A 57,671-nucleotide genomic window follows, 5' to 3' on the forward strand; every position below is an offset into this window, starting at 1 on the left:
CCGCCCACAGCACCACCGACCCGGTCGCGAACATCACCGCCGCCGCCAACTACGCCGCGCACCGCTACGGTTCCATCGACAACGTCAACTCCGCGTACTGAAGCCCCCTGGAATTCCCGGGCTTGACGCACGCGGGCAGCACCACGACGATCCGCGCCCGGCGCGGCCGCGCAGAACCCCCGACCTCTCTTTCTTGAAGTTCGTTTTACGCGTCGCACGCAACTGCGGCCCGCACCCCGTCGTCTGAGAGGGAGCGGACCTGGCGGGAGCGGACGGACGAGAGAGCGGAGCGAGTGGTGGGACGGCGCAACGGCGGTATAGCGGGAGTCGCACTGATCACGGCGGCGCTGCTGATGGGTGTCAGCGCCTGCGGCGGGGGCGGTGGTGACAAGACCGGCGGGGGCGGTGCGAAGGCGTCGGGCACACCGGGCCGGACCGCCTCACCGTCACCGACGAAGCCCGCGGGACCGCCCATGCTGCTGGAGACGATCACTCCGCGCACGGGCACCACGGTCGGCGTTTCCATGCCGATCTCGGTGGTCTTCACCGACCCGGTGGCGGCGAAGGCACGGGCCACGGTGGAGAAGCACCTGAAGGTCAGCGCCTCGCGGCCGGTGGCCGGCGCCTGGCACTGGTTCGGCGACAAGCGCGCGGACTGGCGGCCGAAGACGTACTGGCCCTCCGGTACGAAGGTGAGGATCGACGCCGACATGAAGGGCGTCGGCAACGGCAACGGACGGTTCGGTGTGCACGGTTACACGCACACCTTCACCGTCGGCGACGATGTGCGCGCGGATGTCTCGGTGACCGGCCACACCATGCGGGTGACCCGGAACGGCAAGGCGGTGCGCACCCTGTCGATCAACGCCGGCAGTGCCCGGTATCCGACCTGGAACGGCACGATGGCCGTGATCGACAAGCAGGAGAAGGTCCACATGACCTCGTGCAGCGTCGGCATCAGCTGCGACAAGGGCAGCTCCGACTACTACGACCTGACACTGCCCTGGGACGTCCACCTGACCCAGTCCGGCACGTACGTGCACTACTCGACCGGCGACCCCACCCCGGGCGGCGGCAGCGCCCGCGGCTCGCACGGCTGCGTCCACCTGTCCCTGTCGGACGCCAAGTGGTTCTACGGCCAGGTCAAGCAGGGCGATCCCGTCACCATCACCGGCTCGCCCCGCGCGAAGGCCCCGGCCGACAACGGCTATGCCGCCTTCAACCTGGGCTGGGACCAGTGGCTCGCGGGCAGCGCGTCGGGCGAGGGGACGACCGGGACGCTGTGACGTTCCGGCGGCCGTCCCGGTGGCCTTCCGGGTGGCCGTCCGGGCGGCGGATCGCCCTCTGAAGCCCGGACGTTCCTCCGCAAGACACTTACCATATTCGCGTACACGGCGAATGCCCCGAATATGACATATATGGCATGTGTGAGAAGATGGCGAATGTGGCAATTGGTGCTGGCGGGTTCACCGGAACCCTCGGCTGGAAGCGCTCAGACAGGCGAGAGGAGCGCATCATGATCGCCAAGCTGCTCGGCAAGCTGTCCTTCACCCGCCACTACGGTGCGTACGGGGCTCACGAATGGGACGCCTACGCCGGCGACTAGGTCTTGACGGCACTCCCGGCGGGCGCCCCCGGACGCCCGCCGGCTCCCCGCCACACCACCGACGACATCGGCCTGGACGGGTACGAGAGTCGAGGACGATCTCATGGGCCGGATGAATGAGCCGCCGCGGCTGCCCGGAGGCAGCTTCGCGGCCTGGAACCGTGACCGGCTGGCCGTGGCACGCCGTGGCGCCGACGAATGCGGGGACGTCTGGCAGCTGGAACCGGGTGTCTACGTGGCCGCCACGGCCGGCGCGTGCGAAGCGGTGCTGCGTCGCGCGCAGGACTTCCCCAAGGCCCCCTCGCCCCTCTTCCCGCCGATGCGGGGGGCGAGTGGAGCACCGACGCCCGAGGAGCGTGTGCACGCCCACGCCGCCCGTATGCGCGGACTGCGCGCACAGGCGGTCGCGGCCCGGGTCGGTGAGATCGCGCCCGGGGCCGCACGCTTCGCCGACCGGTGGCCCACGGACCGGGACGTCGAGGTCCTGCCCCTGGTCCGGCACGCCCTGGCCGAGATCGGCGTGGACTACCTCTTCTCCGAAGACGCGCCCGCCCTGCTGCCCTTCGCCGCACAGCTCTTCCTCGCCCGGGAAGTACTCGTACGCCCCTCACGCTGGGAATGGCCGCGGTGGATCCCCACGCCGGCACGGCGGTTCCGCACCCGGCAGCAAGCCGCCTTCACCGACGCCCTGCGGCCCGTCGTCCGCCGGCGCCGTTCATCGGGCCGGCTCGGAGACGACGTGCTGGGACAGATGCTCCAGCCCTCCTCCCGCTACGGCACCCTGCCGGAAGAGGCCGTTCTCGACACGCTTCCCGGCATCACCGTCGCCACCTTCGAGGCGCCTACCCGGGCAGCCGGATGGATCCTGCTCCACCTGGCCCGGTACCCCGGGGCGGCGGACCGCGTCGCGGCCGAAGCCGCCTCGCTGCCCGCGGACCCGGCCGGGACGACCGGCACCCACCTCGACAACCTGCGCTACACCCAGGCGCTGGTGCGCGAGGTGCTCCGACTGCACCCCCCGAGCTGGCTGCTGACCCGGCGCGCGCCGCGACGGACCGAACTCGCCGACTACGCCATCGACGCCGGGTCCACCGTCCTCGTCTGCCCCTACACCGCCCACCGGGACGCGCGGGAACACCCCGAACCGGACCTGTTCCGGCCCGAGCGCTGGCTCGACGATCCGGGTTCGCCCGGCGAGCCCGGGGCCTTCCTCTCCTTCGGCACCGGGCCGCACGGCTGCGAGGGAGCCGCGCTGGCGATGGCGATGCTGACACTGCTGACCGCGCAGACAGCCCGCTGCCACCGGATGAGCGAGCCGCCCGGACCGGAACCCGGTTACCGGGTCACGACGTTCGAAGGTCTCGCGACCTCGGGCTTGCGCCTGCGCGCCACCGCGCGCGACCAAGGGCGGTCCCGCGTGCGGTGACGGGCCGCCTCCCCGCAACTCGTCACGAGCGCCTCTCCGTGAGCGCCTCTTTGTGAGCCTCTCGGCATGAGCCCCTCGCCGTGGGGCACTTGTCGTGTGGCACTTGTAGTGGGGGCACTTGTCATGGGCCGCTCAGCGTGTGCCGCCGCGCGAATTCGTCGGCGAGCATGCCCATCAGGACGAGGTCGTGGTGCCGGCCACCGAAGTAGACGTGTTCCCGCAGGCGCCCCTCCTCGCTGAAGCCGAACCGGCGCATGAGCGCCAGTGACGCCTCGTTGGGGGCGAGGACCGCCGCCAGGCATTTGTGGTAGCGCCGCTCGGCGAACATGAAGCGCAGCAACAGCACCATGGCCTCTGTCGCGTAACCCTTGCGCCGGTGGTCGGCGCCGATCATGACATCGAACTCGAACCAGCCCGAACGAGTGCCGGTGCGGTGGGAGCCGACGGTGCCGACCAGCTCCGCCCTGGCCGTCGTCTCGACCGCCAGCCGGAAGCGGTCGCCATCGCACGCGGCGACGGCCTGCTCCCTCGCCCAGACACGATGGCTCTCGGCGGACCGCGGCGGATCCAGCCGGCCCACTCGCCGCCCGTCGTCGTCGGCGAAGCGCGCCAACGCCGTCCAGTCGTCGGGCTCCACAGCGCGGAGACGTACCCGTTCACCGGTCCAGGACGATGCCATGCCCGATTGGAACACGACGCGGTGCGCGCGAGGCCGAGAGGCACGCCGACGCGGGTGCCGCCCGCCGTCACCCGGCCACGACCGTGATACTAATACCGGTATAAGTATTGGGTCGATGTGCTCTGGGGAGTCGAACGCATGGTGGAGATCAAGACCGATGCCGCATTGGACGCGATGCGGGAGGCCGGGCGTGTGGTGGCCCACGCACTGGCCGCGGTACGGGAAGCCGCCGGCGTGGGGGTGTCCCTGGCGGATCTGGACGAAGCGGCCCGGTCGGTCCTGGCCGGGGCCGGAGCCGGCTCCCCGTTCCTCGGGTACCGGCCGTCCTTCGCTCCGGTCGCCTTCCCGGCCGTGATCTGCACGTCCGTCAACGACGCCGTGTCGCATGGCATCCCCACCGGCTACCGGCTGCGCGACGGCGACCTGGTGAGCGTCGACTGCGGCGCCGAACTCGACGGCTGGACGGGCGACGCGGCCGTCACCTTCACCGTCGGCACGCCACGCCCCGGCGACCTGGAGCTGATCGACGCCACCCGGCAGGCCCTCGACGCGGGCATCGCCGCCGCCCGGGTGGGCGGTCGCGTCGGCGACATCTCGCACGCCGTCGACACCGTCGCGCGCGAGGCGGGCTGCGGCATGCCCGCCGACTTCGGCGGCCATGGCATCGGCCGCCGCATGCACGAAGACCCCCACGTCCCCAACCGTGGCCGCCCCGGCCGCGGTTTCCCGCTCCGGCACGGTCTGGTCCTCGCCATCGAGCCCATGTTCATGGCCGGCGGGGAGAACACCTACCGCACCGATGCCGACGGCTGGACCCTGCGCACCACCGACGGCAGCAGGGCCGCCCACTTCGAGCACACCGTCGCCATCACCGACCAGGGCCCCCGCGTCCTGACCCTGCCCTGACGTCCTCCCGGATGCACGGACCGCCGGGCCCGACGCGTCGTCATCGGGCCCGGAGACCTGCGCTCAGCCGGGGCCTTCACCTGAACGAGTGGTCGGAATCCGGTCGGCCTCGACCGTAGGGAGCGGCGTCCGTCCGCACCGAGCGACAGGGGGCGGGACACGCAACTGGCGGACGGGGTGAGCGGTTGGCCGCCCGTCACGGCGGACGCCGTCGTCGGCGCCGACGCGGCATGCGCCATTTCCGGCGTCAACCTGCGTTGTCCGGTATGGGCATCACCTCCCCGAATGCACACACTCCGAGCACGTGGTACGACGACTTCAGCCATGAATGGGGAACGAACGATGCGTACGACCAGGAAGACGGCGGCCGCCCTTTCGGCCGCGGCGCTGCTGTCCGGCCTGCTGACGCTGGCCGGCGCCCCGGCGGCAAGCGCGGCGGACGGCTGCAACAACGACAACGGCAGGACCGTGCGAACCGCCTTCGGAGGCCAAGGGCAGGGCATCGAGCTCCGGGCGAACGGCGCGGGGGACAGCACCTGCGCCTGGGGCCGCATCGTCGGCGGCGCGCCGGGCATGCACGTCTGGGTGGACCGCAGCAGCGACGGCGGCCGGACCTGGGAGCCCCAGCTGGGCTGGAGGGAGATCAGCAGCGGGGGCAGCGTCTGGACCGAAGCGTGGCGGGACAGCAACGGCAAACTCATGCGCGCCTGCGGCGATTCGGGCTACAACACGGCGATCACCTGTACCGGTTGGTACTGAGCGGGACGACGGCCGGTCCCGGCGGGCGGCTCGTGCGGCCGGCCCCGCCGACGAGGACGGGGCCGTGCGGTAGAGCACGGGCCGCCGTCCCCGCAGCGCCCGCCGGCCCTTTTAAGGGGTGCGACGGCTCTGCTCTAGCCGATGCGCGTCCCGGTGCCGCTGACCCGGACACGCGGGTCATCGGCGCGCAGCGTCACCGTCAGTTCCCCGGGACGGCCCAGGTCCTCGCCCTGGTACAGGGTGAGGACGGCGTCCTCGGGGACCAGGCCGAACGCACGGGCGTACGCACCGAACGCGGCGGCCGCGGCGCCGGTCGCCGGGTCCTCGACGACGCCGCCGACGGGGAACGGGTCCCGGACGTGGAAGACGGTGGCCGACTCCCGCCACACCAGTTGCACCGTGGTCAGGTCCAGGCGGTGCATCAGGGCTTCGAGGCGTGGGAAGTCGTAGGCGAGGTGGGCGAGGCGCGCGCGTGTCGCCGCCGCGAGAACGAGGTGACGGGCACCGGCGAACGCTATCCGGGGCGGGAAGTCCGGGTCGAGATCGGCAGCCTGCCAGTCGAGCGCGGCGAGCGCCTCCGTCAGGTCGTCGTCGGAGACTTCCTCGATGTGCGGTTCCACGCTGGTGAGGGTGGCCCGGACCGTCCCGTTCTCCTCGGCCACCTCCACGGGCACGATGCCGGCACGCGTCGCGAACACCAGCTCCCCGGGGCCCGTCAGCTCGGCGAGAGCGACGGCGGCCGCGACGGTGGCGTGTCCGCAGAACGGCACCTCGGCCTTGGGGCTGAAGTAACGGATGCTGTAGGCGCGTCCTTCGTGGCCGCCGAGTTCCTCCGGGGGCGCCGTCAGGAAGGCGGACTCCGAGTATCCGAGGTCGGCGGCGATCGCCAGCATGTCGGCGTCGTCCAGGGCGGTGGCGTCCAGCACGACACCGGCGGGGTTACCGCCGCCGGGAGTGCTGGAGAAGGCGGTGTAGCGCAACACCTCGGGCTGCGGCGCGTTCGTCGTCATACCGGGGGTAACACGAGGCGAACGCACCGCTATTCCTGGACGCGACGGAGGCGGAGGCGGGGGCCGCGGGAGGCGCGGCGGGGCGGTTCCCCGGCCGGCCGGAGAGCGGGTGGCCGCCGTCGGGGTGGACGGCTGCGGGGCACCGCTGATGGCGATCACTCTCACCGGGCTGGCCCGCGCCTTCCGCTCCTTCGCGACGCGCCGCCCCCGGCAGTCCGGAGCGGCGCGTCGCCGACGCCATGCGCGCCCACCCCGAGTACGTCGCGGGCACCCGCCGCCGCGACACCTGGCTGATCCGGGAGGTGCCGGGCGTCCTGTCGAAGGTGGGCGCGGAGGCCGTCCGAGCCGTCGCGCTGCCCGACGGCCGTGCCCTCGCCCTCAAGGTCGACGACGGCGCGGCCCGCTCCCTCGGACCGGTCCTCGCGCGCGCCCTGCGCCTCCTCGGCGTGACGGCACCTGTCGTGGAGCGCATCGGCCGGACGCCGGTCCTGGGCGGCGGCCGGGAAGTGGGGGAGGTGCGGCCCGGTGTTCTGACCCGCCCCCGCTCCCCAGGTGCCGACGCCCGGTCAGGACGGGGCGGATCACGCGAAGTAGACGGCTTCCGGTGCGGCAGGCACCTGTTGACTCCCGTTTGGGATTCCGTTCCCCGAGCGTTCAGCCGGCGATCCCTGTCGGTGTCGTGTGAGCTTCCTAAGGTCCATGAGGCTTTCGAAAGAAGGGGCTCATGGACTCACAGCTCGCGATCCGGGCTCGCGGGATCACCAAGTGTTTCGGCGACGTCGTCGCGCTCGACGGCGTCGACCTGGATGTGGCACCGGGGGAGACGCACGGTCTCGTCGGGCCGAACGGTGCCGGCAAGACGACGCTGCTCGGCCTGCTGCTGGGCCTGGCCGTGGCCGACGGCGGCAGTCTGGAGATCCTCGGCAGGCCGGTGGGCCGGGCGTTCGAGGGCCCCGGCGGGGTGGCCGGATTCGTGGACGGTCCGGGGCTGTACCCCTCGCTCACCGCCCGGCGGAACCTCGCCGCGCTCGTCGCCCTGCGCGGCGGTGACACGCGGTCGGCGGCGATCGACGACGCGCTCGGGGAGGTCGGCCTCACGGACGTCGCCGACGATCGCGTCCGCGGCTTCTCCCTGGGCATGCGCCAACGGCTCGGCCTCGCCGCGGCCCTGCTCACCGGGCCGCGGCTGCTCGTCCTGGACGAGCCCTCCAACGGCCTGGACCCGGCCGGCAAGAAGCACGTACACGGTGTCCTCACCCGGCTCGCGCGGCAGGGAACCGCCGTCGTGCTGTCGAGCCACCGCATGGACGACGTGGAGGCGCTCTGCTCCGACGTCACCCTCCTCGCGACCGGACGGGTCGTCTTCTCCGGGCCGCTGGCCGAGTTGGCCGACGAGAACCGTGAACTCGACTACCGGCTCGTCACCTCCGATCCGGTACGAGCACGCCGGCTGGCCGACGACACGCCCGCGATCCACGTGGCCGACGACACCGCGGGATGCCAGGGAGGCGAGGCGCTCGTGGTGCGCGCGCTGGTGCCCGCCCTCGACGACCTGGTGGCACGGCTCGTCCACGCGGGCATCGCACTGCGCGAACTGACCCCGGTCGTCTCCCCGTTGGAGGCGGCGTTCCTCGCGCTGACCGAGCCGGCAACGGCCCGCGTCCCCGGTGTACGGCAGACGGGGGACGGCACCGCCGGTGCGCGGCAGACCGACGTCCAGCGGCAGGAGGCCGTTTCATGACCGCGACCGTGACCCCGGCCGCCGTAGCCGATCCCGGGCACGGCACCGGTTCAGGCCGTGTCTCAGTTGCCCGAGGCTACCGCTTCGAGGTGGTCAAGCTCGTCTCGCAATGGCGCATCCGCCTGCTGGTCCTCGCCTGCTGGATCGCGCCCGCGCTCTTCGTGGCCGGAGTCACCCGGCAGGGCACGCTGCCCACGGACACCCTCTTCGGCCGCTGGATGCACGCCACCGGCTGGGCCGGGCCGCTGGTGACGCTCGGCTTCGCCGGCACCTGGGCGCTTCCGCTGCTCACCTCCGTGGTCGCCGGCGATGTGTTCGCCGCCGAGGACCGGCTCGGCACCTGGCGCCACCTGCTCGTCGTCGTGCGCTCGCCCCGGCGGGTCTTCGCGGCGAAGGCGCTGGCCGGCCTCACCGTCGTCCTGCTGCTCGTGGCCGGGCTGGTCGCCTCCAGCACGGCCGGCGGGCTGCTGACCGTCGGCGACCAGCCGCTGGTCGGCCTCGACGGCCGGCTGCTCGCGCCGGGGGACGCGGCGGTGAGGGTCCTCCTCGCCTGGGCCTGCGTGCTCGCCCCCACCCTGGCCCTCGGCGGGATCGGGCTCCTCGGGTCGGTCGCACTGGGGCGTTCCCCGATGGGGCTGCTGCTGCCCGCGCTCGTCGCGCTGGCGATGCAACTCGCCCAGATGCTGCCGCTCCCCGTCGCCGTACGCCTCGCCCTGCCCGGCGACGCCTTCATCGACTGGAAGGGGCTGTTCACCAGCCCGGCGCAGCTCACTCCGCTCCTGATCGGCATCGCCGTCAGCCTGCTGTGGGCCGTGACCGCGACGGCGCTGGCCCATGTCCTCTTCCTGCGACGCGACTTCACCAACCCCACCGACGACGGCTCGGCGCGCCGCGCGGTCACCGCCGGTGCCCTGCCGCTCGCGGGGCTGCTCGGCGCGACGGTCGCGGTCTTGGCGGCGACGACCACGGCCACCGGCTCCGGGATCGAGCAGACCCGGGTGGAGCACTCCCTCGCCACGGAGTTCGCCCATCTGTACCGCATGCAGACCCGGCAGCTGCACCGCCCCGCCGTCACGGAGGCGCGGCTGGGGACCGCGGCGGCGTGCACCAAGGCCGGCGTCGGGGACGGCGCCCAGGGGCCGGGCAACGACTGGCGGTGCGTCGTCTCCTGGCACCTGCCGGGCGCCACGGCCACCGGATCGGCCGTCTACCAGCTCGACATCACGGCAGACGGGCGGTTCGTCGCCGACGGCGACGGACCGAAGGAAGTGAACGGCTACTTCCTGGTGCGCACTCCGACAGGCGACGCACCGAACCCGCTGTGGCAGTTCGACGGCAACGTCGCCCTGCTCTCCACCTCCCCGAAGGGATGACGCCATGCAGATAACGCGCCGCCGCCGGCCGGCCGAGAAGGAGTACCACGTCCTGCTCGGCAGACGGGTCAGCCGCCGGGCGACCCTGGTCACGGCATGTATCGCCACGGCCGCCCTGGCCACCGGCACCGCCCTCGCCGACACCCGCCACTTCGGCACCGACCAGGTCGGGCAGGTCACCGACAAGGGACAGGTCGTCGCCGCCGACCAGTACCTCGCCCCGTACGGCGACCGCCTCGTCATCGACGACGGCAAGATCATGTCGTCGACGGTCAGCCCGGACGGCGGCCACCTCGCCGCCTCGGTCGCCGACGGCGACGCCGCGCTGGTCGTGGTGGACCTGGCGACCGGGCGGGTGAAGCAGCGCGTGGGCACCTCCGCCGTGGACGACCAGCGGATCGGCAGCGGCGCCGTCGGGCAGGAAGGCCCGACGTACTCACCCGACGGCAAGCAGCTGTGGCTGGGCCAGACCGGCGGCTACACCAGGTTCACGGTGCACGAGGACGGGACCCTCGCCGACCCGGTCACCGTCAGGATCCCGGCCGACGGCGGCAAGCACGCCCTGGCCGCCGCCGCGGTGTTCTCGGCCGACGGCGCCACCGTGTACGCCGCGGTCAACGGCCAGAACCGGGTCGTCGCCATCGACGCGGCGACCGGCACCGTCCAGCGGAGCTGGACGGTCGGCAACGCCCCGCGCGGCATGGCCCGGGTCGGTGACAAGCTCTACGTCGGCAACGAGGGCGGACGGCCCGCGAAGGCCGGCGAGTCCACGCTCAACTCCTACGGGACCCAGGTGCCGGCCGACTCCGGGACCGGTGCCACCACCACCGGCACGGTCAGCGTCATCGACCTGGCCGACCCCTCCGGCGCCGTCGGGACCGTCGACGTCGGACTGCACCCGACCGCGGTGTACGCGCGGCGCGGCGCGGTGTTCGTCACCGACACCGCGGACAACGACGTGTCGGTCATCGACACCGCCAACGACAAGGTCGTACAGACCATCTCCACCCAGCCGTGGCCCGAGGCATCGATCGGCTACGAGCCCGACGCCGTCGCGCTCACCGACGACGGCCGGCTGCTGGTGACGCTCGGCCGCGCCAACGCCGTCGCCGTCTACCGCTACACCTCCCCGCAGGAGCCGGTCAGCTACGTCGGCCTCCTCCCGACGGACTACTTCCCCGCCGAGGTCGCCGCCACGGGCAACGAGGTGGTCGTCTCCCACACCCGCGGCATCGACGCGCGCCGCCCGGCGAGCACCGGCCACGGCACCCACGACACGACCTCCAGCCTGACGCGGTTCACCCTGCCCAGTGACCGGGTCATCCGCTCCCGGACCGCCGACGTCTTCCGCCAGAACGGCTGGACCGCCGGCTCGGTAACGCTGGCCGAGGGCAGGAGCCACGCGAAGCCGCAGCCGGTCCCGCGGCGGATCGGCGACCCGTCGACCATCAAGCACGTCTTCCTCATCGTCAAGGAGAACCGCACCTACGACCAGGTCTTCGGGGACGTCGCCGAGGGCGACGGCGACCCCTCGCTGACCCAGTTCGGCGCGAACGTCACACCGAACCAGCACGCGCTGGCGGAGCGGTTCGGGCTGTACGACAACACCTACGACATCGGCACCAACTCCGCCGAGGGCCACAACTGGCTGATGCAGGCCGACAATCCGGAGTACACGGAGTCCTCGGCCGGCGAGTACGCGCGCAGCTACGACACCGAGGACGACGCCCTCGGCCACCAGAAGTCGGGCTTCCTGTGGACGGGCGCCCAGGCCGCCGGCAGATCCGTGCGCGACTTCGGCGAGTTCCAGCAGTTCCTGACCAAGCCCGCCGGGGCGAGCTGGCAGAACCTGTACTGCGATGCCAGGAACATGGCCGCGACCGGGCAGGGCACCGCCTACCCGCTGAACTCGTCGTCGCCGATCCCGTCGCTCAACAGCGTGTCGGTGCCCGGCTTCCCGAAGTTCGACACCAGCGTCCCGGACGTCTACCGCGAGCAGATCTGGAAGCGGGACTTCGAGAAGAACGGCCCGGCGAACCTGAACATGTTCTGGCTCTCCAGCGACCACACCGGTGGTCCGGCGAGCCCGGCGGCCCAGGTCGCCGACAACGACCTCGCGACCGGCAGGATCGTCGACGAGATCTCGCACAGCCCGTACTGGAAGGACTCCGCGATCTTCGTCGTGGAGGACGACTCCCAGGCGGGCCTGGACCACGTCGACGGCCACCGCGCCCCGGTCCAGATCATCAGCCCCTGGGCCCGGCGCGGTGTCGTGGACCACCACTACTACTCGCAGATCACGTTGATCCGCACCATCGAGCAGATCCTCGGGATCCACCCGATGAACCAGAAGGACAGCGCGGCCACCCCGATGCGGGGCGTGTTCACCCGGCACCCGGACTACACGCCGTTCACCGCGCTGCCCAACCGGACCCCGCTCACCGACGGCCTGAAGACCCCGCCGTCCTGCGGTGTGGACACCCCGGCCGCGCAGGACCCCAAGGCGGCGGCCGTGCCCGCGGCGAAGGTGCCGGCGGACAAGAAGTCCCTCGCGGCCGAGTGGGACACCTGGAAGTCCCGGCAGCGTCTGACCGGACCGCACGCCGTCCCCGACTTCGCCAACCCGGCGCAGATGAACCACCTCACCTGGTACCAGACGCACAACTGGACGCGGCCGTACCCCGGTGAGAAGAGGATCTACGCGCCGAACGACGTGCCCGGCGCCTACATCCCGTCGCCGGAGTCCGACGGCTGACATGGCCCGCACCCGGCGAGAACTCCTGGCAGGCGCCCGCCCGCCAGGGGTTTCCGCCTTCCGCCTCCCGGTCGAGGAACACCGGCGACGGGCGGGAATGCGCCACCGCCCGGTGGTGTTGATACGAGCGTCTGACATGACCGAGTCAATGCAGAACCGGTCGAAGCGGTCGGTCCGGTCGACCGACGCGGAGGATGTCGGACGGAAGGAGTCCCTCATGGCACGCGGCACCACACGGCCCGTCGTCAGGCTGAAGTCGACGGCCGGTACCGGGGTCACCTACGTGACCCGCAAGAACCGTTCGAACGACGCCGACCGGCTGGCCCTGCGCAAGTACGACCCGGTGGCCGGCGGACACGTCCTGTTCCGCGAAGAACGCTGACCAACGCTCGCTGACCCCCGCCTCCGCCGATCCGCGGCGGAGGCCCCGCAAGGAGGCACCACCCATGAGGCATGACATCCACCCCGTCTCCCGCCCCGTCGTCTTCCGCGACCGCGCGGCCGGTTTCCAGCTGCTCACCCGCTCCACCCTCGACGCCCGCGAGACGGTCGAGTGGGAGGACGGGGCCACGTACCCGGTCGTCGACGTGGACGTCTCGTCGGCGAGCCACCCGTTCTACACCGGCACCTCGCGGGTGATGGACACCGCGGGCCGGGTGGAGCGCTTCGAGCGGCGCTACGGCCGCGGAGCCGCCCGCCGCTGACGACCCGGACCCACCAGCCCAGTCGACCCACCCGAAGGAGACCGCCATGAAGGTACGCAAGTCGCTGCGCTCGCTGAAGGCCAAGCCCGGCGCACAGGTGGTGCGCCGGCGGGGTGTGACCTTCGTGATCAACAAGAAGGACCCCCGCTTCAAGGCCCGCCAGGGCTGACGACCGGCCTCACCGCACACCCGGGCCCGGCACCGCACGCGGGGTGCCGGGCCCCGTGGTACCGGGCGGTCCGCCGTCCGCCCGGGTTCCGTGCGCGGCGCCGAGCGCCGCGGTCCCGCTACCTCAGTCCGTCGTTCAGCGCGGTCATCAGCTGACCGTTCGGCGTGTCGCCGGACATCTCCCAGACGAAGCCGCCCAGCAGCCCCTTGGACTTGATCCAGGCGGTCTTCTTCCCGATCGACCAGGCGTCGTCGAACGTCCACCACTGGCCGCCGGGACCGGTGTAGCCGTAAGTCGAGACGGACTGCTCGTCATGGCGGACGGTCATGGACGGGAAGCTGGTGATCAGGTTGTGGTAACCGCGCACCCCGGCCTCGGTGTCGAACTGGCCGGGCGCCGCGCCCCCCGCGTCCTGCCACTCACCGGCGACCCCGCCGTCGGTCACGCCCTGCCAGCCGCGCCCGTAGAACGGGAAGCCCACCGTCAGCTTGCGGGGGTTGACCCCGGCGTCGAGATACACCTTGATCGCGTTCTCGACGCTGAAGTGGAAGGGGTACGGGTCCTGCGCGTCGGCGTACAGATTGGACCCCTGCCCGGTGCGCTTGGGCTCCCAGGAGTTGTCGCTGCCGGCGCCGTGGAAGTCGTACCCCTGTACGTTGGCGTAGTCGAGGGAGTCGAAGATCCGGCTCAGGTCCCAGCCGGCGGAGATCTTCGCCGGGTCGGCCGGGGTGAACGCGGTCAGCAGCCGGTGCGCGCCGCCGAGCGCGTCGAGCTGCTTGCGGAACTCGGCGAGCAGCGCGGTCAGATCGGCCTTGTCCTGGGCGCCGTAGTGGTTGCCCGGGTGGCCTTCGGAGCCGGGCCACTCCCAGTCGATGTCGATGCCGTCGAAGATCCCGGCGCCCGTGCCCGGGCCGCCCGCGCCGTTGTAGACGGGCAGATCACCCTTGATCCACACATCGATGCAGGACTTGACGAACTTCTCCCGGGAGGCCTGCGTGGCCGCGGCGTCCGAGAAGAACTTCGAGTACGTCCAGCCGCCGAGCGACACCACGACCCTCAGCTTCGGGTACTTCGCCTTGAGCTTCTTCAACTGGTTGAAGTTGCCCCGGAGTTTGCCCCAGCCGTCGTCCGCGACCCCGTCCACCGACTGGGCGGCCGACATGGGACGCGCGTAGTCGGCGTCCGCGTCACCCGCGCCGGTCCCCTCGTCGGGGTCCTGCGGGTTGGCGGAGACGCCCTTGGTCACGCCCGCCTGGCAGGTCAGGTTGACCGGGTCGAGGTTCTCGAAGGAGTAGTTGATCACGTCGAGCTTGGCCGCGGCGCCCGAGGTGTCCAGGTTCTTCACGAAGTACTGCCGCCCGTAGATGCCCCACTGCGCGAAGTAGCCCACCTTGAGCTGCTTGCCCTGCCCGGCCACGTCGTCCGTGGTGGCGGTCACCGCGTTCGACGCCGGTGACGCGTTGTCGGCGGTGTCCCTCGCCCTGACGGTGAGGGTGTAGGCGGTGGCGGGGGAGAGGCCGTCGACGGAGACCGCCGTGGTGTCCGCGCCGACGGACTTCACCAGCGTGCCGCCGCGGTACACGTCGTAGGCGGCCACGCCCACGTTGTCGGTGGACTTGTCCCAGGCCAGGTCGACGCTGGAGGCCGTCCTGCCGGTGGTGCGCAGATTGCCGGGCGCGGTCGGCGGGGTCGGGTCGGTCGCCGGATCGACGGTCTTGACGGTCAACGGGGCGCTCGCCGGTCCCACGTTCCCGCGCGTGTCCTTGGCGCGCACAGTGAACGTGTAGCCCGTCGCCGGGGTGAGGCCGGTGGCGGTGGCCGAGGTGCCGGTCGCGGTGGCCACGGTGGCCGAGCCGCTGAGCACCTCGTAGGAGGCCACGCTGTGGTCGCCGCCCTGAGCTGCGGCCCAGCTCAGCGCGACCGAGTGCGCCGTGACCGCGGTCGCCTCCGGCGCGCCGGGCGCGGTCGGCGGGACGTCGGGGGTGCCGTCGCACTTGTCGCCGTTGACGGTGCAGCCCGTCGGGGCGCCGATCGGCCCGTTGGCGATGAACCAGTAGCTGTACGGCTCGGTGCTGCCGCCGGCCGGGACGCCGGCGTTGTAGTGGGCGTTCTTCACGCTCACGTGCCGCCCGGAGACGGTCGCGTCACCGTTGTAGTGGCCGGTCACCGAGACCCCGGCCGGCAGGTCGAACTCCAGGCTCCAGCCGCTGACGGCGGCCGATCCGCTGTTGCGGACGACGTAGGTGCCCTTCCACCAGGAGCCGTTGTCCTGGGCGGTGAACGCCGCCGTCAGCGTCCCGGTCGCGTGGGCGGGCGCGGCGAGCGCGGTGAGCAGGGCGAACGGCAGGAGCAGCGCGGTGCCCAGGGCCGTGCCCCACAGCCGGAGGCGGACACCGCGACGCCGGGCGCCGGGTCCGGGGCTGCCCGAGGGCGCTCCGGAGGGGTTTCCCCGAGACGGTGTGAGCGGTGGTCTGCGCAGGTGGAACATGGCTCTCCCTGTTGTCGTGGGGTGGTACAGGGGTGAGGTGAACCGTGCGTGCGCGTTGCCGGACCGAGCGCTCACAACGTAGAAGGTCTGGACCAATGCGTCAACGGGTGCGATGCCGAGCGGCGCGCCCACCACCGCCGACGGACGGCCGTGCGGGCGCTCTGCCGGTGGCTGTCGGTCCGGTGCCGGCGGGCTCCGGCACCTTTCGGGAGGTCCCCTCCTCCCCGCTGAACACCGCGCACGGGGGCTCCGGCGCCATGACCGGCGAACACGCCGCGGTGAGCGCACCCCGCCGGCCCCCGGGCGGCCGGGACCCGACGCCCGCGCGAGTGCCCCGCCGGGCTGTCGGCGTGCGCCGCCGCGGCCACCGCTGCCGAGACCGGCGTGGCCCTCGCCGCTCGGACGAAGGCACCCGCGAGGTCAGGGCGTGGCCGGGATCTCGGCGGTCGCCTCCGCCAGTGACTTGCGTGCCAGGTCCGGGACTTCGCAGTCGGCCGCGGCGTAGCCGATGGGGAAGAGGATGCAGGGCCGTTCGTTGCCGGGCCGTTCGCAGATCTCGGTGAGGAAGCCCATCGGGTTGGGCGTGTGGGTCAGGGTGCTCAGCCCCATCGCGTGCAGGGCGGCGATGAAGAGACCGCAGGCGATGCCCACGCTCTCGTTCACGTAGTAGTTCTTGCGCAGCGAACCGTCCGGCATCGCGGTGCTCTTCTCGGCGAAGCAGACGACGATCCACGGCACGACGTCGAGGTAGCCCTTGTCCGCACTGGTCTCCAGGCGGGCGAGCGCCGCGCGCCACTCGGGCGGGATGCGTCCGCCCTCGTAATTGACCTGCTCCTCCGCCTCGGCGGCGACCCGGATGCGGTGCTTGGTCTCGGCGTCGCCGATCACGGCGAACCTCCACGGCTGGAGGTGCGCCCCGGAGGGGGCGGTGTTCGCCGCGGCGATGGCGAGGTCGACACATGTGCGCGGGACCGGCTCGTCACTGAAGGACCGCACGCTGCGCCGGCGGTCGAGGAACGACACGAAGTCCTTCCCGCGCCGGACCGCCTCGGCCTCGTCGTACCGGTCGGGCCGGTAAGGGACGAACGGGTGGGTGTGCTGCCTCACGACTTCTCCTCGTGGACCGGGAGTCCACAGCGTGAGCCACTCACAGACGAATAGGCAACAGACCCTCCACCACATTGATAATCTGACAAGGAATGAGGCGTAGGAGTGCCTCCCAGGTCGCAGATCGGCAGGTGCGGTGGCACGCCAGGGACTCGACCCGCTCGACGGCCGGATGCTGCGCCTGCTCCGGGAGCGCCCGCGTGCGGGCCTGCTGGAGATCGCCCGCCAACTCGGCGTCGTGCGCGGCACGTTGCAGGCACGGCTCGACCGGCTGATCGGCTCCGGCGTGGTGACCGGCTACGGTCCGGACGTGGACGTCGCCGCACTCGGCCATGTGGTCCAGGCGTTCACCACGTTCGAGGTCGACCAGTCGGCCCGTGAGGCCATCACCGCGCGCCTGCGGACCGTGCCGCAGATCCTCGAGGCCCACATCGTGACGGGCCCCGGCGACATCTGGTGCCGCGTCGCCGGCACGAGCAACCAGCACGTGCAACAGGTGATCGACCAGGTCCTCGAGGTGCCGGGCGTCCGTCGGAGCACGACGGTCATCACGCTGAGCGCGGTCATCCCCTACCGGGTCCAGCCCCTGGTCGACGAGTTGTCCGGTCTGTCGGAAAGCCCCCGGTCGGGCGGTCGCCGCACAGACCGGGCCGCCGTGACGGAAGATCGTTCGCGCCGGCGGAAAACAAGCCATTGAACAAACAGCCCCCGGCACGGGCGGCCCGATCCGGCGGCGCGGCGACGCCGCCGGCGTGTCCGGTTTTCCGGGACGCGTTCACGCGGGGACGGATAGTCTGCCGTCGTGGGCGCGGACGAGGGGGCCGACGAGATCGGCGCGGAGCACGACAGCCGGGGCTGGGCCGCCACACGCTCCTGGGTGGAGGAGGGGCTGCCCGAGGCGGAGCACATCGAGAACGTCGTACGACTGCGCGGCGGCTGGACGTCGGAGATGCGCCGCCTGGACCTCCGTGGTCCGGGTGGCCGGCGCTCCCTCGTCCTGCGGTCCTTCGTCAAGCCCTTCTACGCCCGGCACGCGGAGGGCCTGCTGACCCGCGAGGCGGCCGTCCTGCGCCTGCTCGGAGAGACGGATGTGCCCGCGGCCACGCTCGCGGCGGTGGACGCGACGGCGCGGTACTGCGACCACCCCTCCCTGCTGATGTCCCTGCTGCCGGGGACCGTGCGCCTCGGCGACCAGGGCGCCGACGACCGCGCTGACCTGCTCGCCCGGCAGTTGGTGCGTATCCACCGGCAGCCGGTGCCCGCGCGCCGACGACCGCGCGCCTACCAGGCTTGGACCTCTCCCGAGCGGGTGACTCCGCCCGCGGCCACCGAGCGGCCCGAACTCTGGCAGCGGGCCGTCGACGTCATCCGGCGGGAGCCCCCGGCCCATGCGGGGTGCTTCCTGCACCGGGACTTCCATCCCGGCAACGTCCTCTTCACGGGCACCGGCGACGACCTGCGGATCAGCGGTGTCGTCGACTGGGTGGAGACCTCCTGGGGGCCGGCCGACCTGGACGTGGCCCACTGCTCGACGGCCCTCGCCCTGCTGCACGGAACCCCCGCCGGCATGCGCTTCGCCGACCGCTACGTCGACGCGGGAGGAACCCTGACCGACGATCGCGCCGACCACCTCTACTGGCGGCTGCTGGACGCGTTGGGCTTCGCCCCCGACGCGGAGAAGGTCGCTGTCCCCTGGCGTGAACTGGGCCGCGCCGACCTGACGTCCGGCGTCCTGACCCGGAGACTGGAGGAGTACATCGCGGCCCTCCTCGGCCGCTACGCCTGAAACGCCGCCGCGCCCTCGCGACGCCCCGCCAGGCGACCAGCCACACGAACGGGTCCTGACCCGGCTCACTCGACGTCACCTGACGGGCGGCTGCCCGGCGCGTGCACCCCGGAGCGGCCTGCCGCCCCGGACCCTGCCGACGCTTGTCGGAGACGTCACGGGAATGCACTCTGACGAGCCGGATTCCGTCTAGGCGATGGACGCGTGGAAGATCTGACGACACGCCGGATAGTCACCCCTGCGAGTGATTGTTGCGCTCCGTGCATCCAATGATACTCAGAGTATCCGGAGGGCTCTTGGGGGGCTCTCCCGGCGTGAGGAGAGCGGCTATGACCACAGCCGACGCACCCGCATCCGCGGTGCCGCAGATCACGGGCAGTTCGCAGTCCGCCGGCCAGGCGCAGGGCCTCGCGGCCATCGGCGGGAATGTCACCGCCGTGTGGCGGGGCTGGTGGACCTGGTCCCCGGGGAACGGGACGTGGAACCTCCAGATCCCGTGGAACGTCATCGGGGTCAACTCGACCGTCGTCGTCACGGCCTCGGAGACCGACGGGAGCGGGAACCGGTTCGTCGGCGAAGCGGCGTTCCAGGTGTCCAGCATCGCCCCCGGCAACGGAGTGGTGACGTTCAAAATCAACATCGGCTGGGGCAGCCCGCTGCCGATGCGTACCGACGTACTGGTCTTCAACTGATTCGGCGCGCAGCCGGGGACCGGCCTGACCGCCTGTGGGGCGAAGGGCGACCGGAGCGCCGTAGGCGGTCCGGTCGTCGCCCCGCCGCTCCCTTCCGCCCGCTCGCGAGACCGGACTGCCGACCGGCCCCGGTGACAGCGGGCGTGGACGAGGCACACGGGACTCTCACACGAGCGGACCGCTGACCGGAAGCCACAGGGGAACCCGTAGAGCGCTGTCCGCCGCCGAGGGAGCCCGACATGACGGTCATCGTCGCCTGCCTGTTGCTGCCCGCCATGACCGTACTGCTGTACGGCATGGACCGCGTCGAGGACTGGCTCGCCCGCACCCCCCGACGCCCCCGCCACGCCCACACCCGCTCCCGGCACCTGCGTCTGATCCAGGGCGGCAAGGGCGGCGCGCGGAACCCCCTCACCCGTCCGCACCAGGGCCGGCGCTCGTCCGACGCCGCCTGATCCCAAACGAAACCCCCTAGGCTCCCCGCATGACGGAGAACCCCTGGGCGCGGATACCCGACCGCCCGCCGTACGGATGCCCCGCCGACCTGCCCCACCTGGAGGCATTCAACGCCACGCTGAACGCGGACGAGCCCCGCCTTCGCCTGGACTTGAGCCTCCCGCCCGAGCCCTTCCTGGGCCTTCACGATGCTCGTCTCGTCGTGCTGCTCGCCAACCCGGGCCGCAGCCCGCACGATGCCGCCATGTACGCGCGGGACGGAGTCACGGAGCGGTCGCTGGCCGGTACGGCGTCGCCCGGGGGTGCCCCCAACCATTTCCTGGCCGAGGACATGAGAGACACACCGGGAGGCCTGTGGTGGCGGCGCACACTCCGCGGCCTGCTGGAACTCGGCCACTCCTACGACCTCCTGGCCCGACGTGTGCTGGCGGTGCAGTTCCACGGCTATCACTCCGCCGCTTGGCAGCCCCTGCCGATCACGCTGCCCTCGCAGCCGTACGGCTTCGCCCTGGTGCGACGCGCGGTGGAGCGCGGGGCGGTGATCGTGCTCGGACGAGCGGCCTCGGCGTGGCGGGTGGCGGTGCCCCAACTGGGTTCGTACGAGCACGTGGTGCGTCCGCGTTCCCTCCGCAACGCTGCCCTGAGCCGGGGAAACTTCAGTCCTCCGGAATTCGCGAAGATGGCGGACGCGCTCACCGAGTAGCGACGGCACCCACTGAGGACCTGTTCGAGCACTCAACCGGGAGCGCATGGCATGACACCCCATGGCGCTCGCCACCCGGTGGCAACTCACACCCTGCCGGCCTGCCATAGGCGGAGTCCTGGCACACCTGGGTGTCAGCCGAGCAGTTTCGGCAGGGCGCTCATGTCGCCGAAGACGCGGATGCGGCCGGACCACCGGGCCTCTTCGGGGTGGTCCGGGCGGTACCAGCAGACCCGGAGACCGGCGTCGTGGGCGGAGCGCACTCCCACCTCGCTGTCCTCCACCGCGACGACGGTCTCGGGGTCCACCGCCAGCAGTTCCACCGCTCGCCGGTACAGCCCGGGGTCCGGCTTCCAGGTCCCCAGTTCGTACGCCGAGAAGTGGGGGCCGTCGAAGAAGCCGGCGAGGCCGGTCCGGCGCAGGCGGTCCTCGATCATGTCCAGGGGTGAGTTCGACACGACGTAGCGGTGCGTCGTGATCTCCCGCAGCGCTTCCGCCATCCCGGGCGTGGCACGCAACCGGGTCCCCAGGTACCGCTCGGCGATCTCCCTCACCTGTTCCACCGCGTCGTCCGGCAGCGGGGTGTCGGTGTGCTGTCCGATGATGCCGACCGACTCGCTCATGCGGCGGCCCGCGACCAGTTCGGCGAAGCCCTCGGCCGGGACCCGGGCGTGCACGCTCTCGGCGAAGTCGAGCAGAGCCCGCACCTCGGCGTCCTGGCTGTCGACGAGTACGCCGTCGAGGTCGAACAGCACGGTCGGCGCGGTCATGCGCCGAGACCGTGCCGGCGCAGGAAGGCGTCGTAACGCCCGGCGAGTTCCGTCGCCGCGGCGCGTGCCTCGGTGACCTTCAGCTCCGAGCAGTGGTAGCCCAGCATGTCCCGCATGACCGCCATGCGTTCCTCGGTGAAGTGGACCGTGCCGTTGGCCGCCACGCGCTCGATCCCGTCCAGTCGCTGGCACTGCCGGTTGACGGTCTCCGCCGCCGAGGGGTCGATGCCGGGCGGGAGGTCGAGCCGTACGCCGTCGCTCGACACCCGTACGGGGTAGCCGCCGACCATGCCGCCCGGGGCGGGCGCGTGCAGGGAACTCTCACCGTGGGACAGCAGCGCGAGGAGGAGGCGCGCGGCGGAGGTGGCCGTCAGTTGCTGGCCTTCCTTGCCGCCCTGCCGCCGCAGTCCGCCGGCCAGCCGCGCGTACGCCGCGCCGGTGTCGATCTCCGCCTTCGTCCCTCCGACGCGCACGTCGAGCAGGTGCGGAATGCCGCGCGCCTCGCCGAAGCGGTGCACATGGTGGCTGAAGTAGTGGTGTCCGACGGCCTTCACGCCGACCTCTGCCGGGGAGACGCCCAGCTCCTCGGCGGCGGCCCAGGTGATGCCCGGCACGATGTTGCCGATGTTGCCGATGCCGACGTCGGGCGCGAGGCCGATGGTCGCCAGGGCCGGGCCGACCGCGTCGGGGTACGCGCCGTTGACGACGACCGCCTCCGACTCCGCGAGACGCACGGCCTGCATCAACTCGTGCGCGAGCGTGAGGTGCATCGGCAGCCACGGGCCGAGCTGCGCCTCGTCCAGGCGCCTGAACAGTTCTTCGGGCAGATCCATGATGGCGCGGGCGGCCTGGATGGACGCCCCCAGGAAGATGACCGTCGGCCGGATGCACCGGAGTTCCTCCGCGGTGCGGTCCACGTCGGCCAGGTCGAGCGCGACCGCCTCGACCTCACGGGCATGGCCGAGATTGCCCGCGGCCAGCTTCGTCAGGTTCGCGAAGCGGGTGGCTCGCTCCAGTGAGCGGCTCGCCAGGACGATCCGCGTCTCCGGTTCCGCGCTCGCCAGCAGATGACCCAGCCGTATGGTGAGGTCACCGGCACCGATGAGGAGGACCCTCGGTATCTCACCGGTCGTGCTGCCTGACATGTCTCCTCCGGAACGAGTCGAAGTGGTGGTGGGCGGGTGCGCCCCGGCCGGGTGCTCGCTGCTCGGCCGGAGCGCCCGCCCTGAGAGCTGTCCGTGTCCGCCCCGGGATCAGCCCGGTGTCCGCTCCGGGTCGGGGGCCGGGAGCGACCGGCGGTCGATCTTCCCGTTGGTGTTGAGCGGGAACGCCTCCCGGTGCAGGAAGCGGCTCGGCAGCATGTAGAGCGGGAGCCGGTCACGGAGGAAGCCCGTGAGTTCGGCGGGTGCGGTGACGGCACCCGTGTAGTGGGCCACCAGCGTCGCCTCCGCCCCGGACCGGTGGGCGACCACGACCGCTTCGCGGACCGCGGGATGGCACGTCAGCTGGGCCTCGACCTCACCCACCTCGATGCGGTGCCCGCGCACCTTGACCTGGTCGTCCAGCCTTCCCAGGAAGACCAGGCCGTCGGCCTCCTCACGGACCAGGTCGCCGGTCCGGTACCAGTCCGTGTCGCGGACGGTCTCCCCGGCCGGCAGGACGAAGGCGGCCGCACCGGGCCGTCGGCGCAGGAAGCGGCTGTCGTCGTCGGCCGGGTCGAGATAACCGGCGAACCGCTGCGGACCGCGCAGGCACAACTCGCCGGTCGGCGCGGGCCACCCGTCCTCCCCGAGGATGACACTGTCCAGGTGGGGCAACACCTCACCGATGGGCATCGTCCCGTTCGAGCCGGCGGCCACGAGCCGGCCGTGGCCGCCGAGGTTCTTGTGCACGCACACGACGCTCATCTCGGTCGGCCCGTACATGTTGTGCAGTTCGGCGTTGGGCGCGGCCTCGGCCCACTGGCGAGCCTGTTCCGCGGTGAGCCGCTCCCCGCCCAGCATGACCTTGGTGAGGGTCGGCATGGATCCCGGGGCGAGCGAACCGGTGCGCGCGGCGATGCTGCCGAGGGACGGGACGCAGAACCAGTGCGTGATCCGCCGGTCGTTGACGAACCGGGAGGGACGCAGTACGTCGTTGGCACGGGGCACGACCAGGGCGGCTCCGGCGGCCCAGGTCACGAACATCTCGTAGACGGCCACGTCGAAGGAGAACTCGACGTTCTGGGAGGTGCGGTCCTCGGGGCCGATACCGCAGGCGCCGACAGCCCAGTCGATGAAGGGCACGATGTTGGCGTGCCGGATGGGCACACCGCGCGGTGTGCCGGTGGAGCCCGAGGTGTACAGGATGTAGGCGATGTCGTCCGGCCCGGGCGCGGTGGTCCCCGTGCCTTGCCGATACCCGTCCGCACCGCTGCCCCGGCCGACGCCGACCGTGCCGTCCGCACCGGCGTCGAGCCCTGTGCCGTCCCCACCGGCGTCGAGTCCCGTGCCGTCCGCACCGGCGCCGACCGTGCCCTCGGCACCCGGCGCTCCCACCACGCTGTCGGTCAGGCCCGCGAGCGACGCCTCGTCGAGGAGGAGGAACGGTACGCCGAGGTCCGGCGCCGATGCCTCCGTCCCGGTCCGCTCGTGCGCGTGGTCGCCGAGTACCACGTCGAGCGCCCCGGCCTTGACGACGGCGGAGTGCCGGGCGGGCGGGTGCGCAGGGTTCAGCGGAACCGCGGCCGCGCCCAGACGCAACGCGGCCAGATAGCCGGCGTACGCCGTGAGGCTGCGGGCGGCCAGCAGTCCCACCCGCTCCGGGCGGTGACCGGCGTGGCGCAGGATCCGTTCGGCCAGCCTCTGGGCCAGCCGGTCCAGCTCCGCGTAGGTGAGTGTCCGGCCGCCCACTTCCAGTGCCACGCGGTTCGGGTGGCGTACGACGGAGGACACGAACATCTCATGGAGTGTCGAGGGGGCGGCCGCGGCCACGGGTGATTCCTTTCGTTGCGTCCCGGTTGCCGTCACACCAGCTCCTCGACGGTCCGCAGGACGGTCGGCCAGGACTCGGTGAGGTACATGTGACCGCCGGGCAGTTCGACGGTCCGGAAGGCCGCCGAGGTGTACGCGGCCCAGTCGTGCCAGTCGGCGACCGGCACGGTGGCGTCGTCGGTGCCGCGGAGCGCCGTGAGCGCGATCGGCAGGGGCCGTCGTGGCTGCGGGTGGTATCCGTCGAGCATGGTGATGTCCGCGCGCAGGGCGGGCAGCAGGAGATCGCGGAGTTCGGGGTCGGCGAAGGCATCCACCTGCCCGGTCAGCTCGCGCAGTTGGGCGATGGCCCGCTCCGGATCCGCGGACAGCCGCGGGGTGCGGCGCCGTCGCGGGCTCACCGAGCCGCTGACCACCAGATGCCGGGGCAGGGGGCCACCGGCTTCCCACAGGCACCGGGTCGCCTCGTAGGCGAGGACGGCGCCGAGGCTGTGGCCGAACAGCACGAAGGGGGATCCGCCGGCATCCCTGACGACCCGCCTGGCGACGTCCTCGGCGGCCTCCCGGACCGTACGGTGGAACGGGACGGTGAACTCCTCCTCGCGCCCCGGGAGTTGCACCGGCACCACGTCGAGCGTCGCGCCTGGCGCCTGCTGCCATGCCCGGTACACCCCGGCGCCCGCCCCCGCATAGGGGACGCACATCATCCGTACGGGACGTGGCGCGGCCGGTTCAGGGAAGGGCGTCCCTTCCGCCACATGCGGAGCGGACACGTGTTTCCTCCGATCGCGGAGTTCTTTTCACCGGGCCCGATGGCGGGACATTCAGTGCGCGTCGGACTCGGAGCACAGGAGTTCGCGGACGGCGTGGATGTTCTTGCTTTCCAGGATGTCGAGGAAATCCACCTCGATGCCCGTTTCCTCGTGGATCCTGGTGGAAAGGGTGAGGGCCCGGAAGGAATCTCCGCCGTTCTCCAGAAATCCCAGGTTCGGGTCGGAGCCGGCTCCGAGGACTTCGCTCCACAACGCCGGAAGGCGGTCCGCTCCGTTTCCCGGATCCGGATTCTCGTTCATCTGGGCTCCTCATCTCATCTCGCGCACGACGATTCCGAGACCGGCGCGACCAACGGATGGAACTGAGCTGCAACCTCTATAAAGGTGGTCGGTGCCGCAGGTGGCGAAACTTGACCGGAGCGAATGTGACGCACCTCACTCACCCATCCCGCCACCTGCACAGTTTGCCCGCGCGCGCGAGAGATTGCCGCGCGGTGCGATGGAACCAGCCAAGAGCACTGGCTGAAAATAAGCGATTGCCGAGGCTGATGTCAGCCACTACGATCAATTCGCCTCTCATGCGTCTGGGTGCTTTTCTCGTCCTTATGGGCCGGGGAGAGGGACCGTCGATCACTTGGGAAGGACCGACCAGTTGAGCGATTCACCGGTACTCCTCGCCGTCTACGACGTCGGAAGCCTCGCTCCCCTCCGCTTGTCCCAGGTCGCCCGGAACAATGGCTGCGATGTCGCCTTCGTGGTCGCCGACACGGAACACGCGCAGCAGATGATTCCGGTTCTGCGCAGGCTGGGCCGGGTGGTGAACACGGCGGGGCGGTCCGAAGCATCGGTCATCGACGAATTGCGCGGATTCGAGCCCGCCGGAATCATCACGTTCAGCGAATTCCGCATCCCCGACACCGTCCGGCTGGCCGCCGCCCTCGGGCTGCCCTATCACGCGCCGTCGCTACAGGAAGCCGTCACCAACAAGGACCGCCAGCGGGAACGTTTCGCCGAAGTGGGCCTGGACACCGTCCGGTTCCGCACCGTGACCGCTCTCGACCAGCTGGACGAGGCCATCGCGCGGGTGGGACTGCCCGCGATCGTCAAACCGGTCGTCGGCGCGTCGAGCCGTAACACGACCGCCGTCGCCACGGCGGACGAGTGCCGTGCGGTGGTCGCGGCGGCGCTCGGCGGCATCGGCGGGCCGGCCGAAACCGCGGTCATACTGGAGGAGTTGCTGGTCGGCCGACCGGTCGACGCACCCTGGGGCGACTACATGGCGGTGGACTGCGTCGCCCGCGGTGACGACGTCCGCCCGGTCTTCGTCAGCAGCAAGTTCGCGCTCGCCGAACCGTTCCGCGAACGCGGCGCCTACGGGGGGCAGTCGGTGGTGCCGGACGAACTGGTCCGGGAAGTGTCCGACCTGGCGTGCCGGGCGGTGGGCGCCCTCGGCGTCCACGGGGTCGCGGACGTCGAGATCAAGCTGACTCCCGACGGCCCGCGCGTGATCGAGGTCAACGGCCGCCTGGGAGCCTGGGTCGACGACCTGGGCGTGCGCGCGGGCACCGGCGTGCCGGCCGACATCGCAGTCAAGGCGGCTCTGGGACGGCCGTACACCACCGCCGATCCGGTGGGGCGCGGCCCCGCCGTCTTCCACTACCTCATCGTGCCGCCGATGGGAGCCTGCCGGGTCAAGTCCGTGCGCGACCTGAGCGGTCTGCGCCAACTGCCGTACGTGGAACGGGTGGTGCTCCTGGCCGAGCCGGGCGCCAACGTCGACTGGCGCATCGGCGCGGCGGGCAACGTGGCCGCGGTGAGCGGAGCCGCGCCCGATCCCGCGGCGCTCGCGGAGACGGTCGCCGCGATCGAGGCCACGGACTGGATCGACTATGAGTGATCCGGCCTCCGCCGGGCCCGTCGCGGTCCACCCGGAGCCGGTCTCGCCGGGTGCCGCGCCCACCACGGCGGTGACGCCCACACCCGCTGCCCCCGGATGTCCCGCCGGCCTTCCGTGCCCGCGCGGCGCACCACCGCCCGCCACGGGGCCCATCCCGCCACCACCCGGACACGCATCGACTGGAGGCAAGCCGTGATCGACCGTACGGACGGGTCCGCGATCCGGGGCGCGGGCGCCCCGCGGCTGAGGGGGTCCCAGGACCCGGCGCCGCTGGAGAAGGCCGGGCCGGGCACCTCGTGCCGAGCGCGGGCGACGGCCGAGGAGGTGACCCGGTGACCGCCGACCAGTCACCCGCGGCGAATCAGTCACCCGCGGACCGGCCGCCTGCCGACCGGCTGTCCGCCGATCAGCCGTCCGCCGACCGGCCGTCTGTCGATCAGCCGTTTGCGGACCGGCCGTCCGCCGATCAACCGCCCGTCGACCGGCTGCCTGCCGATCAACCGCCCGCCGACCGGCCACTCACCGCCCCGCAGCCCACCACCCCGCCGCCTGACGCCCTCTGGCCACTGGCGCCCAACCAGGTCGGCGTCCACCTCGCCGACGCCCTCGCCGAGCGGCCCGGGCTGCACACCGTGGTCGCCGCCTACCACCTCACCGGCACGTTCGACGGCGAGCTGATCGCGGAGCGCTTCCGTGCCCTGGTCCGCAGGCACCCGGCCCTGTCCTCGCGCCTCGTCGACGACGGCCCGGCACTCGGGATGACCCGGTCGGACACCGCCCCGGAATGGCGCGAGGAGACCCTCCCTCCCTCGGCCGGGGACGAGGCCGGCGCGCGCCGGCGGCTGGAGGAGTGCCTGCGCCCGATCGACACCCGGCGCGGACCGTTGATGAGAGGCGCGCTGTTGCGCCACCCGGACGGCGGCGCCGACCTGGTCCTGACCGCCAGTCACCTCGTGGTCGACGACCTCGCCATGGAGACGGCCGTCACCGAAATCCTCGGGGGTGACACCACGAGGACCCCGGGCGACTACCCGGCGTGGGCGACGGCAGCGGCCCGGGACGCGCTGCGTGGCGCCGACCGGGCGGCCGGCCTCCGCGCGGAACTGTCCGCCCTCCCGCTCGTCACGGAACCGGAATGGGGATGCGGCGACGGCGACGCGGCGGAGGCCGACGGCGGGGAGACGCGGTTCACCGTCCCGGACGAGGTGTGGCGGAAACTGGCCGACACCGCCCGCGCGCTGGGCATCAGCCGCTACTCGGCGCTGACCGCCGCGGTGGGGCTGGTCCTCGCGCGCAACGGCGGCACGGACGCCTCGCTCGTCGGCAGCTTCGTCAGCCGCCGCCCGGCCGCGCAACGGCACACCATCGGCTACTTCAGCAACACCGTCCCCATCCCGGTGCGCGTCACGGAGGACGGTACCGTCGCCGACTTCCTGCGCGCCTGCCACCGCCGGAGCCTCGCCGCCTACCGCGACGCGGACCTGCCGCTCTTCGACGTCCTGCCCGTCGGACACCAGGGCCCCGGCGCCGGCGCGCTGACCGCCGCCGTCGCCCCCCTGTGGAATCCGCCGGTCCTCCACCTGCCGGGACTGACCGCCGTACCGCTCCCGCACCCCTTCCCGGGCGCGGCGAAGTTCCCGCTCCTGTGCTACGTCGACATGGCGGCCGAGGGCGCCGCGCGCGGACTGCTCCAGTTCCGGCGCCGATGGTTCTCACCCGGCGGGGCCGCGCAGTTCACCCGCCAGCTCGTGGCCGTCCTGCGCGACTTCGCCGAGCGCCCCGACGCGCCCCTGTCGACCGTGACCGCCCTCGGGGAAGCGGACCGGCGGCGCGTCCTGGACGCCGCCCGCGGCGCCGCGGCCGACCCCGAGGAACTGTCCCTGCCCGCCCTGTTCGCCCGGCGTGCCGCACGATCGCCCGACCGCATCGCCGTGAACGACGGGAAGACGGCCCTGCGCTACGCCGAGGTCGACGAGCGTTCCGACACGCTGGCCCGGGCACTGGCCGAGGCGGGGGTACGGGCCGGGGACCGGGTGGGCGTGCGCATGGAACGCTCCGTCGACCTGGTCGTCGCCCTGCTGGGCGTGCTGAAGACGGGAGCGGCGTACGTACCGCTGGACCCCTCCTACCCCGAGGCGCGGCTGGCCTTCATCGTCGGCGACGCGGACGTGCGGGTCGTCGTCGGCGACGCGGAGTCCCGTCCGGCGGACATGCCGGAGCACATCGGCTGGGCGTCGGTGCACGACCGGCCACGAGAGCCGGCACGACCGCTGCCCGCCGTCGACCCGGACGTCCCGTGCTACGTCATCTACACCTCCGGGTCCACCGGCCGGCCCAAGGGCGTGCTCGTGACGCACAGAAACGTCACGGCGCTGCTGACCGCGACGCGCGACGACTTCGGCCTCGGCCCGGATGACGTGTGGTCGCTCTTCCACTCGTTCGCCTTCGACTTCTCCGCCTGGGAGATCTGGGGCTGCCTGCTCACCGGCGGGCGGCTGGTGATCGTGGACCGGGCCGTCTCCCGCAACCCCGAGGAGTTCCACCGGCTGCTGGAGGACGAGGAGGTGACCGTCCTCAGCCAGACCCCCACCGCGTTCGGGCTGCTCCTCGGCACCGACCGCCTGGCCCGGGGACGCCTCTCGGTGCGCCTGGTCGTCTTCGGCGGCGAACCGCTGGACACCCGCACCCTGCTGCCCTGGTTCGAGCGGTATCCCGCGGTGCGCGTGGAGAACATGTACGGCATCACCGAGACCACCGTGCACAGCACCACCCACACGGTCACACCCGACGACGCCCGCGCCGGCAGCCGCGTGGTCGGCCGCCCGCTGCCCGGCTGGGACGTGTACGTCCTGGACGCGCACGGCCGCCTGGTCGCCCCCGGCGTCGCGGGAGAGATCTACGTCGGCGGGGCCGGGGTGGCGCGGGGCTACGTCAACCGGCCCGAGCTGACCGCCGAGCGCTTCACCCACGACCGCCACCCGGACGTGCCGGGAGGCCTGCTGTACCGCAGCGGCGACAAGGCCCGCTACCTGCCGAACGGAGAGCTGGAACACCTGGGACGACTGGACGCCCAGGTGAAGGTGCGCGGTTACCGCATCGAACTCGGCGAAGTCCGCGACACCCTGCTGCGGGACCCCGCCGTCACCGCCGCGGCGGTCGTCGTCCACGGCGCCGGCACCGCCGAAGCCCGCCTCGACGCCTACGCGGTGCTCGCGCCCGGCCACTCCACCGACGGGCTGCTCCGGCGCGCGGCGGCCCGGCTGCCCGAATACATGGTCCCGCAGACCGTCACCGCGCTGCCGGCCCTTCCCCTCACCGCCAACGGCAAGCTCGACCCCACGCTCCTGCCGGCCCCCGACCCGGACGCCGGCGCCCCCACCGCCCCGGGCGACACCCCCGGTGCCACCGGCGAAGTCCTCGACCGGGTCATCGGCGTCTGGCGCGACATGCTGGGAACGCCCGTCGCCCCGGACGACAACTTCTTCGAGCTCGGCGGCACCTCCCTGCTCGCCCTGCGCCTCAAGACGGCGCTGCGCGGCGCCGGCCTGCCCGAACTGGCCCTCAAGGAGGTCATCCGCCACCCCACCCCGGCGGCCATGACCGAACTGCTGCGCTCCAGGACCGCCACTGAGCGGGAGACCGCCCGATGAGCCGCCCTGCCACCCCCGGCCAGCTGCGTTTCTTCCTGCTGGACCAGCAGGACGGCGGCGCCGCCCGCACCCTCGTCAAACGGATCACCGTGGACGGGCCGGCCGACCCCGCACGGCTGCGCGACGCCCTGCGCGCGGTCGTCACGGCCCATCCGGCGCTGCGCACCTCGCTCCACCTCGACGCCGCCGGCCTCCTCCAGCGGGTCCACGAGCCGGACGCGGTGGACACGGTGATCCGGCGGACCGCCGATCCGGACGCCCGGGTGGACGCGGAAGCCACCGCGCTGGCCGTGCCGTTCGTACACGGCGGCGGTCCGCTGTGCCGGATCCGGGCGCTGGTCGGCCCGGAGCGCACCCACTGCCTGATCGCCGTGCACCACGCGGTCTTCGACGACGATTCCACGGCCATCCTGCTGACGGCCCTCGCCCACGCCTACGCCGACCCCGCCACGGCCGCGCCACCCGCCGGACCGGTCGACGACGACCCGGCACCCCCCGCGGACCGGGAACGGCTGCGCGCCTTCTGGCGGCGGTACCTGGACGGCAGCCCGCACCGCACCGAACTGCCCTGGACGCGACCGGCGACCAGCCGGCGCAAACACACCACCACCCTGGACCTGCCACCGGAACTCCGCGACCGCCTCCGCCGGCGCACACGGACCACCGGGGCCAGCCCCTTCGCCCAGTTCCTCGGCGCCGTCGGCGCCGTGACGGCCTGGTACCTCGACCGGGACGACGTCGTCCTCGCGGTCCCGGTGAGCGGCCGGAAGGACGGCGGCGATCAGCGCGTCGACTGCCTCCAGAACACCGTCCCGGTCCGCCTCGGCCTGGCCGGGGCGGACACCTCGACCGCGGTGGACCGGGCGACGGACGCGCTGCTGGACGCGCTGGACCACGCGGAACTGCCCTTCGAGGAGATCCTGGCCGGCGCGCACGCCGTACGGGAGCAGGGCCGCAAGCCGCTCGCCCAGATCCTGTGCACCGAGACCGTCCCGGTGCCGCCGGCCGAGGCGGGCGGCCTGCGCTGGACGATCGGCGAGACCGACACCGGGGAGGCGGAGTACGACTGCTGCCTGGCCCTGCGCCACCTGCCCGACGGCGGGATGCGGCTGGAACTGGTCCACCGCGAGGGCGCCCTGCCCCCGGAGCGCGCCCGCAACACCCTGGACCACGTAGCCCGCCTCCTCGGGCGGCTCACCGAGGACCCGGTGCGCCCGCTCGCCGACGTCGAACTCCTCGGTGAGACGGAGTCGGCGGAACTGGCCGTGCTCGACGGCGGCGTCCTCGTCCCCGACCCGCGACCGGTGCACGAACTCGTCCTCCGGCACGCCCGCGGCACTCCGCACGCCGTCGCCGTGACCGCCGGCGGCCGCACCCTCGACTACGCGGCCCTGGCACGGCACTCCGGCACGGTGGCCCGCGCTCTGAGGGAACACGGTGTGCGGCCCGGGGACCGGGTGGGCATCTGCCTGCCCCGGGGCACGGACCTGGTGGTGGCCGTGCTCGCCGCCTGGCAGGCGGGCGCGGTGTACGTGCCGCTCGATCCGGAGTACCCGGCCGACCGGCTGCGCTTCATCGTCGAGGACACCGCGCCGGCCGCCGTCCTGAGCGACCGGCACCTGCCGCGGACGCTGCGGGACACACCCGGCGTCCGCCCCCTGGACGTGGACGCCCTCCTCGCCGCCGTGCCCGGCACCGGTGACGCACCACCGGACCCCGGTGCCGTCGGCCCGGAAACCGGGGCCGGGGGCGCCGCCCCGCCGGACCCCGCCGGGCGCGCGTACCTCGTCCACACCTCCGGCTCGACCGGCCGACCCAAGGGCGTGGTCGTGGGCCACGCCCAGCTGACCGCACTCTTCGACGCCTGCGACCGGGCCCTGCCCGAGGCACCGGTGACCGTCGCGGGCACCAGCCTGTCCTTCGACATCAGCGTCCTGGAACTGCTGTGGCCGCTCACCCGGGGCCGCACCGTCCTGGTGACCGGACACCGGCAGGCGGCCGAACAGGACGTACCGGCCGGCGCGCTGTACCAGTGCACCCCCACCGTCGCCCGGCTGCTGCTCGCCGACCCGGCGGGCCGCGCCCTGCTCGGCCGGCTGGGCGCCCTGCTGGTCGGCGGCGAACCCCTCGCCCCCGACCTGGCGGACGAGCTGGCGGCCACCGTCCCGGGGCCCGTGGTCAACTGCTACGGCCCCACGGAGACCACCGTGTGGTCCACCACCTGGCGGGTCACCCGGGGCGCGGCCGTCCGGATCGGGCTGCCCCTGCCGGGGGAGTCCTGCCAGGTGCTGGACGCGCTGGGCCGCCGGCTCCCGCCGGGGTGCCCCGGCCGGCTGGTCATCGGCGGACGGGGAGTCGCCGAGGGCTACTGGCGGCGCCCGGAGCTGACCGCCGAGCGCTTCGTGTCCCTCGGCGCGGGCCGCGGCCGGGGCTACGACACCGGGGACCTGGTCGTGCTCGACGGCCCGGAAGGACTGCGCTTCCTGGGCCGGAGGGACGGACAGTGCAAGATCCTCGGCCAGCGCATCGAGGTGGAGGAGGTGGAGGCGACCCTGCGCGCCGGGGGCGCCGCGGGCGCCGCCGTGGCCCCGAACGCCGACTCCACCCACCTGGTGGCGTTCGTGGCGGACGGCGCGCACACGGACGCGGCACCGCCGGACGCCGACGGGTCGCCCGGCCCGCTCGCACCCGGCCCGCTGCGGGAGCTGCGCACCCACGCCGAGGCGTGGCTCCCGCCGGCCGCGGTCCCCGCCGTGTGGCTGCGCGTCCCCGCGCTGCCGCAGTTGCCGAACGGCAAACTCGACCGCGACGCCCTGGCCCGATGGGCGGCCGGCCACCGGCCGTGGACACCCGTCGGGCCGCCCCCGGCGGCCGGATCCACCGCGGCCCGCCTGGGCCGGGTGTGGGAGACGGTCCTGGGCCGGCCCGTCGAGGACCACGACGCGACCTTCTTCGAACTCGGCGGCACCTCGCACGGGGTGCTCCGGGTCCTGGCCGCGCTGCGGGCCGATCACCCCGGTCTCACGGCGGCCGAGCTGTTCCGCCACACCACCGTGCGCACCCTCGCGGCACACCTCGACGGCGCCGCCGCGGCCGGCGGACCCCCGGCCGGGGACGCGGCCCAGGGCGCGGCCCGGGGGCGCGACCGCTCCCGCGCCCTGAGCGGCTGGCGCGCCGGCCGACGGCCCTCATCGACCCCCTAGCTACCAGGAATCGAGGCGGACGCAGATGCACGCACCCGAGAACGCGGTGGCGGTGATCGGAGTGGCCCTCCGAGTGCCCGGAGCCGCGGACCCGGACACCTTCTGGGACAACGTGGTCCGCGGCCACGTGGCGCTGCCGGGAGCCCTGGCTGACGGCACCCTGGGCGTCGGCGGGATCGACCGCTTCGACCGCTTCGACGCGGAGCTGTTCGGCATGACCCCCACCCAGGCGGCGGTGACCGATCCCCAGCAGCGCGTCATCACCGAAGTCGCCTGGGAGGCGCTGGAGGACGCGGGGGTCGACACCGCACGCGACCCGGGCAGGGTCGGCGTCTTCCTCGGCTGCGGCGACAGCGGCTACCGGCACCGCTACGTCGAGACCGACCCCACGCTGAGCCGTGCCGCGGGCCGCCAGCAGATCTCCCTCGGCAACGACAAGGACTACCTCGCCACCTCCCTCGCCTTCCGGCTGGGCTTCACCGGTCCGGCCCTGACGGTCCAGACCGCCTGCTCTACCTCGCTGGTCGCCGTCCACGTCGCCATCCGCAGCCTGCTCACCTACGAGTGCGACCTCGCGATCGCGGGCGGCGTCACCGTCCAGTTGCCGCCCGGCGCGGGCTACACCCACCACGAGGGCGACGTGGTCTCCCCGGACGGCCGCTGCCGGCCCTTCACCCGGGGCAGCCGCGGCACGGTGCCCTCCAGCGGCGCCGGAGTGGTGGTGCTGCGCCGGGCCGAGGAGGCCGGACGCGGCACCCGGGCGGTGCTGCTCGGCAGCGCGGTCAACAACGACGGCGCGGACCGGATGAGCCTGGTCGCGCCCAGCCCCCGGGGCCAGGCGGCGGTCCTGGAGGAGGCGCTGGAGGTCGCCGGCCGCAAACCGGAGGACATCGGCTTCATCGAGACGCACGGCACCGGCACGGAACTCGGCGACCAGGTCGAACTGGCGGCGCTGGCCCAGGTCTACGGCGACGCCGCGCAGCCGTGCGCACTGGGAGCGGTCAAGGCCGGCATCGGGCACACCGACACCGCCTCCGGCGTGGTCGGTCTGATCAAGACGGTGCTCGCCGTCCAGCACGCGGTGATCCCGCCCGTCCCCGCCCAGCCCGGGGACGGCCCCGACGTACCCCTGGGATCGGACCGCTTCCGCCTCCCGCGAGAGGCCGTGCCCTGGCCCGGCGAGCGCACCCGGTACGCGGCGGTCAGCTCCTTCGGCCTGGGTGGCACCAACGCCCACGTGATCCTCGCCGAACCCCCCGTGCCCGCCGAGACGTTCGAGCCGGCCACGGCCTGGCCCGGGCGCGGGCTGGCGGTGCTCTCCGCCGCCGGTCCGGAAGCGCTGGAGCGCACCGCGGCCAGGCTCGCCACCGCGGTGCGCGAGGGCACCGGGCCGGTGAGCGAGGTCCTCGGCACTCTCTGGCACGGCCGCCGCCGGCTGCCCCACCGCTGGGCCTGCCCGGTCGAGGCGGCCGACGAGGCGTCGGCGCGCGCCGCGCTGGCGGACGCGCTGGAGTCGGCGTCGGTCCTGGCGAAGGCGGTGTCCGAACCCTCCGTCGCCGTCCTGCTGCCCGGCCAGGGCGTCACCCTGGCCGGTACCGGACGGCAACTGCTCGCCGCCGACTCCGACTTCGCCCGCGAATGGGGCGACACGCGGGCCCTGGTGCGCGCGTGCGGCGGCCCGGACCTGGAGGGCTGCTGGACCTGGCCGGCCGACGACCCGCGCTGGCTGCGCACCGACCTCGTCCAGCCGCTGCTGTTCAGCCTGGAACTCGCCCTGCTCCACGGGCTGCGTCGCCGTGGTGTCACACCGTCGGTCCTCCTCGGCCACAGCATCGGCGAACTGGTCGCCGCCACCTGGGCGGGAGTCTTCTCCGAGGAGGACGGCGCGACCGCGGCGGTCGAACGCGGCCGGCTGATGAGCCTCGCCCCGGCCGGCGCGATGACCGCTGTCCTGGCCGGTGAGGACACCGCACGGGAGCTGGCCGAGGGCGTCCCGGTCGACGTCTGCGCGGTGAACGCCGCCGACACCGTGGTCCTCGGCGGGGCGGCGGAACACATCGCCCGGGTCGAGGAGCGCTGCCGTGCCCGGGGCGTGAAGGTCCGCCGGCTGCACACCGCGCACGCCTTCCACTCCCGTTCCATGGCCGAAGCCGCCGAGGCGTTCACCGACGTGGTGGGCACCCTCACGCTGCACGCGCCCCGGGAGCGGGTGCTGTCCAACGTCACCGGGGCGCCGCTCGAAGCGGCACAGGCCACCGACCCCGCCTACTGGGGCCGCCAGCTGCGCGGCACCGTCCGCTTCGCCGACGCGGTGGAGACCCTGCTGGGCGCCTCGCCGGGCGTCGTCCTGGAGGCCGGTCCGGGACGGACCTTCGCCTCCCAACTGCGGCGCGCGACCCGGGGAGCGCAGCACCGTCCCGTCATCGCCGAACTGCTCGGCGACGGCACCCGCGACGAGGCGACGGTGCACCTGGCCGCACTCGGCTCCGCCTGGGCGGCCGGCTGCGCGACCGACGCCCTCGTCACCCCGCCCGCCGGCCCGGCCAGGATCCCCGGCTACGCGTTCGCCGACACCCGCCACTGGACGGCCGCCGGACCGGACGGCCACCCGGCCCCTTCGGCGGCGCCCGGAACCGCCACCGCCCGGCCGGAGCAGCCGGGCCACGATGCCGCCGCCGGTCCCGCGCCGGACGGACCCGGGGCGGACGGTCCCGGGGCGGGGGAGACACCGGCCCTGCTGGCCGCCCTCTGGCAGGAGTCGTTCGGCGGTCCGGCGATCCGCCCGGACGACAACTTCTTCGAACTGGGCGGCACCTCGCTCCAGGCGGCGCAGCTCATCTCCGTCGTCAACGACCAGCTGCTGGTCGAGGTGCGCCTCCAGGACCTGTACGAGCACTCCACGTTCGGCGACTTCGCGACGCTGGTGGAGGAGCTGCTGCGCGAACGCGACGACGCCCACCTGCTGGAACTGCTGGCCGAGATCGAGGCGCAGGGCGAAGGGGAGGGGCTGGCGTGAGCGGCATCGACGAACGGCTCGGACAACTGACCCCCGAGCAGCGCGAAGCGCTCCGGCTCCGGCTGCGGGAACGCGCCCGGCGAGCCCCGGACGTTCCCGCACCGCCGGGCGAGGTGCCACCGGTCCGGCTGAGCCTGTACTTCTTCCCCCAGGCCCGCGCCCTCGCCGCCCCCGACTACTACGGCATGCTGCTGCGGGCCTGCGAGTTCGCCGACGAGCGGGGCTTTCACGCCGCCTGGTTCCCGGAACGGCACTTCGTGGACTTCGGCGGATCACACCCCAACCCCGCCGTCCTCGCCGCCGCGGTGGCCGCCAGGACCCGGCGGCTGCGACTGCGGGCCGGCAGCGTCGCCGCCCCGCTGCACCATCCGGTCCGCATCGCCGAGGAGTGGGCGGTGGTGGACAACCTCTCCGGCGGCCGGGTCGGCGTCTCCTTCGCCAGCGGCTGGCACCCGGACGACTTCGTACTGGCCCGGGAGCCCTACGACGAGCGCAAGAAGACGCTGATGCGCACCGTCGAACAGGTACGGCGGCTCTGGGCGGGCGAGCACCTGGCCTTCCCCAGCACCGCCGGAGCACCGCCGCGGGTGGCCGCCCAGCCGCGCCCGGTCCAGCCCGAGCTGCCGGTGTGGATCACGGCCGCCGGTAACCCGGAGACCTTCCAGGCGGCGGGCACGGCCGGGTACGGCGTGATGACCGCGCTGCTGGGGCAGACCCTGCGGCAACTGCGCGAGAACGTGGCCCGGTACCGGGCCGCCTGGCGCGACGCCGGGCATCCCGGCCCGGGCGACGTCGTCGTGATGACCCACGCGCACGTCAGCGACGAGCCCGGCCTGGAGGCGAGGCTGCGGCCCGCCCTCCACGACTACCTGTCCTCCTACCGGGCGCAGACCGGCGGCGGCGACGAACACGTCCTGCTCGAGGCCGCCTTCCAGGACTACCTGGCGGGCCCCTCGCTCCTGGGCACACCGGCCAAGGCCGCCGCGGTGCTGGCGCGGCTCGCCGAGGCGGGCGCCGACGAGGTGGGCTGCCTCATCGACTTCGGACTGCCGGCCCAGGACGTGCTGGACGGCCTCCCCAGGCTGGCCGCGCTGGCGCCCACCGCCCGGCCCGCCTCCGCCGACGGCGACAGGAGCCAGTGACCGTGACCCGACCGCGCACCGTCGCAGACCGACTGGCCCGGCTGACCCCCCAGCAGCGGGCGGCCCTCCAGCGCAGGCTGCGGGCAGGGGAGGAGAACCCCGCCACCGAGCCGGACCTCACCCGGCGCACCGGCGACCGCTCCGTCTCCCCGCTGGGCCTGGACCAGGAGCGCATCTGGATCCTCGACCAGCTCGACCCCGGCCGGCACACGTACAACATCAGCACCGGCCTGCGCTTCGAGGGCGCCTTCGACGAGGAGGCGTTCCGGGAGGCCGTCGCGACACTGATCCGCCGCCACGAACTGCTCCGCTCCCGCGTCGAGGTCCACGACGGCCTGCCGGTGCTGCGGGTGAGCGACGAGTTCGAGACGCCCGTGGAGTTCCTCGACCTGCGAGCCGAACCGGACCGCGTCGAGGAGACCGTACGCACGCTGGTGCGGCGGCCGTTCGACCTCGCCGCCGGAGGACTGCTGCGGATCGTCGTGGTACGGGCCGCCGACGACGACCACCAGGTGATCGAGACGATGCACCACTCGGTCACCGACCAGTGGTCCTTCGTCCGCCTCAACCGCGAGCTCCTGGAACACTACCGCGCGATCCGCGAGGGCCGCCCCTCACGGGCCCCCGAACTCCCCGTCCAGTACGGCGACTTCGCCGTCTGGCAGCGCCGGCACTTCACCGGCGCCCGCCAACAGGCGGAGCGCGACTTCTGGCGCACCTACCTCGACGGCGTGCCACCGCACCTGCCACTGCCCTACGATGCGCCCCCGCAGGACGGCGGGCACGACGGCAGGCACCACTACTTCCGGCTCGACGACGAGCTGAGCGCCGCCTTCCTGGCGATGTGCCGCACCCGGCGGCTCACCCTGTCCGACGCGCTGCTCGCCGTCTACGTGGGCCTGCTGTACGAGGAGACCGGATCGCGGGACATCGTCGTCGGCCTGCCGAGCGCGACCCGCGGCCGGCCCGAGACCCACGACCTGATCGGCTTCCTGCTGACCAACGTCCCGCTCCGCGCCGAGCTGCCCGCCGACCCGACACCGACGCTGATCCTGCGAGCGGTACGGCAGGCGTCGGCGGCCGTCGCCGACCACCGTGAAGTGCCGTTCAGCGAGATCGTCGACGCGGTCTCGCCGACGCGCAGCCTCGACCGCTACCCGCTGCTCCAGACCATGCACCTCGTCCTGGACTTCGACGACACCGTGGTCCAGGTACCCGACGCCGAGGTCCACGGCGTCGAAGTCGAGGACGGCGTCTCGCCCATGGACATCACGGTCGGCTGGTGGCGGGCGGGGGAGCGGCTGTACGGGCGGTTCGAGTACCGCACCGAGCTGTTCACCGCCGCCACCGTCGACCGGCTCGTCAGCCGTCTGCTGGAGCTGGTACGGGTCTTCGTGGAGCGGCCCGGCGAACCACTGCGCGCCCGCGCGGTGGTCCCCGCCCCCGCCCCGGCCGCCACCGCGGCACCCCCGGCGGCCGGCCCGGCCGGCCCGCCGCCCGCGGAACTGCGCCGGATCACGGAGGTCTGGCGGGAGGTGCTGGGGACCGAGCCGGGACCGGACGACAACTTCTTCGAGTGCGGCGGCACGTCCCTGACGGCGATCAGGCTGTCCCACGCGCTGCGCCGGGCCGGGTTCGCCCTCAACGCCCGCCAGGTGTTCCGTGCCCCCACCATGCGCGGTCAACTGGCCCTGGCCGGGCCGCGGCAGGCCGACGCCCCCGACGGCGGGCCGCGGCCGGAGGGCGCGGTCAGCCCCGAGCAGGAGGACCTGCTGGAGGGCGGTCTGCCGCACCCGGAACTGTGGGCGCACAGCCTCGTCCTCACCGCGGGCCGGCCCATGGACCCCGAGTGGCTGCGCGTGGTCCTCAAAAGGGTGGCGGCCGCCCACCCGGGCCTCGGCTCGACGTTCCGGCGCACCGGCACCGGCTGGCGCTCGGACGCCACCGACAGCCGGCTGTGGAGCGTCGAGGAACCGGGCACGGACCCGGCCCGGGTCGCGGCCGCCCACCGCGCCGCCTTCACCCTGCGCGACGGACCGCTCTTCGCGGCCTCCCTGATCCCCGGCCGGCCGGACCGGATCGTACTGACCGCGCATCACCTGGTCGTGGACGGTCTGTCCTGGCAGATCCTGGTGGACGACCTCGACCGGGCCTACCGGGGCGCCCGGCCGATCGCCGAAACCTCGCACCCGTCGGTGTACGCTGCCGCCTGGCGCGACCACGACGTACGGGGGCAGCGCGACTACTGGCACCGCCAGGTGGAGGGCATCGTGCCGCTCGGCTGCCGCACCGGCCGGCCCGACCGGCTCGGCGGCGAGACCACGCACCGGGTCAGGGCGGCGATCCCGCCGGGTGCCGACGCCGCCCACCGGCCGGCCGAGGCGCTGACGGCTCTCGCCCGGGCCGCCCGGCCCTGGTTCGGCGGCGGGGACGTCGTACTCGACCTGATCGGCCCGGGACGCGAACTGCCGCCCGTGGACGGCTGGGACCCGGCACGCGCCGTGGGCTTCTACGCCACTGCCCACCCGGTCCGCCTCGCCCTCGGCGACGATCCCGGCCACCACCTCCGCCAGGTCGGCCGGGCCCTGGACGCCGTACCGGACGGGGGCAACGGCTACCTGGCGCTGCGCTGGTCCGCCGACCCGGCCGTACGCCGCTCGGTCGCGGGCTGGGGACGAGCCGAGCTGTCCTTCAACTACCTGGGCGCGCTGCTGACCGGCCGGCCGGACGCGGACGACGAGCCGCTGTTCACCGTCGCCGAGCAGATCGGCCCGTCGGGCAACGACGACGCCACCCGCTACCACGCCGTCGCCGTCCTCTTCGAGTACGACGGCGAAGAGGCCGTGTTCACCTGGAAGTTCAACCCCGACGCGGTCGACGGCGCGGCCGTACGGGCCGTGGCGGCCACGGCCGCCGAGGAGTTCACCCGGCTGGCCCGGCAGGGCGGCTCCCAGCCGCCCTCGACGACGGGCATGTCCCTGCACGAAGTGAACCGCATGCTCGCGGAACTGACCCGAGAGAAGAAGAGCCGATCCGCATGACATCGACGACCGCCCGTGACCGGCGGCCCCTGACCGCGCTGGCGACGGCGAACTACCTGTCGTGGATCGGCAACACCATGACCCTGGTCGCGGTGCCGCTCTACGTACTGGACATCTCGTCCAGCGCCACCCAGGCGGGAGCGGCGGGGTTCGCCAACGCCCTGCCCATGATCGTGGCCGGACTCGCCGGGGGAGTGATCGCCGACCGGGTCGGCCCGAAGCGCACCAGCGTGGTCGCCGACCTGGCCGCGGCGGCCTGCATGGCCGCGGTGCCGTTGCTGCACGGCACGGTCGGTCTCGCCCTGCCGGCGCTGATGGCGCTGCTGTTCCTGCGCACCCTCGCCGACGCGCCGGGTGCCGCGGCCCGGCTGGCCCTGCTGCCACGGGTGACCGCCCGCGCCCAGGTGCGGCCGGAGACCGCCAACTCGCTGTTCGCCTCCGCCCAGCGCGTGGCGTTCGTGGTCGGCCCGCCGGCGGCGGCGCTGATGGCGGGCCTGACCGGTCCCACCGCCGTGCTCTACGTGGACGCGGGCACCTTCCTCGCCTCGGCTCTGCTCATCATGACGGTGCCGGACGGGGGATCGGTGCGGCAGGCCGACGCGGCGCGGGAGGCCGCGGCCCGGCCGGGCCTGAGGCGGGAGGTGACCGAGGGGGTGCGCTACATCCTGCGCACCCCCGTGCTCGCCGCCATCATCAGCGTGGTGGTGTGCACCAACTTCCTGGACGACGCGCTGACTCCGGTGGTGCTGCCCGTGTACAGCCGCGAACTGCTGGGCGGCGAACGGGCGGTGGGACTGCTGCTCGCGGCCAACGGCATCGGGGCGGTCGTCGGATCGTTCGCCTACGCCCCGGCGAGCCGCCGGCTTCTGGCCAACCGCTGGGCGACCTTCGTCGGCTGCTTCGCGCTGATCTGCGCCGCCCGGCTGGCCATGGTCGCCGAACCCGGACTGTGGATCATGCTGGCGGTCTCGTTCGCCATCGGGCTGGCCAGCGGCCCGGTCAATCCCCTCGTCACCGGCGTCGTCGAGCGGTCCACCCCGCCGGACATGCTCGGCAGGGTCTGGGGCGCGGTGATGGCCATGGCCTTCGCCGCCGCGCCGGTCGGCATCTTCGCCACGGGCTGGCTCGCACAGAACATCGGCCTGCGCACCACGCTGGGCATCTTCGGCGGCCTGTACGTGGTCCTCATCTGCTACCTCGTCATGAACCGGCCGCTGCGCGGCCTGGCCCGGCCCGCCGGCACGGAGACACCGGCCCCGGAGGACGCGGCAACGGCACGCTGACCCGCCACCGCGGGCGTGGACGGTTTCGCCCTGCGCGCAACGGTCCCCGCCCGGCCGGTCCCGCGGCCTAGCCTCCTGACATGCTGCCACCGATCGTTTCCGTACAGGCCCAGCCGCGGGACGCCGCCTCCTGGACCACCCTGGCCCGGCGCGTCGAAGCCGGGGGGTACGACGCTCTGCTCGTCGCCGACCACCCGGGTACGGCCGCCTCCCCGTTCGTCGCCCTGGCCGCCGCGGCGGCGGTCACCGAACGCCTCGGCGTGGGCTCCTACGTCTCCCACGCGGGCGTCCGCGAGCCGCTGCTGCTCGCGTCGGACGTCGCCACCCTGGACGTGGTCTCCGGCGGGCGCGCGCGGCTGGCCCTGGGGGCCGGCCACACCCCGGCCGAATGGGAGATGCTGGGCAGGCGGCGGCCCGACGTCGCGGGGCGCGTGCGGCGTTTCCAGGTCGTGGCCGAGGCGTGCCGCGCCCTCCTCGCGGGGGAGACGGTCACCCTCGACGGCCCCGAGGCTCGAGCCCACGAGGCCCGGCTCACCAGCCCCCGCCCCGTCCGGCACCGGGTGCCGTTCACCTTCGGAGGCGGCAACACCGCCCTGCTGCGCTGGGCCGGGGCGCACGCGGACGTGGTGGGACTGAGCGGACTGGGGCGTACCCTGCCCGACGGCCGCACCCACGAGGTGCGCTGGAACGGCGCGGACATCGATCGCCAGGTCGCCCTGGTCGAAGAGGGCGCCTCAGCCCGGGCCGCCGCCCCGGCCCGCGAGGCGCTGGTGCAGATGGTGGAGATCACCGACGACGCCGGCGCCGCGGCACACGGGATCGCCGAGCGCCTCCACTGCGACGCGGCCGACGTGCTCGCCTCGCCCTACGCCTGGATCGGCACGGTGCGGGAGATCGCGGCCGCGATGGCCGAGCACCGGCGCCGCTGGGGAATCACCCGCTACGTCGTCCGCGAGGCGCACCTGGAGGCGGTGGACCGGGTACGCGCCCACCTCGCCCACGCCACCCGGTGAACCCGCGCGGTGGCCGCCACCCGGGCCACCGCGCGGTTCCGCTCAGTCGGTCCCGGCGGCGACCGTCGTGGCCGGGGTGTCCCGCAGGCCGAGGCGCAGGTGCTCGACGTGGTAGAGCGCCTGCTCCAGGAGTTCGGCGACGTGGTTGTCGTAGAGCGCGTAGATCACGGAGCGGCCGCGGCGCTCGGTGGTGACCAGGCCGAGGTTGCGCAGCAGCCTGAGCTGGTGGGAGCAGGCGGACTGTTCCATGCCGACGGCGTCGGCGAGTTCGGTCGCCGCGCACGGGCCCTCCTGGAGACGGGCCAGGATGCGCAGCCGGGAGGGTGTCGCCAGAGCCTGGAGCGTGGCGGCCACATCGGCGGCTCCCACGGATTCCAGGCGCTCGCGCGCGGTGGCGGTCTTCGCGTCAGCTCCATGGCCCATGACTCTCATCCTACGGGCCCCACCCATGAACACATGAATTGGTCTTCATTCGATCCTGTACGGTGAGGGGAGCGGCACGCCCCGACGGCTGCCCGCGCACACGTCCTGTCTCCGTGAAGGAACCCCCCCGATGGCTCCCACCCTCGCCCCCGCCGAGACCGGCCGGCCCGCCGTCGCGCGGGACGCCGCCCCGCCCCGGCGCCGTACGCGCGTGCTCGCGCTGCCCGAGGCCCGCTGGGCGGCAGCCGCCCTGCTCCTCTTCCTGATCGCGCTGCCGCTCCAGCTGACCGGCGCCCCGGCCTGGGCGTGGGCGCCCCCGTACGCCCTGACCTACGCGGCCGGCGGCTGGGAGCCGGGCCGGGCGGGGCTGCGGGCGCTGAAGGACAAGACGCTGGACGTCGATCTGCTGATGGTCGTCGCGGCCCTCGGCGCGGCGGCGATCGGGCAGGTGATGGACGGCGCGCTGCTGATCGTCATCTTCGCCACCTCCGGCGCGCTGGAAGCCCTGGCGACCGCCCGGACCGCGGACTCCGTGCGCGGGCTGCTCGACCTGGCCCCGCCCACCGCCACCCGCGTCGAGGCCGACGGCGCCGAGACCGTCGTGGCGGTGGAGCGGCTGACGGTCGGCGACACCATCCTGGTCCGGCCCGGAGAGCGCGTCGGCGCGGACGGCCGCGTCCTGGAGGGGGCCGGTGACGTCGATCAGGCGACCATCACCGGTGAGCCGCTGCCCGTGGCCAAGGCGAAGGGGGACGAGGTCTTCGCGGGCACCCTCAACGGCACCGGCGCCCTGCGCGTGCGCGTGGAACGCGACGCGTCCGACACGGTGATCGCCCGGATCGTGCGCATGGTGGAGGAAGCGTCCGAGACCAAGGCGCCCACACAGCTGTTCATCGAGAAGGTCGAACAGCGCTACTCGCTGGGCATGGTGGCGGCGACCCTGGCCGTCTTCCTCCTCCCGCTCGCCTTCGGAGCCGCGCTGACCGGCTCGCTGCTCCGCGCGATGACCTTCATGATCGTGGCTTCGCCCTGCGCGGTCGTCCTGGCCACCATGCCGCCGCTGCTGTCGGCGATCGCCAACGCCGGGCGGCACGGCGTACTGGTCAAGTCCGCGGTCGTCATGGAGCGGCTCGGCGAGATCGACGCGGTCGCGCTCGACAAGACCGGCACCCTGACCGAGGGCACCCCTCGTGTCACCGACGTCCGGCCGCTGACCGGCTCCGGCCTGGACGAAGACGCACTGCTGACGCTGGCCGCCGCGGCCGAGCACCCCAGCGAGCACCCGCTGGCGCGCGCCGTGGTCGAAGCGGCGCGGGAGAAGGGCCTCGCCCTGCCGGTGGCCGAGGAGTTCACCTCGACGCCCGGCGTCGGAGTGCGGACGCGCGTGGACGGCCGCGTGGTCGCGGTCGGGGCTCCCTCGCGCCTGCTCGCCGGCGCCCGGGACGCCTCCGCGGCGCGCGCGGCGACCGTGGCCGGCGGACTGGAGGAGGAGGGACGGACCGCCGTCCTGGTCACCGTGGACGGCACACCGGCCGGTGTGCTGGGCGTCTTCGACCGGTTGCGTCCGGACGCCACCGCCACCGTCGCCTCCCTGACGTCCCTGACCGGGACGGCGCCGGTGCTGCTGACCGGTGACAACCCGCGCGCGGCCGCCCGGCTGGGCGCCGAGGCGGGTGTCGAGGACGTACGCGCCGGACTGCTGCCCGAACACAAGGTGCGGGCCGTACGGGAGCTGGAGGAAGCCGGCCGCAAGGTGCTGGTGGTCGGTGACGGCATCAACGACGCGCCCGCGCTGGCCGCCGCGCACGTGGGCGTGGCCATGGGACGAGCGGGCTCCGACCTGGCCCTGGAGACCGCGGACGCGGTCATCGTCCGCGACGAACTGGTCACCGTGCCGGCGGTGGTCTCGCTGTCCCGGCGGGCCCGCCGGCTCGTCGTGCAGAACCTCGTCATCGCCTCGGTGTTCATCGCCGGCCTGGTCGTCTGGGACCTGGCCGGGACCCTACCGCTGCCGCTGGGCGTCGCGGGCCACGAGGGTTCCACCGTCGTCGTCGGCCTCAACGGGCTGCGGCTGCTGCGTGAGAACGCCTGGAAGCGGGCCGCCGCATGAGCCGCCGCAAGACTCCCACGGCGCAGCCGGCGCCCCGGTGCACGGTCACCGTGTGCCGGGGCTGCTGCTGCGGAACGGAGAAGGTCCCCGGCGTCGACCACGCCGGCCGGCTCGCCACGCTGAAGGCGGAACTCGGAGCGGTCGCGCAGGTCAGAGCGGTGAACTGCCTGGACGCCTGTGAGCGGGCGAACGTCATCGTCGTACAGCCCTCTTCCCGGGGCCGGGCCGCCGGGGGGAGGCCGGTGTGGCTCGGCCTGGTCAACGATCCCGACGCGACCGCCGACATCGCCACCTGGGTGCGCCAGGGCGGCCCGGGACTCGCCGACCCGCCGGACATCATCGACCTGTACGAGTTCAGCCCGTCCCGGCGGATTCGGCGCGCCGTGGAGGACTGACCGCCACCGCTCCCACCGGGGCACGTGGAGCGCGTCGGCGACCCGAGGCCTCCATGTTCTCGATCCCGCGCTGGTAGGTGCTACACGCGGTCGAACGGGGGACGGCCGGCCTCGTCAGAGCCGCGGCCGTCCGTCGACGGGGTCGCCCGAGCCCGGCTCGAACGTCGTGCCGAGGTCGTACCGCGCCATCCCGAAAGGCTCGAAATCGGCATCGGCGAGGACTCGGTAGAGGAACTCGGAGGTGGACATGTCGTAGCGCTGCCATCCGCCGACGTCATTGGACCGCGCGAGGACGGGGTACTCGCCCGGCCGCTCGGCATCGAACAGCCAGAAGTACTCGTCGGCCCACTCGGTGGAGCCCCACTCCACCAGTCCCTTGCCGCCCGGCGCGTAGACCGTATAGGGCTCGACGGCGGAGACGTCGCCGTACTTGCCGTCCCGGTCGACCGCGAGGGAGAGCCGCCACTGTGTCAGGAAGTCGAACGCGGGGCCTTCGTCACGCCCCAGGAAGTAGAGGGAATCACTGAAGACGCCACCGCCGAACACCTCGTAGAGCTCCTTGTAGTCCGCCGGCAGCGGAACCCCCAGCTCTCCCTCGATCGCCGCCCAGTCGACGGAGAGCCCGAGCGGCTCCCACCCGGTCAGTTCGATCACTCGCTGAACCCACATGCAACGCTCTCCTGGCACCGGTGTTCGTACAGTCGTCCCCACTCGTACATGAGCTGGCCCGGGGCTCCGCCCGCCCGGAGACGGGCCGCGGACCACTGTGCCGACGCCGGGCGACCCGGCGCGGCCTCACCGGGCACCGAGCCGGTAGCGGCCCGGCGGCACGCCCACCAGCCTCTTGAAGTGCCGGGTGAGATGGGCCTGGTCGCAGAACCCGGTCGCCACCGCCACCTCGCCCGGCGGCAGCCCGTCCAGCAGCAGACGCCGGGCCCGGCCCACCCGGCGGGACATCAGGTACTGGTGCGGGGGAATGCCGTAGGCACCGCTGAACGCCCTCACCAGGTGGGCCGGATGGGCGTGCAGCAGTCGCGCCGCGTCGGCGAGCAGCAGTCCCTCGGTGACGTGCTCGTCGAGCAGCTCGCGCAGGGAGCCGGCGAGGCCCTCGCCGTGGCCGGGGCGGCCGGCGTCGACGATCCGGCGCCGCAAGTGGGCCCGCAGCCGCTCGCCGATCAGGGCCAGCCGGCTCTCCGCCTCCAGCTCGTCGCCGGGCCGTGCCAGGGCGGCGTGCAACTGCCCTACCCGCAGCCGCAGTACGGGGTCCCGCAGACCGGGCCCGTCCACGGCCGGACCGATCAGCTCGTCGCCGAGGAGGCTGCCGTCGAGGTAGAGCACCCGCTTGCGGAAGCCGTGCGGGGTGGCGGGGGAGCCGTTGTGCGGCACGTGCGGCGGCAGCAGCGAAACGGTGTCGTGCGGGGTGCCGTGCTCATGCCGGTCCAGGTCGTACCGTACGGCCCCGTCGTCGACGATCAGCAGCGTCCAGGCGTCGTGCACGTGCATCGGGTACGCGTACTCGGTGAAGCGGGCATGGAAGACCTCCACGACACCCGGGATGCGCGGGCGCCACGCGGAGACGTCGGACTGGTCGGTGACCACGCAAAAAACGTACAAGACGGCGGCACGCCGCGGTCGGCAGTCTCACTCCATGAACACCGAACCGCATGCCGAGCCGGCCGCAGCCCCCGTCCGCTTCGACACCAAGATCGCCGTGCTGCTCCGCGAGGACCTGGCACCCTGGCAGCGCCTGAACGTGACGGCGTTCCTGGTCAGCGGCCTGGGCAGCCACGTTCCCGAAGTGATCGGCGAGCCCTACGAGGACGCCGACGGCGTCCCCTACCTGCCCATGTTCCGCCAGCCGGTGCTCGTCTTCGAGGGCACGAAGGAGACGCTCACGGCGGCACACACCCGGGCCCTGGCCCGCGCCCTGCCCCGGTCCGTGTTCACCTCCGACCTCTTCGCCACCGGCCACGACCGCGACAACCGGGCGGCGGTACGGGCGGTCGGCACGGCCGATCTGGACCTCGTCGGGCTCGCCGTGTACGGCCCGCGCAACGGAGTCGACAAGATCCTGAAGGGCGCCCGTATGCACCGGTGACGCATGCCGCACAGCGCACTGTGCGGGACGGAGGCCGCGGGGACGACCGGCGGAGAAGCGTTCGAAGCAGCACTCCGGCACGGCTCTGCGCGGTGCCGGCCGCGAACCACCCGGGCTTGATGCAAGGGGTGTTCCGTCACCCGGCCGAGTGGGTCCCCGGGCGAACCCCGGGACGCCGGGGACCGGCCGGCACGCGGTCACCGCGCGCCGGACCGCCCCCCTCCACCCCGGTCCATGCCCACGGGGGAACTGTGGAGCCGACCGATATCCGGCCCCGGCGGAGCGGACCGGCAGCGCCCCGACACATCGGCAGTGCTGCCGTTTCCCTTTTTCCCCCGCCGTCACACGGCATGGACTTTCCGGCCAAGTTCACCGGAGGGCCTTGGCCGGGGAAGCCGCCGTGATCTACGCTCGGAATTGAAATTGACTTTTCAATGAGGGGAACGCATCATGCTGACTCGCTCCTGTCGATCCGGCATCTCGACCATCTCGGCCCGCACGCGTCTGAAAAAGCCGGCCCCGTCGGTGATGAGGCGGTGACGGAGCCGGTAACGACAGTCCAGAATTCCAGACAGGGAATGGTACGCAGGGTTCTGCCCCTGGGCCTTCCCCTGGCCATAGGCTTCGTCGCACAGCTCGCCATCTCCTTCACCGACGCCGCGCTGGTGAGCAGGCTCGGACCGGACGAGTTGGCAGGAGTCACCCTCGCGCTGAGCGTTTTCAGCGCGACCATGCTCTTCGGTCTGGGCATCGTCACTGCGGTCACCCCCAGACTGGCGGCCGGCTACCGCGCGGCCGACACGGGCGCCGTACGCACCTGGTTCGTGCAGGGCGCGTGGCTCGCGGTACTCGTCGGGATCCTCGGCACGGCGGTACTGCTGAACACCGGGAACATCCTGACCTTCATCGGGCAGAACCCGCGGACAGCGGGCATCGCGCAGGACTACAACCAGGGTGCCGCCGTCGGTCTGCCCCTGTTCCTCCTCTACGTCGACGCCCGATGCCTGCTGACCGGCATCGGCCGGCCCAGGCCGGCGACCTGGGTGATGCTGGCGGCCGTCCCCCTGAATCTGGCCCTCGGCTACGCACTGACGTTCGGTGCCGGCCCGATACCGGGCCTGGGCGTCTTCGGAGCCGGGCTCGCGAGCACACTCGTCCGGGCCTTCATCGTCCTCGCCGTCACGGCGCTGCTCCTCACCGGCCGGCTGCGCGAACTCGGGCTCGGACACGCGCCGCTCGCCCCCCGCCTCCCCCTGCTCGGCGAACTGCTGCGAGTGGGCTCCTGGATCGGTGTGCGCATCCTGCTCGGAGAGGGATTCCTCCCCGTACTCGCGTTCTTCGTGGGCCGCTTCGGAGCCGACGCGACCGCCGCCCACGCCATCGGTCTGCGGCTGGAAACCCTGGTGGTCGTCTTCGCCCTCGGCTTCTCCGGCGCGGCGACGACCGTCGCCGCCTGGGCCCGGGAGGACGGCGACCGGCGGGCCCTGCGGGACCTGCGGTCCGCGCTGCTGACGATCGGGCTCTGCTACTCCACCGGCCTGTCGGTGATCATCCTGGCCTCGTCGGGCTTCATCACCCGGGTGCTCTTCGGGCTGCACGACCCGAGGGCGGAGAGCATGGTGCGCGAACTTCTCCCGCTCGTGATCGCCTATTTCGTCATCGACACGCTCATCACCCTGTCGATGGGATACCTGGTGGGCCTCTCGGACACCAGAACTCCCACGATCGTGGTGGGTGCGGGCTACTGGATCATCGGTCTCGGAACAGGCATCCTCCTGAGCGAACTGACACCCCTCGGATTCCACGGCCTGTGGCTCGGTGTCATCCTCGGCGGATGCGTCATCGGGACATATGTCTTCGTGCGGATCGGACGGCATATCGCCACCATCAAAAGCACGTGAAAAAGGGGAGACGCACATGCCGAACCCGAAATTCTCGGACCTGGCCGACATCGGTACCGACATACGTGACGTCGAGAGCGACATCACGACGGACGACAGGATCGCCGCGTACATCCGCAGGAGTGACCGGCTGGTACCGGAAACGCCGAGGCAGCAATTACGCATCAAACGCAAATGGGAGCTGGAGAACTCCCGGCTGCGCGCACGTCCCCGCATGCACCCGAGCGAGATCCGGACCTGGCAGCTCGACCGGCTGCGCGCCCTCGTCGACGGGGCCTACGCGACGGTCCCGTTCTACCGGGAACTGTACGCGGCCGTCGGGTTCGAACCGGGGGACATCGTCACCTGGTCCGACTTCGAGCAGCTGCCCGTCGTCGACAAACGCATGCTCGTCGAGGCGGGCGTGAGCGAGGAGACGAGGAAGGCGGCCGGGACACGGACCGTCCACTCGGCCCGCACCTCCGGCTCCAGCGGACTCAACCTGACGATCCTCCAGGACAACGCGAGCACCGACTACCGGGTGCTGCTGAACATGCGCCACGCCGAACTCGCCCTCGGCCGCGCCCTGAAGCCGGACGACTGGCGCTACCAGGTGTACTTCGCCGCCGAGCGGCTCACCTCGCTGCTGGGCGCCTACCCCTACGTCACCGTCGCCCAGGAGTGCCCCACCGACGTCCTCCTGGAGAACCTGGCCCAGGTCCGCCCCCAGGTCATGCTCTGCTTCCCGAGCTATCTCCAGCGGCTCGCGGAGGAGAACGTCGCACTCGACGCGCTCGGCGTGGAGACGATCATCACCAACTCGGAGCGCAGCAGCCGGGAGGAGCGGGAGAAGTACTCCCGGATCTTCCGGGTCCCGGTGCTCGACGAGTACTCCTCGGAGGAGTTCTCGCTCATCGCCTACGAGTGCCGGGAGCGCCACTACCACCTCGTCGAGGACAGCGCGTACATGGAGGTCGCCCAGGCCGACGGGACCGGGTTCGGGCACATGGTCGGCACCTCGCTCGGCAACGCGTTCATGCCGTTCATCCGCTACGACCAGGGGGACATCGTCCGCCTCGCGAACCCCGACGCCACCTGCGGGTGCGGTTCCCGCTTCCGGATGATCGACGCGTTCCGGGGCCGCGAGGACGAGAAACTGCGCGACGGACGGAGCCGAACGGTGCCGGCCGACGCCGTTCTAGGCCTGTGCGACCGGACCCTGGTCGTCGAGGAGTCGAACGTACTGCAATACCAGATCGTGCAGGTGGCACCGGACCGCATCGAAGTGCGCCTCCAGTTGTCGGACCCGCGCAAGGACACCACGGACAACGCGCTCCTCACCGAATTCGTCCGCGAGCTCTCGTCGCTGTTCATCCACGAGGACATGCGGGTCGACGTCGTCCACGTCGGCGCCTTCGACACGTTCGTCTCCGGGAAACGGCGCCTCATCTACGCCGAGGGGGCTTGGACGCGTGACTGACACGGACGGCGACGCCCTCCACACGGCCGGGGCGCCGGACAAGTGGGCGAGGTTCCGGACCGAACTCTTCGAACTCGGCGCCCGACAGGAGGCGTACGAACGCTCCGTCATCAATCTGATCGCCAGTGACAACGCGGTGCCGGGGTGGCGGGCCCGCTCGCTGCCCTACGCGGGCGACATGATCCAGGAGGGAATCGTCGGCAAGCGGCCCTTCGCCGGCGCGGCCCTGCACAACGAACTGGAGCGCGTCGCCGCGGAGATCGCGTGCGAGGTCTTCGGAACGGATCACGCGATTCTCCAGTCCCATTCGTGCAGCCAGGCGAACCAGGCCGTCTACCAGGGCCTGCTGCGGCCCGGAGACCGCGTGCTCGCCCTGCGGTTCCGCGCGGGCGGGCACCTCACGCACGGCATGCGGGCGAACTTCTCCGGCCGTGACTACGCGTTCGGGTTCTACGGGGTCGGGCCGGACGGACGCATCGACTACGAGGAGGCACGCCGCACCGCGAAGGAGTTCCGCCCCCGACTGGTCATCTGCGGTTCGTCGTCGTACCCGTGGAGCTACGACCTGGACGAACTGCGTTCCCTCTGCGACGAGGTCGGCGCGTATCTGCACCTCGACCTGTCACACGAGGCGGGGCTGATCGCGGGCGGCGCCTTCGCGTGCGACCTGCGGGCCGCCGACGTGGTGACGATGTCGCTCGACAAGACGCTCAGAGGACCGCACGGAGCCGCCCTGCTGTGCCGTGCCGAGCTGGCCGACCGCATGGACGCCGCGGTCCACCCCGGCACCCAGTCGAGCTTCCCCATCCGCAGGCTCACCGACGCGGCGACGGCGCTCCTGGAGAGCCGGACGGCCGCCTTCGCCGAGTACGCGGGCCGCAGCGTCGCGCTGGCCCGGGCGCTCGGTCGGCGCCTGCTGGCGCACGACGCACGGGCCGTCGTCGGCGGCGGCACCGACAAGCACTACCTGCTGCTGGACACCCGACGGGTCTTCGGGCACGACGGGCGCGGCGCGGAGGCGCTGCTGGAGGAGCTGGGCGTGCTCACCAACCGCCAGTCGCTGCCGCACGACCCCTCCGACCGGTTCAGGGACGCCGGCGGACTGCGGCTGGGCACGGCCTGGCTCTCCTCCTGCGGCTACACCACCGAGGACGCGGAGGAACTGGGCGAACTGGTGGTGCACGCGCTCTCGGGCCGGGACCGCGACACGTGTGCCGCCGCGTTCCGCGAGCTGACCGGCCGGCACCGGCCGGGCGATGTGCGCGGCATGACGGAATTCGTCCCGGCGGCGAACTGATGGGGGACCAATACGTGAAGACACTCACGGACTACGAGCAGATAGGTTTCCTCACCGAGGCGAACCTCGCGGACGGCCACGCCTACCAGGGGCTCACCGCCGGCCAGGAGGTGATCGTCGACCGGCTCGGCAACGCCTGGCGGAAGTCCGAGGCGGAGTCGATCCCCGAATCGGAGCGGCGCTACATCGACCGGTACGCGGAACTGATCGGGTCGGCCGGACTCCGGGCGGCCCCCGGGCATCTGATCCTGCCGACCGCGTCGAACTCGATCGACCTCGTCGCCGCGTATCTGACCCTCACCGGCAAACGCGTCCTGCTGACCCGTCCCACCTTCGACAATCTCGCCCTGATCCTGCGCCGGCGCGGCGCGGACCCGTCCCCCGTCTCCGAACGGGAGATCTCCGACGGCGAGTCCCTCGCCCGCAGACTCCCCGGCACGGACGTCCTGTTCCTGGTGAACCCGAACAACCCCACCGGCACCAACCTGTCCGAGGAGGTCTTCACCGCACTCGTGCGCGGGTGCGTCGAGCACGCCGTCACGATCGTCATCGACGCCAGCTTCCGGCTGTTCCACCCGCAGACCTGGGACGCCTACCGCGTGCTCCAGGATCTCGGCGCCTCGTACATCGTCTTCGAGGACACCGGCAAGATCTTCCCGACCCAGGACATGAAGGCCAGCCTCCTGTCCTGTTCGGCCGAGCACCGCGCCCCGCTGCGGGAGATCTACAACGAGATCTACCTCTGCGTCTCCAAGTTCACCCTGCGGGTCCTCGGGGACTTCTTCGAGGAAGCACGTGTCACCGGCCTCCACCGGTCCGTCCACTCCCTCGTCGCGCGGCGGCGCACCCGGCTGCGGCAGGCGCTGGGCGAGGACCTCGTCGAGCGGGAGGCCCGGTCGAGCCGCATCAGCGTGGAGTGGCTGTCCACGGCGGGCACCGGCCTCGACGACCGGACCGTCGTACGGGAACTGCGCGGCCACGGAGTGGGCGTGCTGCCCGGACGCGGGTTCTTCTGGGACAACCCGAACGCCGCGGACAGCACCCGCAACGTGCGGGTCAGCCTCATGAAACCGGACGGCGAGTTCGAGCGCGGACTCGCCCTCATGGCCGAGTACTTCGACAAGGCGGTGCGCCGGTGAAGATCGTGGTGTCCGGCCGGTCCGTCCCCGAACGACTCGCCGAGTACTGCCGTCGGCGGGGCATCGTCGTCGACCACGTGGACGCGCCGCCCACGGAACAGGAGCTGTGCCGGCGCGTCCGGGACGCCGACCACTACCTCCTCGGTGGTGACGAGAAGCTGTCGAGGGCCGTCCTGGAGTCAGCGCCCTCCCTCGGCTGCGTCTCCTTCATGGGCACCGGCGCCGGCTCGTTCGTCGACCTCGACGCGGCGCGCGACACAGGGGTGCGAGTCCTCACCACACCAGGGGTCAACGGCGTCGCGGTCGCGGAGTTCGCCCTCGGACTGGCCGTCGGCCTGATGCGCCGGGCCCTTCCCGACCTGCACGACCGCGAGCGGCCGTCCCGGACCTCCACCGAACTCACCGGGGCGACGGTCGGCATCCTGGGCCTCGGCGCGACCGGCGCGGCACTGGCCGGGATGCTGGTGCGCGGGTTCTCCTGCCAGGTCCTCCACCACTCCCGTACCCGCAAGGAGCGGGACGAGAAGGCGCTCGGACTGACCCGCGTCGGCCTGACGGAACTGTTCACACGCAGCACCACGGTGTTCGTCTGCTGCTCTCTGAACGAGGAGACGACGCACCTGGTGGACGACCGGCTCCTCGGCACCGGGCCCACACCGCGTTACCTCGTCAGCACCGCCGACCCCCGGGTGATCGACCCCGACGCCCTGCGCCGCGCCCTGGAGACGGGCGCCCTGACCGGCGCCGCGCTGGACGGCTACTACCGGGAACCCGTCCCGGACCCGGCTGACGACCCCCACGGACTGCTGCGTCTGCACGGCACCTCGCTCTTCGTCACCAGCCATATCGCCGCGTCCTCCGCGACGTCCTGGAGCCGGATGGAGAACGCGGCCGTCGACAACCTGCTCGCCGTCCTCGACGAGGAGGCGCCATGAGCGGCGAGGCGGCCCGGGCCCTGGTCGAACGGCTGAGAACCTTCGTGCCGGACGGCTGCCTGGTCCTGCCGTCGTCACCGCGGTACGAAGCGGCCCGGCAGGTGTACAACCGGATGCACGACCACCGGCCCGCCGCGATCCTGCGCAGCCTCGACGAGGCCGTGCTGCGCAAGGCCCTCACCGGCGCGGCCGCGCTCGGCGTCCCCGTCGCGGTGCGCGGCGGCGGCCATCACATCGGCGGGTTCTCGACCGTCGACGGCGGCCTGGTGATCGACTTCTCGGTGTTCCGGGACGTCGCCTACGACCCGGACACCCGGACCGCCCGGGTACGGCCCGGAGCGCGCCTCGGCGACCTCGACGCACGGCTCGCCGCGTACGGCCGCTGCGTTCCCTCGGGCACGGTCAGCGACACCGGGATCACCGGACTCACCCTGGGCGGCGGGATCGGATGGCTGGTGGCCGGTCACGGACTGACCTGCGATCACCTGAGCGGTGCCCGCGTGCTGCTCGCCGACGGCCGGATCCTGGAAGTGTCGCGCGACCACCATCCCGACCTCTTCCACGCGCTGCGCGGCGGCGGGGCCGGGGCCTTCGGGGTCATCCTGGAACTGCGCTTCCGGACCCTCCCGCTGCCCCGGATCACCGCCGGTTCCGTACGCTTCCCGCTGGACCGGGCGGCCGACGTGCTCCACCGGATCCATGGACTGCTGGAGGAACGCACACCCACCTCACTGACGCTCGCCCCGGCCCTCGTGCACCGCGACGGCGTGCCCGAACTCTCCGTCGACCTGTGCTGCCACGGCGACGCCCGGGAGACGGCCCTGGAAACGGCCCGGCTCAGGAAGGCGACCGGGGGTGACTGGTCGGACGTCGTGGAGCGGGAATACCCGCACTGGCAGGCACACTTCGACTCGTCCTTCCTGCCGCCCCTGCGCGGGTACTGGAAGTCCACCCACTCCACCCGCCTGGCCTTCGACCCCGACCTGATCACCGGCGCGCTCCGCGCCGCGCCCACCGCCAGGTGCTCGGTACTCCTCGAGTACTTCAACACCGACACCCTGCACGCCCACGCCGACGGATCCGCCTACCCCCTGCGGGAGTCACGGATGGGCGTCCTGCTGTCGGCGAGGTGGCCGGACCGGGCGGAGGACGACACACACGTCCACTGGGGGCGCACCTGGGCCGAGCGGCTGCGGTCCGGGCACGACGGCGTGCGGGCGTACTCCAACTACTCCGACGCGTCCGACTCCCACGCGAGCCTGTCCGGCGGCGACCGGAGGCTCTCCGACGCCCTCCGACGGCTGGAGGAGACGTACGACCCGGGCCGCCTGTTCGCACGAGGCCACCGGGCCGGGCTCGCCGAGAGCCGCGGACCCCGGACCCGCGTGGCGGCCGAGCACGGCCTCCGCTCCGCCGCCGATTGACCGGCGCACCGCCACCACCGCCCCCGTCGCCGGCAGCGGCGTGCCGCCCACACCGCGTCAGGCGGGCCCGGACTCCTCTCGGGGCAGGGCGCGCATCAGCAGGCCGGCGGGGTTGTTGGTCGAGGTCATGACGCCCCGTACCCGTGCTCCGGGCACGGGGTCCAGCCGCCATCGGCTGACCACGGCTGCGGTCACCACCGTCATCTCCATGCGTGCGTAGGGCTCCCCGACGCACAGGTGGCTTCCCGCGCCGAACGGGACGAACGCGCCGCGCGGGACGGGCGGCCGGTCGGGCAGCCAGCGGTCCGGGTCGAAGCGGAGGGGATCGGGGAACAGACGCGGGTTCCGGTGCAGGACCAGGGCGCTGAAGATGAACTCGGTCCCGGCGGGGAAGCGGTGGCCGCCCAGTTCGACGTCGGTGATCGCCCGCCGGATGGTCATGCCCCCGGGGTTGCGCATGCGCAGGGCCTCGTCGAGCACGCGGCGGGTGTACGGGAGCCGGGCCGGTTCCCCGGGTGCCGGGGAGCCTGCGGCCAGGTGCCGGACTTCCCGATGGAGTTCGCGGTCCACGTCCGGGTTCCGCCCGAGCTCGTGGAAGAGCCAGGCCAGGCCGCCGGCGGCGGTCTCGGTGCCGGCGACCAGCAGCGTGATGACCTCGTCGTGGACCTGTTGGTCGGTCATGGCCCCGCCGTCGGCGCCGTCCTGGGACGCGAGGAGCATCGACAGCAGGTCCGGCTCGTCGGTCCGGGGCTCCTCGCGCCGGGTGCGGATGAGGTGGTCGATGGCGCGGCGCAGGCGCCGGTGGGCCTCCGCGAGCCGCCGGTTGCCCGGGGTCGGGAGCCGGTGCCACAGGTCGATGGGGTCCAGGACCCGGGTGTACATGCCGCGCAGCACGATGGGCATGGCGTGGTGGATGTCGGCGCTCAGACTGTCGTCCAGCGCGGTGGAGAACAGGGTCGCGGTGACCACGGACAGGGAGAGGTCGTGCATCTCGCGCGTGACGTCGAGGACTTGACCGGGCCGCCAGGAAGAGGCCCGCTCGTCGGCGATCCGCGCCATGGTGCGGGCGTACGCGGCGATCTGGCGGCTGTGGAAGGCCGGCTGCATCAATCGCCGCTGGCGGAGGTGGAAGGAGCCCTCGGACGTGGCCAGGCCCTGGCCGAGGTAGTCGTGGAGCTTCTCGAAGGAACGGCCCTTGGCGTACCGGGCCGCGTCGGTGACCAGCACGCGGTGGACCAGCTCCGGGGCGGCCAGGACGTAGGACGGTCTGGGCCCGAGGTGGACGGCCACCAGACCGTCGTAGGCGGTCAGGGTGTCGAGGAACTCCAGGGGGCGGCGCAGCAGGGGGAGGGCATGACCGATCACGGGCATCC

General features: G+C 72.8%; 46 protein-coding genes and 2 pseudogenes (1 of these 48 running past the window's edge). 35 read left to right on the forward strand and 13 right to left on the reverse strand.

What is annotated here, in order from left to right:
- The 3 genes and pseudogenes from IF37_RS45615 to IF37_RS0109190 form a co-directional block, all read left to right on the forward strand.
- Positions 1–101, forward strand: a pseudogene (locus tag IF37_RS45615) (lytic transglycosylase); the annotation flags it as partial.
- A gap of 195 nt (positions 102–296) precedes the next feature.
- A complete protein-coding gene (locus IF37_RS0109180) occupies positions 297–1,286 on the forward strand; it encodes an Ig-like domain-containing protein (protein WP_030739056.1) in 990 nt (329 codons plus the stop codon).
- A 432-nt stretch (positions 1,287–1,718) separates the two neighbouring features.
- Positions 1,719–3,032, forward strand: a complete 1,314-nt coding sequence (locus tag IF37_RS0109190) for a cytochrome P450 (RefSeq protein ID WP_253915707.1) — start codon at positions 1,719–1,721, stop codon at positions 3,030–3,032.
- Between the two features lie 121 nt (positions 3,033–3,153).
- Here the strand turns inward: IF37_RS0109190 and IF37_RS0109195 are convergent, their stop codons facing one another.
- On the reverse strand, positions 3,154–3,711 hold the full coding sequence (locus IF37_RS0109195; RefSeq protein ID WP_030739063.1) for a GNAT family N-acetyltransferase: 558 nt from the start codon (positions 3,709–3,711) through the stop codon (positions 3,154–3,156).
- 138 nt (positions 3,712–3,849) lie between these two features.
- Between IF37_RS0109195 and map the strand changes: the two genes are divergently transcribed.
- A complete protein-coding gene (gene map / locus IF37_RS0109200) occupies positions 3,850–4,617 on the forward strand; it encodes a type I methionyl aminopeptidase (protein WP_030739066.1) in 768 nt (255 codons plus the stop codon).
- Positions 4,618–4,959: 342 nt separating this feature from the next.
- The gene (locus IF37_RS0109205) at positions 4,960–5,376 is read left to right on the forward strand and encodes a hypothetical protein (RefSeq protein ID WP_030739073.1); all 417 of its coding nucleotides are present in this window, start codon (positions 4,960–4,962) and stop codon (positions 5,374–5,376) included.
- 134 nt (positions 5,377–5,510) lie between these two features.
- On the opposite strand, the gene IF37_RS0109210 is transcribed toward IF37_RS0109205, so the two are convergent.
- Positions 5,511–6,386, reverse strand: a complete 876-nt coding sequence (locus tag IF37_RS0109210; protein WP_030739074.1) for a PhzF family phenazine biosynthesis protein — start codon at positions 6,384–6,386, stop codon at positions 5,511–5,513.
- A 97-nt stretch (positions 6,387–6,483) separates the two neighbouring features.
- Between IF37_RS0109210 and IF37_RS41785 the strand changes: the two are divergent.
- The 7 genes and pseudogenes from IF37_RS41785 to ykgO form a co-directional block, all read left to right on the forward strand.
- Positions 6,484–6,907: pseudogene (locus IF37_RS41785) on the forward strand (asparaginase); the annotation flags it as partial.
- A gap of 203 nt (positions 6,908–7,110) precedes the next feature.
- Positions 7,111–8,127 carry an ABC transporter ATP-binding protein gene (locus tag IF37_RS0109215; RefSeq protein ID WP_079165633.1) on the forward strand — a complete coding sequence of 339 codons (1,017 nt, stop codon included), beginning with the start codon at positions 7,111–7,113 and terminating at the stop codon, positions 8,125–8,127.
- Positions 8,124–9,500, forward strand: a complete 1,377-nt coding sequence (locus IF37_RS0109220) for an ABC transporter permease (RefSeq protein WP_030739078.1) — start codon at positions 8,124–8,126, stop codon at positions 9,498–9,500. The genes IF37_RS0109215 and IF37_RS0109220 overlap by 4 nt, the downstream gene beginning before the upstream one ends.
- 4 nt (positions 9,501–9,504) lie before the next feature.
- On the forward strand, positions 9,505–12,255 hold the full coding sequence (locus IF37_RS0109225; RefSeq protein WP_030739080.1) for an alkaline phosphatase family protein: 2,751 nt from the start codon (positions 9,505–9,507) through the stop codon (positions 12,253–12,255).
- Between the two features lie 217 nt (positions 12,256–12,472).
- On the forward strand, positions 12,473–12,637 hold the full coding sequence (rpmG, locus tag IF37_RS39190; protein WP_052845062.1) for a 50S ribosomal protein L33: 165 nt from the start codon (positions 12,473–12,475) through the stop codon (positions 12,635–12,637).
- A 64-nt stretch (positions 12,638–12,701) separates the two neighbouring features.
- Positions 12,702–12,959, forward strand: coding sequence for a type B 50S ribosomal protein L31 (locus tag IF37_RS0109235; RefSeq protein WP_030739083.1), 258 nt, complete (start codon positions 12,702–12,704; stop codon positions 12,957–12,959).
- Positions 12,960–13,005: 46 nt separating this feature from the next.
- Entirely contained in the window at positions 13,006–13,128 is a 123-nt protein-coding gene (ykgO, locus tag IF37_RS0109240) for a type B 50S ribosomal protein L36 (protein ID WP_006130958.1), read from the forward strand.
- 118 nt (positions 13,129–13,246) lie between these two features.
- Here the strand turns inward: ykgO and IF37_RS0109245 are convergent, their stop codons facing one another.
- The gene (locus IF37_RS0109245) at positions 13,247–15,616 is read right to left on the reverse strand and encodes a glycosyl hydrolase family 18 protein (protein ID WP_253915708.1); all 2,370 of its coding nucleotides are present in this window, start codon (positions 15,614–15,616) and stop codon (positions 13,247–13,249) included.
- 420 nt (positions 15,617–16,036) lie between these two features.
- On the reverse strand, positions 16,037–16,723 hold the full coding sequence (locus IF37_RS0109250; protein ID WP_030739090.1) for a nitroreductase family protein: 687 nt from the start codon (positions 16,721–16,723) through the stop codon (positions 16,037–16,039).
- 136 nt (positions 16,724–16,859) lie between these two features.
- On the opposite strand from IF37_RS0109250, the gene IF37_RS0109255 reads away from it, so the two are divergent.
- The 5 genes from IF37_RS0109255 to IF37_RS0109275 all read left to right on the forward strand — a co-directional run bounded on the left by IF37_RS0109255 (position 16,860) and on the right by IF37_RS0109275 (position 20,360).
- Entirely contained in the window at positions 16,860–17,420 is a 561-nt protein-coding gene (locus tag IF37_RS0109255) for an Lrp/AsnC family transcriptional regulator (RefSeq protein ID WP_253915709.1), read from the forward strand.
- 105 nt (positions 17,421–17,525) lie between these two features.
- Complete coding sequence (locus tag IF37_RS0109260; RefSeq protein ID WP_037856094.1) at positions 17,526–18,509, forward strand: phosphotransferase family protein; 984 nt, start codon at positions 17,526–17,528, stop codon at positions 18,507–18,509.
- Between the two features lie 329 nt (positions 18,510–18,838).
- Entirely contained in the window at positions 18,839–19,201 is a 363-nt protein-coding gene (locus tag IF37_RS0109265; protein ID WP_030739100.1) for a hypothetical protein, read from the forward strand.
- Between the two features lie 239 nt (positions 19,202–19,440).
- Positions 19,441–19,656, forward strand: a complete 216-nt coding sequence (locus tag IF37_RS0109270; protein WP_030739103.1) for a hypothetical protein — start codon at positions 19,441–19,443, stop codon at positions 19,654–19,656.
- 29 nt (positions 19,657–19,685) lie between these two features.
- Positions 19,686–20,360, forward strand: coding sequence for a hypothetical protein (locus tag IF37_RS0109275; protein WP_030739106.1), 675 nt, complete (start codon positions 19,686–19,688; stop codon positions 20,358–20,360).
- Positions 20,361–20,494: 134 nt separating this feature from the next.
- Here the strand turns inward: IF37_RS0109275 and IF37_RS40755 are convergent, their stop codons facing one another.
- From IF37_RS40755 to IF37_RS0109300, 5 genes are all read right to left on the reverse strand, one after another.
- Positions 20,495–21,130, reverse strand: a complete 636-nt coding sequence (locus IF37_RS40755; protein WP_052845052.1) for an HAD family phosphatase — start codon at positions 21,128–21,130, stop codon at positions 20,495–20,497.
- Positions 21,127–22,275, reverse strand: a complete 1,149-nt coding sequence (locus IF37_RS0109285; RefSeq protein WP_030739112.1) for a hypothetical protein — start codon at positions 22,273–22,275, stop codon at positions 21,127–21,129. The genes IF37_RS40755 and IF37_RS0109285 overlap by 4 nt, the downstream gene beginning before the upstream one ends.
- Positions 22,276–22,383: 108 nt before the next feature.
- The gene (locus IF37_RS0109290) at positions 22,384–24,069 is read right to left on the reverse strand and encodes an amino acid adenylation domain-containing protein (RefSeq protein WP_030739115.1); all 1,686 of its coding nucleotides are present in this window, start codon (positions 24,067–24,069) and stop codon (positions 22,384–22,386) included.
- A gap of 65 nt (positions 24,070–24,134) precedes the next feature.
- Positions 24,135–24,803, reverse strand: a complete 669-nt coding sequence (locus tag IF37_RS0109295; protein ID WP_030739118.1) for a thioesterase II family protein — start codon at positions 24,801–24,803, stop codon at positions 24,135–24,137.
- A gap of 120 nt (positions 24,804–24,923) precedes the next feature.
- Positions 24,924–25,172 (reverse strand): acyl carrier protein, encoded by a 249-nt coding sequence (locus tag IF37_RS0109300; RefSeq protein ID WP_030739121.1) that lies wholly within the window; start codon positions 25,170–25,172, stop codon positions 24,924–24,926.
- Between the two features lie 352 nt (positions 25,173–25,524).
- Between IF37_RS0109300 and IF37_RS0109305 the strand changes: the two genes are divergently transcribed.
- The 9 genes from IF37_RS0109305 (at position 25,525) to IF37_RS0109350 (ending at position 43,117) form a co-directional block, all read left to right on the forward strand.
- Positions 25,525–26,769, forward strand: a complete 1,245-nt coding sequence (locus IF37_RS0109305; protein WP_052845054.1) for an acetyl-CoA carboxylase biotin carboxylase subunit family protein — start codon at positions 25,525–25,527, stop codon at positions 26,767–26,769.
- Positions 26,770–26,961: 192 nt separating this feature from the next.
- A complete protein-coding gene (locus IF37_RS44415; protein WP_158727314.1) occupies positions 26,962–27,105 on the forward strand; it encodes a hypothetical protein in 144 nt (47 codons plus the stop codon).
- Positions 27,102–30,419, forward strand: a complete 3,318-nt coding sequence (locus IF37_RS0109320; RefSeq protein WP_052845055.1) for a non-ribosomal peptide synthetase — start codon at positions 27,102–27,104, stop codon at positions 30,417–30,419. Before IF37_RS44415 ends, IF37_RS0109320 begins: the two co-directional genes overlap by 4 nt.
- The gene (locus tag IF37_RS0109325; protein ID WP_030739130.1) at positions 30,416–33,622 is read left to right on the forward strand and encodes a non-ribosomal peptide synthetase; all 3,207 of its coding nucleotides are present in this window, start codon (positions 30,416–30,418) and stop codon (positions 33,620–33,622) included. The genes IF37_RS0109320 and IF37_RS0109325 overlap by 4 nt, the downstream gene beginning before the upstream one ends.
- A 25-nt stretch (positions 33,623–33,647) precedes the next feature.
- The gene (locus IF37_RS0109330; protein WP_037856101.1) at positions 33,648–36,638 is read left to right on the forward strand and encodes a type I polyketide synthase; all 2,991 of its coding nucleotides are present in this window, start codon (positions 33,648–33,650) and stop codon (positions 36,636–36,638) included.
- Entirely contained in the window at positions 36,635–37,780 is a 1,146-nt protein-coding gene (locus tag IF37_RS0109335; protein WP_063886373.1) for a MupA/Atu3671 family FMN-dependent luciferase-like monooxygenase, read from the forward strand. The genes IF37_RS0109330 and IF37_RS0109335 overlap by 4 nt, the downstream gene beginning before the upstream one ends.
- Before the next feature lie 2 nt (positions 37,781–37,782).
- Entirely contained in the window at positions 37,783–40,821 is a 3,039-nt protein-coding gene (locus IF37_RS0109340; RefSeq protein ID WP_158727315.1) for a condensation domain-containing protein, read from the forward strand.
- Entirely contained in the window at positions 40,818–42,104 is a 1,287-nt protein-coding gene (locus IF37_RS0109345; protein WP_052845056.1) for an MFS transporter, read from the forward strand. Before IF37_RS0109340 ends, IF37_RS0109345 begins: the two co-directional genes overlap by 4 nt.
- Before the next feature lie 80 nt (positions 42,105–42,184).
- Positions 42,185–43,117, forward strand: coding sequence for an LLM class flavin-dependent oxidoreductase (locus IF37_RS0109350; protein ID WP_030739145.1), 933 nt, complete (start codon positions 42,185–42,187; stop codon positions 43,115–43,117).
- A gap of 42 nt (positions 43,118–43,159) precedes the next feature.
- On the opposite strand, the gene IF37_RS0109355 is transcribed toward IF37_RS0109350, so the two are convergent.
- Positions 43,160–43,540 (reverse strand): helix-turn-helix transcriptional regulator, encoded by a 381-nt coding sequence (locus IF37_RS0109355; RefSeq protein WP_030739148.1) that lies wholly within the window; start codon positions 43,538–43,540, stop codon positions 43,160–43,162.
- Between the two features lie 130 nt (positions 43,541–43,670).
- Here IF37_RS0109355 and IF37_RS0109360 point away from each other — a divergent pair, with 130 nt between their 5' ends.
- On the forward strand, positions 43,671–45,650 hold the full coding sequence (locus IF37_RS0109360) for a heavy metal translocating P-type ATPase (RefSeq protein WP_030739151.1): 1,980 nt from the start codon (positions 43,671–43,673) through the stop codon (positions 45,648–45,650).
- Positions 45,647–46,045 (forward strand): hypothetical protein, encoded by a 399-nt coding sequence (locus tag IF37_RS0109365; protein WP_030739153.1) that lies wholly within the window; start codon positions 45,647–45,649, stop codon positions 46,043–46,045. The genes IF37_RS0109360 and IF37_RS0109365 overlap by 4 nt, the downstream gene beginning before the upstream one ends.
- A gap of 114 nt (positions 46,046–46,159) precedes the next feature.
- Here the strand turns inward: IF37_RS0109365 and IF37_RS0109370 are convergent, their stop codons facing one another.
- The gene (locus IF37_RS0109370; protein ID WP_106981737.1) at positions 46,160–46,714 is read right to left on the reverse strand and encodes an SMI1/KNR4 family protein; all 555 of its coding nucleotides are present in this window, start codon (positions 46,712–46,714) and stop codon (positions 46,160–46,162) included.
- 126 nt (positions 46,715–46,840) lie between these two features.
- Positions 46,841–47,644, reverse strand: coding sequence for an AraC family transcriptional regulator (locus IF37_RS0109375; protein WP_030739159.1), 804 nt, complete (start codon positions 47,642–47,644; stop codon positions 46,841–46,843).
- A gap of 49 nt (positions 47,645–47,693) precedes the next feature.
- On the opposite strand from IF37_RS0109375, the gene IF37_RS0109380 reads away from it, so the two are divergent.
- The 7 genes from IF37_RS0109380 (at position 47,694) to IF37_RS0109410 (ending at position 56,298) form a co-directional block, all read left to right on the forward strand.
- On the forward strand, positions 47,694–48,143 hold the full coding sequence (locus IF37_RS0109380; RefSeq protein ID WP_030739162.1) for a DUF2000 domain-containing protein: 450 nt from the start codon (positions 47,694–47,696) through the stop codon (positions 48,141–48,143).
- 578 nt (positions 48,144–48,721) lie between these two features.
- On the forward strand, positions 48,722–50,044 hold the full coding sequence (locus IF37_RS0109385) for an MATE family efflux transporter (protein ID WP_030739165.1): 1,323 nt from the start codon (positions 48,722–48,724) through the stop codon (positions 50,042–50,044).
- A 16-nt stretch (positions 50,045–50,060) separates the two neighbouring features.
- Complete coding sequence (locus IF37_RS40760; protein WP_052845058.1) at positions 50,061–51,503, forward strand: phenylacetate--CoA ligase family protein; 1,443 nt, start codon at positions 50,061–50,063, stop codon at positions 51,501–51,503.
- Positions 51,496–52,800 (forward strand): serine hydroxymethyltransferase, encoded by a 1,305-nt coding sequence (glyA, locus tag IF37_RS0109395; RefSeq protein ID WP_052845059.1) that lies wholly within the window; start codon positions 51,496–51,498, stop codon positions 52,798–52,800. The genes IF37_RS40760 and glyA overlap by 8 nt, the downstream gene beginning before the upstream one ends.
- Positions 52,801–52,814: 14 nt before the next feature.
- The gene (locus tag IF37_RS0109400; protein WP_158727316.1) at positions 52,815–53,939 is read left to right on the forward strand and encodes a pyridoxal phosphate-dependent aminotransferase; all 1,125 of its coding nucleotides are present in this window, start codon (positions 52,815–52,817) and stop codon (positions 53,937–53,939) included.
- Positions 53,936–54,874: a D-isomer specific 2-hydroxyacid dehydrogenase family protein gene (locus tag IF37_RS0109405; RefSeq protein ID WP_030739176.1), complete on the forward strand. Its 939-nt coding sequence runs from the start codon at positions 53,936–53,938 to the stop codon at positions 54,872–54,874. Before IF37_RS0109400 ends, IF37_RS0109405 begins: the two co-directional genes overlap by 4 nt.
- Complete coding sequence (locus tag IF37_RS0109410) at positions 54,871–56,298, forward strand: FAD-binding oxidoreductase (RefSeq protein ID WP_052845060.1); 1,428 nt, start codon at positions 54,871–54,873, stop codon at positions 56,296–56,298. The genes IF37_RS0109405 and IF37_RS0109410 overlap by 4 nt, the downstream gene beginning before the upstream one ends.
- Before the next feature lie 57 nt (positions 56,299–56,355).
- On the opposite strand, the gene IF37_RS0109415 is transcribed toward IF37_RS0109410, so the two are convergent.
- A protein-coding gene (locus tag IF37_RS0109415) for a cytochrome P450 (protein WP_030739181.1) crosses the window boundary here: on the reverse strand, positions 56,356–57,671 show its 3' portion. It continues 46 nt past the right edge of the window; only the last 1,316 of its 1,362 coding nucleotides appear in the window; its start codon lies beyond the right edge, outside the window — the gene reads right to left on this strand; its stop codon occupies positions 56,356–56,358.

It is taken from the genome of Streptomyces sp. NRRL S-31 (assembly GCF_000718775.1).
Taxonomy (GTDB): domain Bacteria; phylum Actinomycetota; class Actinomycetes; order Streptomycetales; family Streptomycetaceae; genus Streptomyces.

Excerpts from the sequence above, each read along its gene's own strand:
- IF37_RS0109190 (WP_253915707.1), top strand. The coding sequence starts at position 1,719 with ATGAATGAGCCGCCGCGGCTGCCCGGAGGCAGCTTCGCGGCCTGGAAC.
- IF37_RS0109195 (WP_030739063.1), bottom strand. The coding sequence starts at position 3,711 with ATGGCATCGTCCTGGACCGGTGAACGGGTACGTCTCCGCGCTGTGGAG.
- map (WP_030739066.1), top strand. The coding sequence starts at position 3,850 with ATGGTGGAGATCAAGACCGATGCCGCATTGGACGCGATGCGGGAGGCC.
- IF37_RS0109205 (WP_030739073.1), top strand. The coding sequence starts at position 4,960 with ATGCGTACGACCAGGAAGACGGCGGCCGCCCTTTCGGCCGCGGCGCTG.
- IF37_RS0109210 (WP_030739074.1), bottom strand. The coding sequence starts at position 6,386 with ATGACGACGAACGCGCCGCAGCCCGAGGTGTTGCGCTACACCGCCTTC.
- IF37_RS0109215 (WP_079165633.1), top strand. The coding sequence starts at position 7,111 with ATGGACTCACAGCTCGCGATCCGGGCTCGCGGGATCACCAAGTGTTTC.
- IF37_RS0109220 (WP_030739078.1), top strand. The coding sequence starts at position 8,124 with ATGACCGCGACCGTGACCCCGGCCGCCGTAGCCGATCCCGGGCACGGC.
- IF37_RS0109225 (WP_030739080.1), top strand. The coding sequence starts at position 9,505 with ATGCAGATAACGCGCCGCCGCCGGCCGGCCGAGAAGGAGTACCACGTC.
- rpmG (WP_052845062.1), top strand. The coding sequence starts at position 12,473 with ATGGCACGCGGCACCACACGGCCCGTCGTCAGGCTGAAGTCGACGGCC.
- IF37_RS0109235 (WP_030739083.1), top strand. The coding sequence starts at position 12,702 with ATGAGGCATGACATCCACCCCGTCTCCCGCCCCGTCGTCTTCCGCGAC.
- ykgO (WP_006130958.1), top strand. The coding sequence starts at position 13,006 with ATGAAGGTACGCAAGTCGCTGCGCTCGCTGAAGGCCAAGCCCGGCGCA.
- IF37_RS0109245 (WP_253915708.1), bottom strand. The coding sequence starts at position 15,616 with ATGTTCCACCTGCGCAGACCACCGCTCACACCGTCTCGGGGAAACCCC.
- IF37_RS0109265 (WP_030739100.1), top strand. The coding sequence starts at position 18,839 with ATGACCACAGCCGACGCACCCGCATCCGCGGTGCCGCAGATCACGGGC.
- IF37_RS0109270 (WP_030739103.1), top strand. The coding sequence starts at position 19,441 with ATGACGGTCATCGTCGCCTGCCTGTTGCTGCCCGCCATGACCGTACTG.
- IF37_RS0109275 (WP_030739106.1), top strand. The coding sequence starts at position 19,686 with ATGACGGAGAACCCCTGGGCGCGGATACCCGACCGCCCGCCGTACGGA.
- IF37_RS40755 (WP_052845052.1), bottom strand. The coding sequence starts at position 21,130 with ATGACCGCGCCGACCGTGCTGTTCGACCTCGACGGCGTACTCGTCGAC.
- IF37_RS0109285 (WP_030739112.1), bottom strand. The coding sequence starts at position 22,275 with ATGTCAGGCAGCACGACCGGTGAGATACCGAGGGTCCTCCTCATCGGT.
- IF37_RS0109290 (WP_030739115.1), bottom strand. The coding sequence starts at position 24,069 with ATGTTCGTGTCCTCCGTCGTACGCCACCCGAACCGCGTGGCACTGGAA.
- IF37_RS0109295 (WP_030739118.1), bottom strand. The coding sequence starts at position 24,803 with ATGTGCGTCCCCTATGCGGGGGCGGGCGCCGGGGTGTACCGGGCATGG.
- IF37_RS0109300 (WP_030739121.1), bottom strand. The coding sequence starts at position 25,172 with ATGAACGAGAATCCGGATCCGGGAAACGGAGCGGACCGCCTTCCGGCG.
- IF37_RS0109325 (WP_030739130.1), top strand. The coding sequence starts at position 30,416 with ATGAGCCGCCCTGCCACCCCCGGCCAGCTGCGTTTCTTCCTGCTGGAC.
- IF37_RS0109330 (WP_037856101.1), top strand. The coding sequence starts at position 33,648 with ATGCACGCACCCGAGAACGCGGTGGCGGTGATCGGAGTGGCCCTCCGA.
- IF37_RS0109345 (WP_052845056.1), top strand. The coding sequence starts at position 40,818 with ATGACATCGACGACCGCCCGTGACCGGCGGCCCCTGACCGCGCTGGCG.
- IF37_RS0109350 (WP_030739145.1), top strand. The coding sequence starts at position 42,185 with ATGCTGCCACCGATCGTTTCCGTACAGGCCCAGCCGCGGGACGCCGCC.
- IF37_RS0109355 (WP_030739148.1), bottom strand. The coding sequence starts at position 43,540 with ATGGGCCATGGAGCTGACGCGAAGACCGCCACCGCGCGCGAGCGCCTG.
- IF37_RS0109360 (WP_030739151.1), top strand. The coding sequence starts at position 43,671 with ATGGCTCCCACCCTCGCCCCCGCCGAGACCGGCCGGCCCGCCGTCGCG.
- IF37_RS0109365 (WP_030739153.1), top strand. The coding sequence starts at position 45,647 with ATGAGCCGCCGCAAGACTCCCACGGCGCAGCCGGCGCCCCGGTGCACG.
- IF37_RS0109370 (WP_106981737.1), bottom strand. The coding sequence starts at position 46,714 with ATGTGGGTTCAGCGAGTGATCGAACTGACCGGGTGGGAGCCGCTCGGG.
- IF37_RS0109380 (WP_030739162.1), top strand. The coding sequence starts at position 47,694 with ATGAACACCGAACCGCATGCCGAGCCGGCCGCAGCCCCCGTCCGCTTC.
- IF37_RS0109385 (WP_030739165.1), top strand. The coding sequence starts at position 48,722 with ATGGTACGCAGGGTTCTGCCCCTGGGCCTTCCCCTGGCCATAGGCTTC.
- IF37_RS40760 (WP_052845058.1), top strand. The coding sequence starts at position 50,061 with ATGCCGAACCCGAAATTCTCGGACCTGGCCGACATCGGTACCGACATA.
- IF37_RS0109410 (WP_052845060.1), top strand. The coding sequence starts at position 54,871 with ATGAGCGGCGAGGCGGCCCGGGCCCTGGTCGAACGGCTGAGAACCTTC.